Source organism: Holzapfeliella sp. JNUCC 72 (genome assembly GCF_053668685.1).
The window spans coordinates 1,095,757-1,153,427 of sequence record NZ_CM132220.1; the positions used below are offsets into that span (position 1 = coordinate 1,095,757).

Below are 57,671 nucleotides of genomic sequence, written 5' to 3' on the forward strand. Positions count from 1 at the left end.
GATAACATCTTTTTCCCCTACCATTGCTAAAACAGGAACCGTGATGCGTCTCAGTTGTGCATCTGTAATAGGTGGTTGTGTCAGCATCAATTTAACCAATGGATTCGGTTTAACTAGGTTTTCGAATTTTAGTTTTAATCGTTCTTTTCTAGTTAATCCCGACACATCAGTATTAGCCCCTGCAACCACAAGCTTACCTAAAATATTAGGATACTGACTTGCAAGCATTAATCCAATGATACCACCATCACTGAACCCAAATAAGTAGGGCTGTCTTAAATTTAATTTGCGGATAAAGCTGGCAGTATCTTCCACCATATCTTGGTAGGCATATGTTGAAGGTGCTTCGCTTTGTCCGTGTCCTCGGGTGTCGATTATGTAAACAGTATATTGTGCGCTCAAGGCCGCCATTAGGCGATCAAAAATGCGACTATCTTCTTGATTACCATGCAATAAAATTAACGGATGTCCTGAGCCAAGTTTTTGGTAGTTTAATGAAATATTATTGACTTTGATATTCATTTTTTTCCTCTTCAATACTCGTTTCAATCTCTTGTTCCAACATTTTTTGCTTTTTATCAGGTCGATTATTCTTTTTAGACATACTTAGGTTGATGTAAAGACCGTGACATTTCACCATAGCAACTGCAAACTCTTTCAAATCAATATTATGAATCAAACTATCATCACGTTGAATATAATGATAAAGCGGCTTTGTGCTATAGAAAAAAGAGCCTTGTGCTTTTTCTAAATACTTTAAGTTAAAGTATTGATCTTCCATAATTGAAATCGTTTCGTCAAATTTCAAATCATGTTGGCGAATCAAATCAATACGATAGCACTTATTCCAAGTATAACCTTTAACACTGCCACCAGGTCTGATGACTTGCGTTGCCATTTGACTTCTATCCAAAATTTTAGATTCATTTTTTTTATGAGCAACTTTGCTTGGTTTACCTTCATAATCAATAAAAAAACTACTTGTTGCCATATCAACGTTACGTTCTGACATGTTTTTGATAAAGTGATCTGTAAATTCTGGCTCAACCCAATCATCACCATCTAAAAATGTTAAATACGGCGTTTCAACATTATCAAGACCCGTGTTTCGCGCGGCTGATAACCCCATATTAGGCTGTGAAACCATCCTTAAATGTTGAAATTGATGACGATATGACTCGACAATTTCAGGTGTACTGTCTGTTGAACCATCATTAACAACCAATACTTCAAAATTTTTGTTTTTTTGCTCTAGTAAGCTGTCTAAACCCCTTTTAATATAACCCTCAACATTATAAACTGGCATTAAAACTGTTAATAATGGCTTTTCATACATTCTTTATCTTCACCTTTCATAGCGTTTATCATCCTCATTCTACATATAAAAATGGCTTTTCTAAACTATTTTACACTTTTTTAAGACTTTGTTAAAGGTTTATTGCCTATGATTATGGCAATTAATTGCTTCAAAAGCCGCTTTCAATTCTGGATTACTAGCATAAATAAATAATCCATGAACACCACGTTTTAGCAGAACATTGACGGCATTCATCATGATTTGCATTTTAATTGTCGCCAATGACTCATTTGATACTTCATCAGATCGCTTTTTAAATGCTTCAAAATCTTGATAATATTCAGGTTTTGGAACGATTTGCTGCTGCTTTTCATCATAAGTAATACCCGGTCCTAAGATAACGCCTGCATAATTCAAATCGAAACCTTGAATTGTATAAATAGAGCCAACTTCATTAATTGTCTCAGGTCTTTGCGCCCAGGGCAAATTGGGATCAATGTCATGGTCCCAAGGTAATTTGAATCCTGGTTCTTCAACGTAATACAACTGGCCATCCATCTTATAAGGATAATCCGCTGTACTTATTAAGCGCGATAACCCATATTCCTGATCTTTTCGCTTTAAATCTTGGTACATTTCAGCTAGGTCTGTGTATAATCGAAAATCATAATTACCAGAATCCGGATAAGGTAATAGTTGGCGATTCTTAGCAAAACTATCAATCCAACGGTACACTTCTAGAGGTGCCTTTAATCTAAATTGTTCAGTTAATGATATTTTTTTATGATGATAATTATTTAAAATCGATTGTAAGGTTTTCGTTGTCCAAAAGCTTTTAGTTTTCAAAAATTGATGTGCATCAAATACGACAATAACCACACGAGACTGATTAATTAGTTCAGTTAACTGATTAACTTGATTAAATTTATTGTAGCGGTCTGGTTGCGTTAACAATAAATGACCTTCATCTACTAGGACAACATCGGATTTCTTATTTTGTTTTTGTAGCCGATTAATTAAAGGTGTCGGTTTTTGAATATCTTTTTTGTATAAATGTTGTTCTTTTCCTGCAATTTCTTTATAAACCTTAATCATTTCAGCATGGTTAACAGTCAGATAATTAATTGTTTGATGAAGTACACTATCTTTTTGTGTGCGATTTTCTTGTTGAATTTTTTTGAACAACTCCGTTAAAACTACGCTTTTTCCTGTACCTGCATCCCCATCTAACCACACAACATAAGGTTTGTCGTCTGATACATGCTTTTTAACTAGTTCAAACAGTTCATCAATTACAGTTTCTTGCTCTGAACTTAGTTGTCTAACATTATTTAATTTTGCTTGCGCATTATTTATCAAAATTCAAAAACTTCTTTCTTAGTTTTGATCCATTGTTTTATTTAACAGTTCATCAACATAGACATTACCTTGACTTGTCGCGTGACCTTTTGTCCATGAAAAAGTTGACTGTTCAAATTCTGGCAATAAGTCATACATTTTTTGCCATAACTCTTTATTTTTCAATTCGCCATTCTTGCGTTTAAACCCATTTTTGGCCCAACCTTTTAACCAATTTAATCTAATTGCATCTAACACATATTTTGAATCTAAAATAAATTCAACTTCAGCAGGATCTAAATTCAATGATTGAATACCAGCCATTGCTTTAAGTAATGCTGTAATTTCCATTCGATTATTCGTGGCACCCGCTTCAAATCCTGTCCCTTCATAATTTTGTCCAGGTGTTTGAATTAAAAAAGCCCACGCTGCTTTATCCGTTGCCTTGACTTGTCCACCACGGTAATTTCCAGTGTTTCTTGACCCTCCATCTGTAAACACTTTGATTGTTTTAGGACTTTGAGAGGGTGTAGCTGTTGTTTTGGATGCTGTTTTTGCCATGCCTTTCATAAAGCTTTCCGCTTGCTCTTTAGTCGTAAAGCTCTTATAAATAGCACCCTTATAACCCATTACCTGTTCTTTGGCGCTTGCCCAATCTTCATAAATACCAGATTTACGACCTTTTTTTACTGCGTAATATTTCATAAAATTTCCTCCAGACAATTCCTTTATATTTCTCATTTTAACAAGTTTAATGTAAAATAATACTATTACATTACACGGAGGGGGTTAGTCAATGAAAAAGAAAAAAACAGATTCTTACCTCTCTATTGTAATGGGCATTTTAACTAGCTTTGGTCTTTTAAAACCCTTCTTGCGTCTTTTTAGCAAAAAATACCGCTACAAAAAACGCGAACCTGATATCAAGCCAAGTCAACAAATCCCAACTTTTTATGTCCACGGTTTTCGTGGTAATGATTCGTCTACACAACAAATGGTCGATGCCGCAATGACATATAGCCAAAATAAAACGTTCTTGCGCGTTACAATCGACTTGCTCGGAAACATTGACTACGATGGTGATTTAGGTGATGGGCCTCATCCTATTGTACAAGTGGTTTTTAAAGATAGGTTCGTGGGTAATATTGGCATTACCAGATATCTAGATATGATTCTACCAGCTTTAGCTAACACCTATCATTTTACACAGTTTAACGCTGTGGGACATTCTTTAGGTGCGACCAGTTTAGTCCTTGAGGCAATGAAAAAACACCGCTCAAAGCACTTCCCTCGATTAAACAAACTCGTATTGCTAGCTGGTCCTTTTGACGGTGTTGTTTATCTTGGGGATTTCCCAAATGTTAACCGTCTCACCAAAAAAGGTAGACCAATTTTGATGAATCTGCGCTACCTACAACTCTTGCTTAAACGTCATCGCTTCCCAAAAAATGTTCGTATCTTAAATATGTACGGCAACGTTGATGACGATTCAAACACAGATAAATATATCTCAGTTATCTCAGCAAGATCTATTAAATACATTCTGTCACCAATCGTTAAAGAATTCCATGAATTTGAACTTCTGGGCGAATTTGGTGAACACAGTCTAATTCATGATAACTATTATGCAATTGATGTTTTAAATCGATTTTTATATTCAAACGAAATGGAGTGAATTCGATGTTTCCACTATTTTATGATCCCTACTTTTATCTTGTTCTGATTGGCATGGGCCTTTCAGCAATTGCCTCGTTTTTGGTCCAATCGACTTTTTCTCGCTACAGTACAGTTTTCAGCAATTCAGGTTTAACTGGTGAACAAGCCGCACAAGCAATCCTAGCTGATCAAAACATCCAAAATGTGACCATTCACGCTATTGAAGGTAACTTGACTGATAACTACAATGGTCAAAACAAAACACTGAACCTATCAGAGGCTACTTTTGATAATTCATCCGTTGCTGCTGTGGGTGTTGCAGCCCACGAGGTTGGTCATGCTATCCAAGATGCTCATGATTATGTCCCCATGCGATTAAGAGCCCGAATAGTTCCAGTGGCTAACTTAGGTGCATCCCTTTCAATGCCACTTATCTTAATTGGTGTTTTTCTTGGGATGAACCAGACCTTAATCAATATTGGTATTTTGGCTTTTGCTGCGGTATTACTCTTTCAAGTTGTGACCTTACCGGTTGAATTTGATGCTTCAAGAAGAGCTGTCGCTTCACTGAGAAGCCAGAATTTACTGACCGAAACTGAACTTTCTGCTGTCAAAAAAGTCCTAACTGCAGCTGCATTTACTTATATTGCCTCAGCCTTAAGTACTTTCCTACAATTGCTACGTCTAGTTCTATTGTTCAGCAATCGAAATGATGATTAACTACTCAATCAACTAATGGAGATTTTTTAACGTGAACATTTTAAGACCCCTTCTTTTCATTCTACTTTTTTTAAATACTATCTTTTCAATTTACCTCGTCTTCAAACGTCCCCGTAGTATCGCAACAACGTGGGCTTGGTTTATTTTACTAACTGTTCTTCCCGTGTTAGGCTTTTTGCTCTATGCTTTTTTTGGACGCGGACTTGCCGAAGAAAACTTAATGTCGATTAGTACACAAAAAGAAGTTGGCTTAGACTATGCTAAAGAGTTAGAGAAAGAAAGTCTCAACTATGATAATCCAAATGACACAACACAAGAAGCACGTTTAGTGGTCGACTATTTCAATTACAATCATAAAAATCCACTCTCAAAAGAAAATGATGTCAATTTCTTTACTGATGGTGCTTCTAAATTCAAGAACCTATTCAAGGATATTATTAAAGCCAAGCATAGTGTTCATGTCGAGTACTACTCATTCTATGACGATTCAATTGGTCATGACTTTATCACACTACTAGAAGATAAAGCACGTGAAGGTGTCGAAGTTAAACTGATTTACGATCCTTGGGGGTCTGTTGGAAATAGTAGCAGTTTTTTCGATAATCTCGAACGTCTAGGTGGCATTGTCGTGCCTTTCATCACTTCACGTAATATGATTCGTAAATATCGACTTAACTATCATCTTCACCGGAAAATCGTCGTTATTGATGGTAAAATCGGTTGGACTGGTGGGTTTAATGTTGGCGATCAATACTTAGGACGAAAGAAAAAATTCGGCTATTGGCGCGATACCCATGTTCGTATCGTGGGGCCAGCCACACTACTACTGCAAGAACGATTTGTTTTAGATTTTAATGCCTCCATTCAAGATAAAAACAACAAAATTGAATTTAGACCTGAATTATTTCCAAAGCCTAGTTTAAATAGTCGTGATAATGCCGCTGTTCAAATCATTTCTGATGGTCCTGAACAAGAAGAAGACTTTTTGAAAAATGGTGTTATTCGATTAATGAATATTGCTCGTCACAAAATATGGGTTCAAACACCGTACCTTGTCCCAGACGATTCAATGATTTCGACACTGGTTATTGCCGCTCGTTCAGGAATTGATGTTAAGATTATGATTCCTTGCAAGCCCGATCATCCCTTTATCTATCGTGCAACACAATACTACGCTAACTATCTAACTAAATATGGCATTGAAATTTATATTTATAATAACGGCTTCTTACATGCCAAAACAGTCATTGTGGATGACAAATTCTCAACAGTTGGCTCTATGAATCAAGATTTCAGAAGTTATATGCTTAATTTTGAAGCTAATGCATTCTTTTATGACAAAAAAATCAGTAGTCAACTTGCTCAACACTTCAAGCATGATATAAAAGACTGCACACTTCTAACTCAAAATATGATTAACCAACAATCACAATCTCTAAAACTAAAACAACAAGTCTCACGTTTATTATCGCCTATACTTTAAAACCCTATTTTACAAATAGGGTTTTTTTAGAGATAATAGTATTGAAGGGAGGTTATGTATTGCGCCAATTTAGCCAATCAAAAAAAATCGTTCTTGTTGTCTTTGCCACTATCATTATTTTGGCCGGATTGTTATTTATGCTACTATCAAACTTAGGCCAAAAACGTGAAACAGAAGTCGCAATGATGAGTCAAGAAATCGTATCGGAATCTAATTCTTCCGCAATCAATAATCTCTCATCGTCCACCCCTACGCCCGAAGCCAAGCACCATCGTTTTGTTGGGAATTGGTCTGGATCTAACATCTCGTTTTCTTTTAAAAGCAATGGCACCTATACCTTTCAAAACGCAGATTATCAAGCGTCTGGATCATACTTGGTAGCTGGTGAATATGATGATGTTCTCCTATTAAAGCTATCGTACTTTGCTCAACATGCTGGTGAAACTTATCTTTATTTTAGATTCAATGAAGGCGATACTAAAGTCTCTGTAGATAATTTAGGCACATTTTCAAGATCTACCGATGTCACGACTGTAGATTCATCGTTTTATATGACAAATAGCCTTAAATTTGCGCCACAATATCCATCTGAATCGTTAATCGGAACTTGGACTCGTGTTTCAAGTGATGGCCAAACTATTGACTACGTTAACTACAACCCTGATGGGAGTTTTGAAGAATTTAATAGTCAAATGGTCAAAATTAAATCCGGTCAATTTTCAGTTAACATACAAGGAAAAACAATCACGGTTTTAGAGGACTTCGATGATAATTCACCTGGTCTCAAAATACCGTATTCAACTAATAACAGCTTTACTATTTTAACTAGTTTATCAGCCGATCAACCAAATACTGTTTCTTATAAAAACAGTTTGCCAGATAAATTAAACTAAGGAGGTTTTTTGATGATTCCTAATTTTTCACTTTATAACAATAACCCAATTCCCGCATTAGGTTTTGGGACTTACAAATTAACCGGAGAAGATGGTGTGGCTAGTATTAAGTCAGCACTCGACTGTGGTTATCGTTTGATTGATACTGCTTATAACTATCAAAACGAACGCGAAGTTGGACAGGCTATTAAAGAAAGTGGGCTCAAACGAGAAGATATCCAGGTTATTTCAAAATTACCTGGTCGCTTTCAAAAATATGAGGATGCCAAACAAGCACTTCAAACTTCCCTTACTAATTTAGGCCTTGATTATGTTGATTACTATCTAATTCATTGGCCTAACCCAAAACAAGGTCTTTATGTAGAAGCCTTCAAAGCTTTACTTGATGCTCAAAAAGAAGGCTTAATCAAGGAAGTTGGTGTCTGCAATTTCTTGCCTGAACACTTAGACGTCTTGAAAGAAGAAACAGGCGTTTACCCAGCAATTAACCAAATTGAATTGCACCCTTACTTCTCACAACCAGAACTACGTGAGTTCAATACCAAAAATGACATTATTACACAAGCTTGGAGTCCACTACATCGTACCAGTTTTGTAAATGATGAACCTGTTTTAACTGAATTGGCTAACAAGTATAACAAATCTGTTTATCAAGTTATTTTAAGATGGATTTTTCAACTAGATGTTATTGCAATTCCAAAGTCTAGTTCAAAACTCAGACAAGAACAAAACCAAGATATTTTCGACTTTGAATTATCGCAACAAGAAGTTGACCGTATTTGTAACTTAGACCGACCAGATGGCCGTCAAAAGAATCAAGATCCTGCAGTATATGAAGAATTTTAAGAACAAGGAGAAAAATTTTGACTACTGATTTATATCCTAATGTCGCAGCTTTATTAACAGAAGTTGAAACATTACTAAATGCCAAATTACTTATTAAAGTCAATGACGACCATAAAGAAGGACTGGATCCAGAAGCTTCATTCACAAAACCAATCAGTGCTGATACTTATGAAATCCACGTTCCAAAAAAAGAATTTTTAAACTTTTGTGTCGCACATGAACTACTACACCTTAAACAACATGGTTTAAACGTTGTTAATGCCTCACTCGCTTTTCCGTTAAACCAAAATAATTTATCACAGGTAATCAGTGAAGTTGGCGATTTCACGACAACCTGCGCAATCCACCAGTTAATTATCCCAGCTCTAAAAGATTTGGATGTTTTAACTTATAAAGTTCAACAGGCAATTTTGACACGTGTTTTAGCTGTTATTCCTGAAGAAAAACCAGATGATAGTGCTTTCTTAAAGTTATCACGTGCTTTACAAATCTTAGACACATTTATTTTTTGTGAAGGATTTAAAACACGAAACACAACTTTACATCACACTTACCCATTGGCTTTTGAGGCAGCTGAAAAACTACTTAAAACCATGCACAAAAACACAATCGACACAAACCGCAAACTACGTGGTGCCATTATTAAGGGACTTAATGCTGTTACAGAATTCTATCAAAATATGGGTGTTCAATTGCCCGCATTAAACCAAACAATGTCTGTCTCCCCCGTTTTATCTGAACGTCAGCTTAATCATCAACACTTGTCACAATTATTTGAATTGTGGAATCCAAGTGAGCTTATTAGTCAACAAAATACAACTTATTTAGTTGGTATTGATAAAACAGATCATCAAGCATCATTTGTGCTACAAGATGTTGATATGAATCCCGAAAACATGCAAGCACTCTATCAATTGTCACCAAAAGAATTTTTCAAGCGCTATAATATTAATTATTGTTTGCGTGATGGCCATACATTATAAAAAAGCTTAGCTAATTAGCTAAGCTTTTTTATTTTGGATTTAACTTCTGCTTCCGTTGGTATTGAATCAACTGCGCCTAATTTTTGAACAGCTAATGAAGAAGCAAAATTGGCATAACTGATGGCTTCTTCTAAATTAGAATAATCTAATTTCAACTGAGAAAGTAATGCCCCAATAAAAGTATCTCCCGCGGCTGTTGTATCAATAGCTTTAACGACGTGTGCTTTGATTTTGCCTGATTGAGTTGTCTTTGCATTAGCGTAATAAACGCCTTCTTTTCCTAAAGTAATAATGACAACTTCAATCCCTTTTTGATGGAAAAAGTCAGCAGATTCAGCTAGTGTTTGATCATCTGTTATCTTAATACCCGTTAACTTTTCACTTTCCGTTTCATTTGGAATAATAATATCCGTCAAAGAATAGAGTTGTTCAAAGTCTGCTTCAATAACTGGACCTGGGTTTAAAACGGTTTTAGATTGATTAGCTCTAGCCAATGCAAATCCTTCTTCAATAGCAGCTAGTGGCACTTCAAATTGAGCTAAAACAAAGTCCGAATTCTGAATAACAGGTAGACTTTCTTGTACCATTTGAGGAGTTAACAAATGATTAGCTTCACCTGATACCACAATCGAATTTTGACCAGAACTTTGCAATAAAATATAAGCCTGTCCTGTATTTTCGTTGGCTAATTGTTTAACAAATTGTGAATTAATGTTGTTTCTTTGAAGCATTTCTTTGAATTGATTACCATGCCCATCTTGGCCTAAACAACCAACCATCGCAACTTTGCTGCCATTTCGAACACATGAAACAGCTTGGTTAGAGCCCTTACCACCAAAAGCATAACTGATAGCTTTTTGGGTTTGAATTGTTTCACCTGCAAGTGGCAACTCATTGATTTGTAAAATAACATCTCGATTTAAACTACCGATAACTGCGACTGAATTTTTAGTACTCATCTTGTTCCTCTTTCACTATTAGACAATTTTGAAATCTTGAAATGGAAAGACAATTAATTTGACGACACTTTCTAAATTATCTGGTGTCACATAACCAAAAGAACGACTATCTAATGAATTTGAACGATTATCTCCCATCACAAAGTAACACCCATAAGGAACGTGAGCACGCCCTGTGAAATCTCCTAAGATAAAATCTTCCGTTTTGACATCAGGTGCTAAATAAGGCTCTTCGGTCAACTGACCATTAATATACAATTGATTATCTTTAACTTGGATAGTGTCTCCACCTACGCCAATCACGCGTTTTATATAGCGAACTTGAGGATTATCAGGTGACTTAATCACAACAACATCCCCACGATTAGGTTTTATCATTTTCACAGAAATCGTGTATTGGCCATCATATAATGTTTTTTCCATTGATTGCCCTTTTATAATACCGATATTAATAACCTGGGTAAACAAAAACCAACAAAATCCACCTAAAATTAAAAGTTCAATTACTAATTTAAACAAAAATTTCAAAAATGAATACACAATTTTTCACCTACTTTTTCAAGTATATCCTATCAACTTAATATGAATTTTTCGTGATAAATGCTTAAAAGTTTCATGTGAAACAGCTATTTTCTAAACATTTTATTTGAAATTATTAAGCTGAAATGTTTTTATAGAAGTGAAAAATTAAAGGAGGATTTTATTTATGAGTTTCGATTTATCTACACGTATCACTTTAAATAATGGTACAAGTATTCCTCAAATGGGACTTGGTGTTTGGAAATCTAACAACACTCAAGCAAAAGAAGCAGTTATGCTAGGTTTAAAACATGGTTACGAAATGTTTGATACTGCTAAACAATATGGAAATGAACGCGGTGTTGGTGAAGGTCTTGTTGAAGGACTTAAAGCTGTTGGTAAAACCCGCGAAGACATCTTTTTAACAACTAAAATTTTCGGTGGTGACCAAGGTTACCAAGAAACACTTGACGCAATCGATGGTCAATTAGAACGTCTACAAACTGACTACGTTGATTTACTACTTGTTCACTGGCCTGTAACCGGTAAATACGTGGATACATGGCGTGCAGTTGAAGAAATCTACAAAGCTGGTAAAGCTCGTGCAATTGGTGTCTCAAACTTTGATAACGAACGTATGCAAAACTTACTTGATCACGCTACGATTATTCCAGCTGTTAACCAAATGGAATACAATCCACTAATTCAAGAACGTGACATTTTAGCATTCAACCAACAACATGGTATTCATTTACAAGCTTGGTCACCTCTTGGCGGTGGCGCTGTTCTAACTGATCCTGAACTACAAAAAATTGCTGATAAGTACAACAAAACAATTGCTCAAGTTGTTCTACGTTGGAACTTCCAAAGCGGTATTATCACAATTCCTAAATCTGTTCATGAAGAACGTATCCAACAAAATGCTGACATCTTTGACTTTGAATTATCTGCTCAAGATATGCAAAAATTATACAGCATGAACCAAGAAAAACGTTCACTTTGGTACAACGACTTTTCATGGGAAGGCGGCTCAATCAACGAAGCTGTTGAAGAATGGGGCGACTAAACAAAAAAGACTGACAATTGTCAGTCTTTTTTGTTTACCATTGTTCATGGTTCCACAATCTACCATCAAGTTCCCCTTCTGCTAAATCACGGCGAACTTCTAGTTGATGTTGAAATTGATTGAGATAACTCAACAATGCACGTTTTTCATAATTATTTTCGTTCTTTGATGCCTCTTCAATAATGGCCTTCATCCAATCATTCTTCATTGTCCTTCACCTCATCTAGTGCATCTCTTAGATCTTTGTAATCAGTCAATTGTTCATCTATCGTATCAACAACAGCCTGCAATTGAATATTGTCGTTTAAGTTACTATTTTGTCTAATTTTGTTAAGCAAAAATTGACCCTTATCCACAAAACTTGGTTTAATCAATTCCACGTGAATTAAGTAATCAACTAACAATTGGTAGTGTTGTTGTTCATTTAAATAAGCAAACTGATACACAATAAATGGGGTTAGGTAATTAAATCCTAATTCATTTGCAAAAACTTGATAAGGTCTTAAAATCTCATTTAAACTAAATTGTGATTTTTGTCCGGGTTGAAAATCTTTTTGAGGTTGTCCTGTATTGATAACTAAAGATAAACTTTTTCGTTTAAGCTGATTCAATTTTGTTAGCTCATTTATAAATCGATTAGTAAAAATGTCATCTTGCCATTTTTTAAGTGAGTAAGGTGCTGAGTACCAATACAAAGGAAATTGAAAAATAACATGGTCTGCAGCTAAAATATTTTCTTGGTGTTGTTTCCTATTAAATTGTTGGTTTTGCATAATTTGCTCATCTAAAACTGTTACCTCGACTTCAGCGTCTGCTAAAGCGAGCGTTGATTTAAAAAATTGTTGCGTAACAGAATTATTAACATCTGGATGAGAAACAAAAATATGGACTTTCATTGGCTTCCTCCTGGTTTTCGTTGACAATATTCTATTCTAAGGGTATCATATGTAAGTAATTTAATAAGAAATGCAATAGAGGTTGCGATAATCACTATTTAGTTGCGAGTGTGTAGTTCACAAAGACCAGCTAAGGCAGGATTTTATCGCCGAAGAAGACTTGTTGCCTACACAATAATTCTTCTGGGTCTAGTTGGCAAACAACTAGAACTGTCTCAGTTATCTGAGGAGTGCTATTATGTTATTTAATAATCAGTAATTTATTTCATAATGCCTCAAAACCTTTATTTTTTAAAGGTTTTTTTTATTGTGTTAAATCAAAAACATGAAGGAGTAATTTTATGAAAACTTTGAAAGTTAACCCGCTTTTAACTTTCTTTTCAGCTATTATCATGCTTGTTGGATTAGCTAATTTATCCACTAACCAAGTACACGCTGAAGAAAGTGATACATTACGTGTCGGAATGGAGGCTAACTATCCGCCTTACAACTGGACACAACAAGATGATTCCAATGGGGCCGTTAAAATTGACGGAGAATCATTATATGCTAATGGTTATGATGTTCAAATGGCTAAAAAAATTGCCGCTGGACTTGGCAAAAAAAATGTTGTTGTTGCTAAAACACAATGGGATGGACTACTTCCTTCTCTAACTTCTGGCAAAATCGATATGATTATCGCCGGTATGTCACCAACACCCGAACGCCGTCAAGCTATTGACTTTACAAACGCCTACTATACTTCAAATATTGTAATGGTCGTAAATAGTACTGGAAAATACGCCAATGCAACTAGCTTAGCTGACTTCAATGGTGCAAAAATAACTGGACAACTTGGCACTTTCCACTATGACGCTATTAACCAAATCAAAGGTGCCATCAAAGAACCTGCTATGAAAGACTTTTCAGCAATGCGTGTGTCTCTTGAATCAAAAACTATCGATGGTTACGTTTCTGAAAAGCCGGAAGGCATTAGCGTTTCAAGTGCTAATCCAAATCTTAAAATGATTGAATTCAAAAGAGGACAAGGTTTCCATTTAGATCCTTCAGAAACACAAAGTGCAATTGGATTACGTAAAGGTGATTCAAATCTTGAAAAAGTTAACGAAATTCTAGCAACTATTCCCGAAGATGAACGTGATAAAATGATGACAACAGCCGTTCACAGTCAGCCAAAACCTGCGACTGAAGGTAATTGGTTCATCAATATTTGGCAACAATATGGTGCTATGTTACTTCGTGGTACTGCTATGACAGTTTTCATTTCATTAATCGGAACTATCGTCGGTTTCTTCATTGGTTTGTTAGTTGGAATTATCAGAACGATTCCACTTGCTAAATCGCGTGGTAAACGTTGGACGACTAGAGTTGCTAGTTTCCTGGCTTCTGTTTATATCGAACTGTTCCGTGGAACACCGATGATTGTGCAAGCTGCTGTATTCTACTACGGTGCTGCTCAAATGTTTGGGCTTAACTTAGACCGTACTTTAGCTGCTTTAATTGTTGTTTCAATTAACACAGGGGCTTACCTTTCTGAAATCATCCGTAGTGGGATTATTTCAACTGACGAAGGACAATTTGAAGCTGCAAGTGCTTTAGGAATGAATCACTTCCAACGAATGAGAAAAATCATTCTCCCTCAAGCTGTTCGTAACAGTTTACCTTCTGTTGCTAACGAATTCATCGTTAACATCAAAGATACTTCCGTCTTGAGCATCATCTCAGTTTCTGAACTATTCTTCACAGGTTCAACAATTGCTGGACAAAACTTCCAGTTCTTCCACACTTACCTAACAATTACATTTATTTACTTAGTTCTAACCTTTACAATTACACGTATCTTCAGACTTATCGAAAAGAAATTAAATGGTCCTAAAGATTACAATTTAATGGCTAATCAAGAACAAGTGACTTCTAATTCAAGAGAGGTGAAAAACTAATGGCTAACCAAGACTCAATTATTAGTGTTCGTAACTTAGAGAAAAAATTTGGAAATCATCTTGTTTTAAAAGATATTTCACTAGATGTTACACCGGGTGAAGTTGTAACCATTATTGGTTCTTCCGGTTCTGGTAAATCAACTTTACTAAGATGTTTAAACTTGCTTGAAGATCCAACTAATGGCGAAATTAACTTCAAAGGTGAAAACATTTTAGGTAACGGTTTTGAAATTACCAAGTACCGTTCCAAAGTCGGCATGGTTTTTCAATCCTTTAACTTATTCAACAACTTAGACGTTCTTGAAAACTGTATTGTAGGCCAAACGACTGTTCTTGGCCGTTCACGACAAGAAGCTGAAGAAATGGCTATGGAACAACTTAAAAAAGTTGGTATGGATCCTTACATCAAGGCAAAACCTGCTCAACTTTCAGGTGGACAAAAACAACGTGTTGCGATTGCTCGTGCCGTTTCAATGTCACCAGATGTCCTATTGTTCGATGAACCTACCAGTGCGCTTGACCCTGAAATGGTTGAAGACGTGCTTGCTTCTATGAAAGCATTAGCACATACTGGTTTGACTATGATTTTAGTTACTCATGAAATGGCTTTTGCCCGTGATGTTTCTGACCACATTGTTTTCATGGATAAAGGTGTTGTTGCTGAAGAAGGCACACCAGAAGAAATCTTCAATAATCCAAAAGAAGACCGTACAAAAGAGTTCTTAAAACGCTACTTGAATCAATAAAAAAACACCGCTTTAAGCGGTGTTTTTTTATTACTCTAAAATTAAGTTTGTGACTTCCATCACTCTTGTTCTAAATGGAAAGTCTTCTGATAACATTTCAGGTAAAATATTTTCAAAGAAATACTGCACACTATATAAGTGATTAAATTTCTTGATGCTTTGCAAACTTTCACGATAAATTTCCATGAAAACTTCTTGTGGATTGCCTTTTTGAATTTCACCAAATGCTTCATACAATAAGTCCATTTTATCTGAGATTGATAAAATCTGACCTTCTAGCGTATCATCTTTCCCCTCAGATAATCGTCTACGGTAGCGTTCTTGTAATTCTTTTGGGATTTCATTTTGAATAAAGTTTTCGGTCATTGAATCTTCCACATTGGCAATCAACTCGCGTAATTCAGAAGTCGCATATTTAACAGGTGTCTTAATATCACCGATGAAACGCTCTGTATAGTCGTGATTTAAGGCTTTTTCGTATAGCACACGCCAATTAATCGTATGTCCTGAAATCTCCTCTAAATCGCCTAGCATTTGCGCCATTTGTGTCACTCTGAATGAGTGTGTAGACACTGAATGTTGTTGATATTGAAAGTACCCCGGTGCACGATTCAATGTTTCTAAGTTGTTAAGTCCTTGTAAGTAAGCATGCATTCCCATAAAAATATCCTCCTAATTTTTGACAAATTTTTTCTATGTTATCAAATATCAACTTTAAAAACAACTTTTGCTCAAAAAAAAGCGGTGATATATTACTATATCATCGCTTTAGTTTATTAGTCGTTATTTTTTCTTGATTTCAAAAAGTTAATAACATCTAAGTTATCTTGTAAACGTTTTTTCAAGTTTGTACTATTTACTGGACGACGGTCATTACCTACGCCGACGTGCACGTTTGTTCTCTTGTTGTGTCCCATAATATCTCTCCTTATTTTAATCTTTCTAGTCTATAATATAGAAAATCAGGAATAAAATCAAGTATACCTAATCTTTTAATGAAAATCCACCATGAACTTCCGAGGCATTGTAAACTAAAACAAAAGCCTCAGGATCAATATCTTCTAAAATACTTAATAAAGCAAAGTAATCATTATTCTCAATAACCACCATAATCATGCGGTTTTCATCACCACTGTGACCACCTGTTACATCAAATATAGTCGTTGTCGTTCCATAAGCCAAAATAGCTTTTCTTATTTCATTTTCTTTTTCCGTCGACATAATATAAAGCACTTTTTTTCTATCTAGGCCGGTTTCAATGTAATCAATAACAGCAGAAGAAATTACTAACGCTATAGTGGCAACTACAAAGCTTTCAAATCCTGTAACAAAAATATTGAAGAACGTTACGACTAAATCGATTACTAATAAGGTAATGGGTTCTTTAATTCTAAAATACTTTTTCACAATCATTGGTGGCACTGCTGTTCCACCGCTTGAAGCATTGCATCTGTACAATAGGGCTAGCCCAACTCCAAAAATTGCGCCAGAAGCAATTACACTAACAAACGGATCTTTAACTAACATGATTTCTGGTGTCAAAGCCAATCCAATTGGAAGCATTAAGCTACCCAAAGCAATATTTATTGTTGTCTTCTTTCCTAGAAACAGATACGACAAGACCAACATCAATAAGTTTAAAACTAAAACCGTCGCGTAAGTAGGAATTGAAAATACCGCATCTAGTAAAACTGAAACTCCACTAACACCACCCAATGCAATTTTGTGAGGTGCTGCGAAAAGATTAATACTGATTGCAATGATTTCAACACCCACAGCAATCAGGAAAAAACGTATTAGTGTTTTTGTTATTTTATTTTGATTCACTTATTACCATCCTTATTCATATACTTATTCATTTCTGTTTTCACGTTCTTTTTCTAACATCTCATACTGACGTTGAGAATTTTGTGCAACACGTTCAGCATCTTGATAATTTTGCTTAGCAACTTTAATACGGTTTTGCAATTCTTCATCACTAAAACCCGTCATTTCTTTTTGAATTTCAAAGGTTTCTTCATATGATTTTCTAACTGCTTCATAACCAACTTTTGTTGCAGCAACAAGGCGATTCCCTAAACTCTTAGGTGTTGGCTCAGCTGCAAATTCTTTAACATTTCGAACTAGCGGATAACTAACACGTTTATTCCACATGGTAATTAGTGGACCCGCAAAGAAAGCAATAATAATTGTTGCAAATCCCACTGGACCGCCTAAATAAAAAGCGCCTGCCATAAACAATAAATCTTGAATAATACGTGCTACTTTATATTTAATATGAAACTTTTTACTCAAAATAGGAGCTACCGCATCATAGGGAGCAACACCAAGTCCTGGGCCCATATACAATGAACTTCCCAAAGTGAACAGCAATAATCCTATAATTGCAGCAGCAATTGAAACAAAAGTTGAAGTTAAAATAAAGAAGTTACTAAATGATTCATAAAAGAATTGAATTTCAAAACCTACTAAAACCATATTCATTATAGTACCAAACCCGATTTTTTTACGATCAAGCAATACAATAAATATGAATATAATAAAGTTGAAACCAAGTTGAAAGACACCCAAATCTACATTTAATTTAGCAGAAAGACCCGTATTTATTGCTGTGAACGGATCCAATCCAACAGAACCTAATCTCAATATTGCAGCTCCTAAAGACAGCACTGCTATACCTGCAAATGAAACTAGAGATTGTAATACAAATAGCATGATTTTTCTTGTCAGTTTCGGTCGAGAATTATCCAAAATATCAACTTCCTTTTTATTAAATCTATTATTATTTTATCATAAATTGCTTAATATTTCTTTTCGTACTGCAAGATACAAAAAAAACCATGCTCAACGCATGGCTAGTTAATTATTTTAACAAATTTTTGTACCGAACTTTTCCATATCTTTTTTCAACTGGTCGGCATTAGCGGGTTCAGTGTATTCAACTACTGAAACAGCACCATCTAAAATACCGCTATCATCACGTAAAACTAACGCTGCATTTTTATATTCTAAGACCAGTCCATTACCTAAGAAGGCTTCTTCTTCTTTTGACATAGTCAAATCTAAATCAAAATTATTTTCGATAACATTTTGATAGTCATCATCTGGTTGATTACTAAACACAAACTGAAACTTATTTCCTATGGCGCAAGAACCACCCATTTTTGAAAACTTGCTAGAACCATCATCTAATGCCAAGAAAACGTGTCTCTTATCTGATGGTAATTTATCTTTCAAGAAATCTTTTGCTGTATCCTTAATAACTAATTTCATAATTAGCGCCTCACTTTCACAAATATAAGTTGTGTACAACCTTTACATAAGTAATATTACCGGATTGTGTCCTTAAATACAAGCTTTTTTTGCTTATTTTTATTACTTTTTGTAATTGAACATTGTCGGCATTTTTGTTTTCATGTAAAATGAATGAATAAAATATAGTAAGTAGGTGTACGGAACTTGGAAAGAAAATTATCACATCGTCATATGCAGATGATTGCGCTTGGCGGTACAATTGGGGTAGGTTTATTCATGGGAGCCAAATCAACCATTGGTTGGACTGGACCATCTGTTTTAATCGCTTACGCCATTGCCGGATTATTCTTGTACTTAATTATGAGAGCCTTGGGTGAAATGTTATACGTTGACCCTTCTACAGGTTCATTTTCAAAATTTGCTTCTGAATATATTCATCCTGTATTTGGTTATTTAACCGCTTGGAGTAATATTTTTCAATTTATTGTTGTTGGAATGAGTGAGGTTATTGCCATTGGTGAGTATATGGAGTTTTGGTTCCCGGGATTACCTGTTTGGGTTCCTGGTGTAATCGCTATTGCACTTCTAATGATTGCAAACTTAATCTCCGTTAAAATGTTTGGTGAGTTAGAGTTTTGGTTCTCACTAATTAAGGTTGTCACCATCGTCTTAATGATTATCGTTGGTTTAATCTTTATCTTCTTTGGTCTTGCAGGTCATCCTGCGACAGGATTAAGTAACCTTTGGGCACACGGTGGATTTTTCACTGGTGGATTCAACGGATTTATGTTTGCACTAGCCTTGGTGCTTGCTTCATACCAAGGTATCGAGTTAGTTGGGATTACAGCTGGTGAAGCTGAAGACCCACAACCAACTCTTGTGCGTGCTATCAAATCAACAGTTAGTCGCATTTTAATCTTCTACATTGGGGCTATCTTTGTTATTGTTACAATTTACCCATGGAATGGTTTAAACGAAGTTGGTTCACCATTTGTGGCCACATTCGAAAAAGCAGGTATTACATTTGCAGCGGGTATTATCAACTTTGTTGTTCTAACTGCTGCTTTATCAGGTGCTAACTCTGGTATTTACAGTGCTAGCCGAATGTCATATACGTTAGCTAGTGAAAATCAAATTCCAAAAGTATTTAAAAAGTTGAATAGTCATAATGTTCCTTATATCGGCGTTATCACAATTACATTAGGAATTCTTTTAGGTGTATTTTTAAGTGTTGTCATTCCACTATTATTCCCGGGCACTAACAACATTTTTGAACTAGTTTATAGTTCAAGTGTATTACCAGGGATGGTTCCTTGGGTTGTGATTTTAATCAGTCATTTAAGATTTAGAAAACAACATCCTGAACTACTTAAAGACCATCCATTCAAAATGCCACTATCACCATACACTAACTACTTAACACTAGCTTTCCTAGCTGTGACATTGGTGTATATGTTCATTAACCCTGCTACTCGTGCTTCATTACTAGTAGGGGTTGCTTTCTTAATTATTATGACAATTATTTACTTCATTAGATTTAATGATAAAAAAGCAAATTAAAAAAAGACTACTCCTTTGAGTAGTCTTTTTTTATGCTAAAATTTTATTCATTTTCTTTTGTAGAGCTGATAAATTGAGTTGATTCAATTCTTCTGATGTTATCTCAATCAAGCTTCCTTGATTATAACCCACTAAATCTGCAGTTACAAAATTAATTTGCCATTGTTGATGTGTGAATGTATGAACCACTTTTTGATTATCGTCGAATTCAATATTAGTCAAATTAACTGAATAATTTTCTTTAAAATAATCCTTAATCGCTTCTTTTTCAAGATCTGCTTTTTTGACTAATGGAAACATCAAGAAATTAGCTAAAATACCTGATTGTGGTCTTTTTTCTAATAAATAACCGGTTGGGGTTTTGATCACAAAGCTGTAATAAAGTATCTTTTGGGGCGGCTTTTTCTTAGTTTTAACTGGATAATCCAAGTAAGTCCCATCTTGACCACTGGCATCAAATTCATAAACCGGTGACGCTTCAATAATTGGATTTTTTGCTCTCATATAACTAGAACCTAGGTCCATAATTGCCTGATTGAAATCACCTGGTCGATTCGGGTCGATTATTTTTTTGACAATGTCATAAAAGATGGTTTTCGTTTTAGGCTTTGCAATATCATCTTCAATTTTGAGTAGCCTAGCAAAAACACGAAACGCATTACCATCAATAGCAGGCTCTACTTCGCCAAACGAAATTGAGGCAATTGCACAAGACGTATAAGGTCCAATCCCTTTTAGCTTCTCAAGTTCCTTGGCGGTTCTTGGCCATTCTCCTCGATAATCATCTACAACTTGTTGCGCGGCTACTTGCATATTGCGAGCACGTGAATAATATCCTAGCCCTTGCCAAACAGCCATCAGTTCGTCTTCTGGGGCCCGAGCTAAATCAAAAACAGTCGGAAATGCCTTAATGAACTTAAGATAATAGTCGATAACCGTATTCACTTGCGTCTGTTGTAGCATAATCTCACTAATAAAAACATGGTAAGGATCCGTATCTTTTCGCCAAGGTAAATCACGCTTGTTAGCGTCATACCAAGCTAAAAGAGTTTGTCTGAATGCGTCTATTTTTTCATCAGACCACACAATTGGTTGGTAATTTGTTTTAATCTTGTTCACTCCCTTATTAGTTTGTGGTATTTTCAATTAAACTTGTTTTCAGTTGCGTGTTGGCACTGTAATCAACGGGAATCACAATAATAACTGGACCGTTAATGTTGTTAGCTCTATCCAAAGCTTCGGCCAGCTCTTCTTGTGTTGAAACCTTAATCCCCTCAGCTCCAAAAGCCTGTGCATATTTGACATAATCTACAGGGCCAAAGTCAACACCTGAACTTTGATTATACTTGATTTCCTCTTGGAATTTCACCATATCATAAGCATTATCTTCCCAAATCAAATGGATAATATTTGAATTTAATCTGACAGCCGTTTCAAGCTCTTGTCCAGAAAACAGAAAGCCACCATCACCTGAAACAGAAATAATCTTTTTATCAGGGTTTAAAATAGAAGCTGAAATAGCCCAGGGCAAAGCCACACCTAAGGTTTGCATTCCATTACTGAATAATAACTGACGAGGTTGATAACTTCTAAAGTATCTGGCCATCCAAATATAATGGCTACCCACATCTACAGTCACAATATTACTATCATCTGCAAAGTTCTGTAGTGTCTCAATGATTTGAAGTGGGTTAAGTAATGACTTATCTTTGAATTTGAAATCAGGTTCCTCATAGTCAAATTGATAACGCAATTTTTGAATAATTTGACTTGAGGTCTCTTGAATTTTAAGCCCTTCAGGTAGTAAAGTCGCTAGTTTATTAATTGAGTTAGCCAAATCGGTTTTGATAATTAAGTTCGGTTGATATTCGTTAGTAATTTCTGGGTCGACCGTATCAATATTGATAATTTCACGTTCCCCACTTAAATTCCAGTTACGTGCTTCATACTCAACTGGATCATAACCAATTGTAATAACTAAATCACTTTGTTTTAAAACCGTATCACCAATCTGGTTTCTGAATAAACCTACACGACCAAAATAGTTATGCTCATATTTGTGAGATAAAATTCCAGCTGCTTGAAAGGTTTCAACAATTGGAATCGAAAATCGACTTAGTAAGTGGTGCAATGCATCAGTAACACGTTGATCTGATGCCCGCATTCCAGCTAAGATAACTGGAAATTTTGCCTGTTTTATTTTTTCAATTACTTTATTCAACGAAGCAGTTGTCGCTTCTGCATTCTCATCGGGTAAATCAAACTTTTTAATCGCAGGCTTTTCAACAGGAGCTGCTAAAACATCTTGTGGAATCGAAATGAAACTTGCCCCTGCTTTAGGAGAAGTGGCAGTAATATACGCATTAATGAACACTTCTGAAATATTATCTGCCATTTCTACTTCATAACTACTTTTAGTTGCTTCTGATAGTAACTCACGACTTGGAATACTTTGATGAGTCAGTCTTGAAATATCATTTCTAGGAACCTGTCCTCCTAAAGCAATCACAGGGTCACCTTCAGATGTCGCTGTGATTAATCCGGTCGCCAAATTAGAAACACCTGGACCAGAAGTTACTAAAACCACGCCAGGTTTTCCTGTTAATCTCCCAATACCACTCGCCATAAAGGTGGCATTTTGTTCATGACGTGCCACAATTAGCTTGGGCTTGTTTTCATCGGGGTAGTTTTTTAGATCATTAAATAATTGATCAATTTTAGCGCCTGGAATACCAAAAATATAGTCAATACCTTGATTAATCATCGTTTGGATTAAAATATTAGAACCGTTTTTTTCAACTTGCATTAGGATACCTCTTATCTTTATGTTGATTTGTCTACATAATGATAAAACCACTATGTTGATTTGTCAACATAGAAAAATGTTAAATTCGTGTTATAGTTATACCTGTGCATTTTGGCAATTTTAACTGAGGAGATTGATCTTGGAAGATTTAGGAAATTTATCACAATACGTATCTATACTTGCTAGAAAATATTACAACGATACTCACAAACAATGTGCAGAAATCAAACTCAACCCAACAACTGCAAATATTTTGTTGACCATTTATCAAAATCAAGATATTAACAAAAACCAAATTGCTAAAGTCCTCGGACAAGATCGTGCTTTAGTGACACGTGAAGTTAATAAATTGATTGAGATTAATTATATTAATAAAAAAGAAAGCGTTGGTCGTTCGCAAAATCTTGAACTATCTGACCTAGGTTGTAGTTTAATTCCTGATATTCTAAAAATCAGAAACAACTGGTGGGAAAAAAATTTAGCAAGTCTAAGTACAACTGAAAAACAAACTTTTATGAAAACCATGCATCATATTATTGATAACTTAGACGATTAAAAAAGAGCCTTTACAAAAATTGTAGAGGCTCTTTTTTTAAGGCGTAATATGGTAATTGATTTCTCTTTGTTTGAGAGGTTGTTCTTGTCGGTAATTATTCGGGTAACTTTGTTTGATAATCGTTATATCTTCTGGACTAACACTTATCACTTCTTCCATAACAATCCACTTTACTTGTTGTGTAAATGGTGGTGTTGTCAATGAGCCAATATAGCTATAGTAATTCGACTTTTTAGGAAAAAAATCAGCTAAATCAAAGTTCTGCCAGTCATCTTTAAACAACTTAGCAAATTTTGGATTGGCAGTTTTTTGGCTATCTCCTAACAAAGCCACAACGATAATTTCATCACCCTTTTTAAATACAAAGTGAATCTCCATATCGTAATATCGGTGATTGATTAAATGTTCTGAGTGCTCATGAAAGTGAAATCTTTCCAGCCAAAAAGTTTGTTCGTTTAGCTTTAGATAACCACGACTCATAAATTGCTGACCAATGAATTGATCTTGTCTTGACGTAACTTCACTAAAATAAATATTGAGATGTGAACTCGATACTTCATTAGCCTGAACAGATGTTAAAGCAATAGGAGATTGGCATAACACATCTGAGGGCTTTCGCCACTGATTTTGTAATTGATAATCTAAGTGCACCATAAATTTCCTCATTTTTGAATAATTAAGTGATGTGGGGTAGCACTTATCATATCTGAATTTATTCATTCAGCCAATTTTTGACTCTTGAATTAACTGTCATTTATTATGAGCGTAATTTTTGACTATTAAGAACTTCCCTTAGATTCAAAATTTCATCGGCAATCATTTCTGGTGATTTATGATTAGTATCAATAATCAAATCACAAGAGGCATTGTAAACATGGTCCCTTTTTTGCTTGAGGTTATCAAATTCTTGTCGATTAAGTTTTTTAAAGATTGGACGATTTCTGTCATCGCCAATTCGGGCGCGAATTTCAGAGATATCAGCCTCAAGTTTAATGGTTAAGCCATCAGCTTTTTGGATTAGCTGTTGATTTTCAGCTATTGTGGGTGTGCCTCCTCCCGTTGACAAAACCTCATAAGTATTCAATGCCTGCTTTAATAATTTTTGTTCAAGTTGTCGAAATGCCGATTCGCCATACTTTTCAAAATAAGTTGGAATAGACATGTTTGTCTCTTGTTCTATTAGTTCATCTAAGTCACAAAAAGATTGATTACTACTTTTTGCTAGCAGTTTTCCCACTGTTGATTTACCGGTACCCATGAATCCGATTAAAATAATTGGCATGTTGACCCCTCCTATAGCTGTTGTCGAACTTGTTTTGCTTGTTTGATTTTGTTGGTAATCACGGATTGATTATCCGTTGCAATTGCGGTTTTAAACTGGTCAAGCTCTTGTTCAAAGCATTTAATTTGTTTGAGCAATACGTCTTTATTCTCTGAAAAAATGGCTTGCCACATTACTTCATCAGCTTGAGCAATTTCTGTCGTCTTTTTGAATCCATTAGCTGAAGTTTCAAGTCCTACACTTGAATCTTTCAGTTCTTGACTCGCTGTGTTAACCAGTGTTGTCGCTAAAATATGAGGTAAATGGCTCGTTACACCAACCAAATGATCATGCTCCTCAGCCGCCATCACTTTAAAATGGCTATGACTTTCACTGAGAAGATCTTGCAACTGCAAGATTTCTGATTCACTCGCATTTGCATTAATCAAAAAATAGTAAGCATCTAAAAATAAATTTTGTCGCCCATTTTGACTTCCTGTTAAATGCGACCCACTCATCGGATGACCACCAATAAATCGGACTTGTTGATTTTTTTGTGTCATCTTTTTGGCTGCTGCCATAATTGATAGTTTAGTACTTCCAACATCCGTCACAATTGTTTTAGAGTGAAGTTTAAAAGTTGCAATTTGCTCTAGTTGTTTTTTAATGATAGAAACCGGTGTTGCCAAAAAAACGATATCTGCTGTTTTGACGCCTTCATCAAAATCGACAACTTGATCAATCAAATTCGATTGATGCATATAGTCAAGATTTTGAGTAGTCGTATCCTCAGCTAAAATTTTAATTGTCTCATCTTTTTGTCGAATAACACGCGCAATAGAACTGCCAATCAATCCCATTCCGCTAATAAACACCGTTTCCATCCTAATTACCTCATTACTTTTTCTAAATCTTCAAAGAAGTTCGGGTATGAAATCCCCACACACTCTGCATTCTCTAAAGTTAATGGTTCTTTTGACTTTAAAGCCGCAATCGCCAAAGTCATGCCAATACGATGATCATCGTGACTAGCCAATTGCGAATCTTTAACTTCAAGTTCTGGTTGGCCTTCAATCAAAAAGCCATCTGGTAGTTCCTTGATTGCGATTCCTAATTTTTTAAACTCAGTGACTACTGCTGAAATTCGATCAGTTTCTTTTACCCTTAATTCTTTTGCTCCTGTGATTCGACTTATACCTTTAGTAAAACTGCACAATAGTGCAATAACGGGTAACTCGTCAATCATGGCAGGAACATCTTCTTCAGTTAACTCAACTGCACTTAGTTGACTAGTCTTCACTTCGATATCAGCTACAGGTTCGCCACTTAGTAGACGTTGATTGGTTCGCTTTAAGTTAACGCCCATTTTTTCAAGTACATTCAATAACCCTGTTCGCGTTTCATTTAAACTAATGTTTCGAAGCGTTAAATGCGAATGCGGTATGATAGCTGCTGCAATCATAAAAAAGGCAGCAGATGAAATATCACTGGGAACTTCAACTGATTGTGCCTTTAATTTTTTGGGCGGTGTGACCGTAATAGTTGACTCTTTGACTTCAATTGTTCCCGGTGCAAAAGCATTTAAAAGTCGTTCTGTATGATCGCGAGTTTTTTGTTTTTCAATGATTTTTGTTTGACCCTCAGCGAATAATCCAGCCAGAATAACTGCACTTTTAACTTGAGCACTGGCAACGGGCAATTCGTACGCCATTGCTTTAATCTGGCTTCTTTCAATCGTTAATGGTAATTTATCTTGTTCGGACTTAATCTTGGCACCCATTTGTCGCAACGGCTGGCAAACACGATCCATTGGCCGTTTGCTAAGTGATTGATCACCAAACAATGTCGTATCAAAGGGCTGTGCTGCTAAAATTCCCATTATTAACCGTGTCGTTGTACCGGAATTGCCCATATCAAGTGCTTGCTTAGGTTGTTTTAGGCCATCTAACCCAACCCCTGAAACAACGACTTGTTGTTCTGTGTTAGTAATTTCAATACCCATATCTTGGAATGCTTTAAGCGTCGATAAGCAGTCTTGTGATTGCAAAAAATTGTGAATTGTTGTCTTTCCTTCAGCTAGTGCTCCCAGCATAATGGCACGATGTGAAATACTTTTATCACCTGGGACTGTTAATTCACCTGTTAAGCCTTTGGTTATGTTTGTCATCAAATTTTTCATATATTATTTCCTCTAAAAGTCCAATACTTCTTTTCTGTATTCAGCCAATTGGCGTTTTAGACGTTCCATATTACTGCCATCAAACGTTTCCGTAATAACCTTGGCTAGCTCAATTGCCACAACGCTTTCAATCACGATTGAAGCCGGCACAATAGCGGTTGTATCAGAGCGCTCAACGTTTGCTTTTTTCATTTCTTTTGTTTTAATATCGGCACTTTGAAGCGGTTTGTATAACGTTGGGATTGGCTTCATTGCAGCTTTTACAATAACGGGCATCCCGTTTGTCATACCACCTTCAAAACCACCTAAGTGATCTGTTAAGCGACCAAAACCGTTCTCCTTATGCCAATCAATTTCATCCATTACGGCACTTCCTGGATTCTTTGAAGTGTCAAAACCATCGCCAATTTCAACACCCTTCATCGCATTGACTGCCATCACAGCACCTGCAATTTTGCCATCTAATTTTTGATCAAAACTAACATAGCTACCCATTCCAACAGGCATGTTTGTTGCTACAACTCGGATAACACCGCCCAATGTATCGCGATTACGCTTCGTTTCATCTATTAATTCATGGATGGCTTCGACTTGCGATTGATCTGTTACTCTTAAATCATTTTGTTTAATTTGGTTTTCGATTTCTTTTACATCTAACAATGCTTTTTTGTCTGCTTTTTTAGAACCAACTTGTTCAACGTAACCCACAATATCAATATCTAATTGCTTAAGTAATTGCTTGCAGATAGCACCAATAGCCACTCTCATAGCTGTTTCACGAGCAGATGAACGTTCAAGCACATTTCTTAAATCTTGATGATTGTATTTAATCGCACCAGCTAAATCCGCATGACCAGGTCTTGGACGGGTTAGATTGCGAATTGTGTTTTCAGGCGTTGCATCCGTCAGTGGGTTCATGATTTCTTTCCAATGATTGTGATCGATATTTTTCACCACTAATGAAATAGGTGAGCCTAATGTTTTTTTGTGGCGAACGCCACCTGTAATTTCAACTTGATCATGTTCAATTTTTTGACGACTTCCGCGACCATACCCACCTTGTCTAGCTGCTAAAAGGTCATTAATTCCATCAATATCAAGGGTTAAGCCTGCTGGAATTCCTTCTAAAATACCGGTTAATTGTGGACCATGTGATTCTCCTGCTGTTAAGTAATTCATTATTTCTTTCCTCCGACTTTATTTAATTCGTTTTGGTAATCTTTTGAAGCATCCATAATACCTTGATAGATTTTTTTGAAATGAGGTGCTAATGATTTAACTTGACTGTAATTGTCAATTTTTGCTAAGACTTGTTGCTCTCTTTTAGGATCAAAAACAGGTTTTGATGTTTGTCTTTTGGCTTCACTAACAGCGGTTACAGCTTCAAATCGTTGTTGCAATAACCCAATGATTTGTTGATCAATTTGATTAATCTTTTGACGAGAACTAGCTAAGTCGTCAGGTTGTTGAACTGTCTTGTAAATAATAAATATTCCTGCAACTGCGATAGTGCCAATTACACCTACTAAAATATCTCCTTGAAGAGCTGTTTGAATACCAAATTGTGATAGTTTTCCAGTAATGATTGGCACTGTAAATGAGGCCACACTACCAAACATAAAGTAAATTCCTGTTAAAATTCCTTTGTTTTTAGGGAATAATTGAATCAACAAGTTCAATCCGATTTGCATCACGCCACTTGCTGCACTGAAACCAAATAAGAAAGCTGAAATCATTGAGATAGTAGGCTGTTGTACTTGCGTAATGACAATCAATGATAATAATGACACAACATTCATTATCACAAGTAATCGAGTCGCTGAAAATTGTTGTTTGAGTAATAAGAAAACAGTTAAAACACCGATAATTGACCCTAAACTGTATAGCGAAATCAAGGTGTGTGACGTTAGTGAATCATAATGCAAAATATCTGTTGCAAATAAGCTTATCCATTGTGTAAACCAAATCATAATTGCCATTGAAGTGTAGCTGTAAATCCCTAGTAAAATTGCAACCAAACGTTTTTTATTTTTTGAAAGTGAGGATTGGTCTGATACTTCTTCTTCAATCACAGATTGTTGTTTTGGAAAACGTGTCGTTAAAATAGTTACAAAATTGATCAATACAATCACTGCTGCTAAAACAAATGACCAGCCAAACCATAAGTTACTGCTATGCAAACTGGCAACCACTAGCGGTAAGATAAACTCTCCGACTGAAATGAACGCTTTTAGTAAAATACTGGCAAATTTGTTTTTGTCGCCGATTTCAAGGAATGTTGGGTATGTTGCTGAATCAAACGCTGAATTAGCTACACCGGCTAAAATTGATAACCCGTATGATAGGGTTATATTATGATTGAATGGTGTCGCCATAAAGAATGTAAAGTAAGCCATCATTCCTAAAATTAAAACTTTTTTACGGCCAATACGGTCTGACAAGTAACCCAAAATTAAGTAAGCACCTAGTCGACCTATCCCAACACCTGATAATACGTATGATGCTGTCGCTAGTGGTGTTCCCCAATTGGCACCTAATTCTTTAATGTTTTGCGCTAGAATAATTAGCGCCATTCCATGTACTAAGTAATTTAAGAATAAACTGGTTTTCAGTTTTCGATGACTCATTTTAATATCCTCCTAAATAAAAAAGTCGGTTAGATGATATCATCTAACCGACTTTTACTTATAGAGAATTAATTAACGCAACTTAAAAACCTATAATCATAGCTTATCGCTTTATCGTTTAGATGACCTGCATCTAACCGACAAAGAATTGTTATAACTCTTATCTGCTTTAGATGCAAACGCATTGTTTGAAGCGTTTGCATCAGTAAATACTGGACTAGCAAACGCTTGTGCTAAAGTAATAAAAGCTATAATAATAGTTGAAGTTATGATTAAGATTATTCATTTCAAATTCCCTTCCTGACTTGTTGTTGAATTCATTAAAACACCCTAGTATTAAAAAGTCAAATGTAAAATTAATTTTATTTTAATAAAAAGACGATTCAGCCAAGTTATTCGCGAATCGTCTTTTATTTAATTATTTTGTTGTTCTAAAAATAATAGTTCTGGTTCTTCAGTAACAAAGTTACCGATATTGTTTTTGAAACTTATTAAGTGATCTGTTTTTAGATGGTTATCTAAGCTATCTTGACTATCCCAATGTTCTAAAATCAAGTACTGGTTGTCGTTAGTTGTATCTTGGTAATGAGCATAAGCTAGATTTCCGGCATCTTTTAATGACTTAGCCACTAAATCTGCCATAAATTCTAAGTATTCGCTTCTTTTTTCAGGATTAATTGTGAGTCTGACATTAACAATAATCATTCTTTATCTCCTTTTTCTAATAACCTTTATCAAAATCAACTTGATTAATTTTGATTGTGCCGTCTTGTCTAAAATGTTCTAGGTTTTCGTTAAAAATATCAATAGCTTCATCCAAATATTCGGCGTGTATACCTGAAATGTGCGGTGTGATTAGCACATTGTCCATTGTCCATAACTGATGATTGTCAGGTAAAGGCTCTGGCTCAGTTACATCTAAAGCTAAAGCACCGAGTTTATGATCTTGCATTAGTCGTGCCAAGTCGTCAGTATTGGCGCTTGGACCGCGTCCAATATTAACAAATAACGGTTGTGCAGTCACTTGACTAAAGAAATCATAATTAAATAAATTCGTGGTTTGCGGTGTCAAAGGTAACGCATTAATTACAATATCAGCATCTTTGATAGCGTCTTTGCTGTCAGCTGTGCTGACAACTTGTTCAAAGTATCTAGCATCATGCCCGCTATGGTTAACACCCACAACATTTGCATGAAATACTGTCAAAATTTCAGAGATTCTACCTCCAATATGACCTGTACCAAAAATCACAACTTTTTTACCTTGTAACATTTTCAACATATGAGTAGGTTTGAACCAGTGGCGTTTATTTGCTGATTCTGCAACGCCACGATACAAACTTAAAATCATACCAATAACAGATTCTGAAATTGGTTCTGCGTGAATCCCATTAACTGTTGATAATATAATCTTTTTATCCTCAATTTTTTTAAGTGGAAAGTTATCAATTCCAGCTGATAAAGCTTGAACCCACTTCAATTTTGATTGCTCACTATCGAGTAATTGATTCAAAACAGCAGTGTTATTACCAATCAAAACATCGATATTATCTAATTGCTCTTTTGATAAATTTTCTGTACTCAAATACGATTTAAAATCGTATTTCTGTGCACTTTTTTCAACTGCAGCTTTAATCGCATCACCGTCTAAATTCGAATTTGATTCTGGAACACCAATTAAAATATTCATTTTCTTCACCTCAATAAAAAAGTAATCTGATTATTTGAGTTTGTCAAATTTTGATTTTTAATCGATAACGTCCACATAATCATCAGCCATTTTTTCCATTGCTTTTTGCCAATCGTTATCCGTCTCATCAAAAATAGCGTCAACAATTTTAATTTGTTCTGCATTCATCTTCGTATTTAAATCTTTACCTGCTTGCGTTAATTTTAGAATTTTAACGCGGCGATCTTTTTCAGATTTTTCTTCGTAGACTAAATCACGACTCATTAAATCGCGAATCAAGACATTACAGGCCTGTTTTGAAATGCCCAAAATCAATAATAGTTTTTTTATTGATACTTCTTCAATAGCATATAAACAAAATAAAACACGGTGCTGATTCTTGCTTAAACCATACTCACCATAATCAATTAAACTCGCAAATCTCTGGTAAGCAAAAAAGATAGTTGCCAATCTACTTTTATCGTTCATAAAAATTCTCCTTAAAAAAATAGGTCAATCTTGTTGACTTGTTATTTTATCGGTGTATATTAGTATCTGTAATCAATAAAGGTCAACTTGATTGACCAATAATATCAAAGAAAGAAGTCATAGACTATGTATACCTTATCAGATTATTTATTGGATGTAACAAAATATCTTGGTTCAGATGAAGTTTTTGGTGTTCCCGGAGATTTTAACTTACAATTCTTGGATCACATTACTCACCGTGATGATATGAAATGGATTGGAAACGCAAACGAACTAAACGCATCTTACATGGCTGATGGTTATGCCCGTGAACGTGGTTTTGCAACATTCGTCACAACATTTGGTGTTGGTGAATTAAGTGCAATCAACGGTCTTGCTGGTAGTACAGCAGAACAAGTTCCCGTTCTTGAAATCGTTGGTGCACCAACAACAAAAGTGCAACACAATGGCGGTCTTGTTCACCATACATTTGCGGATGGTCAATTCAAACGTTTTATCAAAGCTCACGAAGCTTTGGGATTAAAAACAACATTTTTAACAAAAGATAACGCTATTAACCAAATTAACGATACACTTCACTACATTTATGAAAATAAAAAACCTGCTTATATCGTTTTACCAACAGACTTAGTGGCACTTCCTGTAAACGAAAGTCTTAAAGCTGGTATTCCTAGCTTGTTTGAAAGTGCTCAAACAGATGTTTCTCAATCAGTTGAAGCCGTTACTTCAGCTATCAAAGCTGCTAAAAAACCAGTTATTATCGTTGGCCATGAAGCACAACGCTTTAACTTAGGCGACGCAATTGAAGGATTCTCAAAACAAAATAATATTCCAGTCGCAACACTTGCAATGGGTAAAAGCACTGTAAATGAAGAATTCGAAAACTTTGTTGGAACTTACAATGGTTCAATTTCTGATGAATCAATTAATCGTTTTGTGGACGAAGCTGATGCAGTTATTACAATCGGTGCGAAATTAACAGACTCAATCACCGGTGGATTTACACAAAGCTTTGGCCCTGAAAAAACAATTAGTTTAAACTTTGATGATGCTACAGTTTACGGTAGAAAACTCACAACACCTTACAACTTTGAAGATGTTATTAATCATTTAGCTTCAACTAACTTGAATCAAAGCTATGATAAAGTTGTTCGCCCAGAACTTGCAAAAGACGAGTTAAAAGCAACAGACAACAAACTAACACAAGAATTTTATGATCGTGCTTTAGAAAAATTCGTTCAAAGTAACAACACATTAGTTGCTGAACAAGGAACATCATTCTTTGGTCTAGCTAGTCAACAACTTAAAGCAGACACAAACTTCATTGGTCAACCACTATGGGGATCAATTGGTTATGCGTTCCCTTCTGCATTAGGTTCACAATTTGCTAACCAAAACGATAACCGTCGTACAGTTCTTTCAACTGGTGAAGGTTCATTGCTTCTAACTATCCAAGATTTCGGTGTTGCTTTCAAAGAAAACTTAACACCTGTTATTTTCATTATTGAAAACAGTGGTTACACAGTTGAACGTGTGATCCATGGTGAAACAGAACCTTATAACGATGTGCCAAAACTTGACTACAGTACAATTTCAAAAGCATTTGGTGCAAAAGATGATCAATATCTATTCATCAATGTTGATACTGAAAAAGATTTAGTTAACGCTATGCAAACAGCTAACGAAAACCCTGACAAAATGATTGTTGTTCAAGCAAACATGGGTATCATGGATGCGCCTGAACAATTGATGAAAACAGGTAAACTATTCGAAGCACAAAATCACTAATGATGACTACTAAAAAACCGCTTCACATTTGAAGTGGTTTTTTTAGTTTAAACAATTGATAACTCTGTTAAACTTTTACTAGCAACTATTTTGATTAAATGAGGACTTCATGATGACTAACAAAATTCAAATTTTTACTGAAACAGCGATTATGTCTGCTTTAGCTATCGTTTTTAACTACATTGTTTTATTTCAAATGCCTCAAGGAGGTAGCGTTTCACTAACTTTTGTACCTATTATTCTGCTTAGCTTAAAACATGGTATACTACCAGGAACTTTATCAGGCTTGATTACTGGGATGATTTCTTTATTTTTTGGTGGCTACTTCTTAAATCCCATTCAGGTTTTATTCGACTATATCTTAGCATTTGCATTGATTGGATTAGCAGGTATTTTTTCAAAACAATTCAAAAAATCCCTAGCAAACAACCATCAAAAAAGCGCGATTACTTACGTCACTTTTGGAGGATTAGTTGGTGGTGCTTTTTCACTACTTAATCATTTTCTAGCAGGTATTTTCTTCTATCAGAGTTTTGCGCCTGAAGGTCAGCCTGTTGCCCTTTACTCACTCATTTATAATGCTAGTTATGTCATCCCAGATACAATTGTTGCAATTGTTATCATTTTGATATTAGTTAATCGAATCCCTAGTTTCTTCACAAAAAGCTAACCATAATGGTTAGCTTTTTTGATTGAAATCTATTCAAAAGTCACGTATTCTAGTCACTAACTTAACTTGGAGGAGTGACGTGATGAATTCAAAACTAGATTTCAAAACTGCTTTACATGATGTTTTGCCGACAACCTTTGGTTATATTGGAATTGGGATTGCCTTTGGAATTATTGGACAAGCTTCTGGACTTAACGTATTTTTAATTGGACTTATTTCACTAATTACTTATGCGGGATCAGCGCAATTCGTATTGGTAGGCCTATTACTCGCTGGTGCACCACTTACATCAATCGTGATTGCCGTTTTCTTAGTCAACTCACGTATGATTATTATGAGCCTGTCTGTGGCACCTTATTTCAAACAGGAATCACTGCTTAAAAACTTGTGGTTAGGAACCTTGTTGACTGATGAAAGCTTTGCTTTAAGTATGAATAAGATTAATTTTACTCAGAATCAACTGAGTTTCACCTGGTTTAATACCGCCAACTTGGTGGCCTATGCGACTTGGTTCTTAGCTTCTATTATTGGTGGACTAATTGGTAATTTTATTCCAAATCCGCAATCCCTAGGGCTACAATTTGCAATTGTTGCAATGTTTATCGGCTTACTTTATTTGCAAGTTAACAGTGATAAAAAATTAACTAAAAAATTGCAGCTAATTACGATTGGCCTCGTTTTTATTTTGATGTATATCGGGCTAATTTTTTTGCCGTCGAATTTATTAATTATTGTTGTCACTTTAATCGGCTGTACGTTAGGAGTTGTAATCAAAAATGCCCTCAACTAATTTTGTGATTTTAACAATTTTTCTATGCGGTTTTGTCACTTGGTGCTCAAGAGCGTTACCTTTTGCAGTCCTTAAAAAAGTTAATCTACCCGACAAAGCCATCGAATTTTTAAATTTTGTTCCCATTGTGATCATGTCCGCACTTTGGTTTGAAAACTTATTTATTCAAAGACTCGGTCAACTACCTGAACTAAATATACAAAACCTTTTAGCTTCAATTCCTACTTTGCTAGCTGCAATATTATCTAAGAGTCTTTTAGTAACAGTTATTGTTGGTGTGATTTCTTTGGGATTAATTCAATTAATATAAAAAAGCATGCCGTATTTACAGCATGCTTTTTTAATAATTATTTTCTATATTTTCAATTTCAGTTCCAATTCTTTTTACGATGTCAGTGACTAACGCATTACCCATGAAGAACATTCTCATACGGTTTGAAACTTCTTTGATTTCGCCATTAACTTTCTTATACTTAGTCCAATCATCAGGAAAACTTTGTAAACGCTCAGTCTCAATAGGCGTTAAAAATCGATAACGACCATTAATTTTTAACCAATGAGTTGATCTATTTGTAGTTCCCTCTGAGGTTAGCATTGTTCTGCCTGGTAAATCAAGATTTTCATGTGGAGACATGCCACCTTCAGAATAGGTGTATTCATATCCTTCTTGACTTGTTCTTTTGATTTTCTTAGGTCCTCTTAAATAAGCAAATTTTTTAATTCTTTCTTCGTCATCTACGAAGTATTTTTCATCCACTTCATTTTCAGATTGCACAATATCTTTTAGTGGTGTCGGTACTTCATCACCTAGTGCTTTTGTATCAATAGTAAAGTATTGACCATGTCGCATAATTCCTGTGTTGAAAACTTTACCTGAAAAATTATCAGATACTTCAACAATATCATTCGACAAGGTATAAGCAGCGTGTCTTTGCTTGTATGGTTCTTGTTTAATTTTGAATTGTTTTGCAAAAAGCCCCTCATTAAAAATGTACGAATCATATTTAGTATCATCGTTATTTGTTTCAAACTTATCATCTAAGAATTGTGCGTAAGGTAAGTCATTTCTAAAGACAAAGAAGTAAACACGTCTTCTTCTCTGTGCGCCTCCATACTCAGCGGCATTAATCACACGCCATTCTACCGAATAATTAAGCTGATTTAAAGCAGATAACATGACAGCAAAATCTCTTCCACGTTGTTTTGATGGTGCTTTTAATAATCTATCCACGTTTTCCAAGATAAGATATTTTGGGTGAATATTTTCAATAGCACGAATAATTTGCCAAAATAAAACACCCTTCTTGCCTTGAATACCCATCTCGTTTTTGACTGACCTAGCTACTGAATAGTCTTGGCAAGGAAAACCACCAACGATAATATCTGCATCCATAGCTTTAAAATCTTCATCAGAAATATTGTTTATATCTGTACAAATATTATTTGATTCTGGATAATGATAATCATAAACTTCAAAGGCATCCTGGCTTTTACGAGAAGGTTCAAATTGGTTAGCCCATTTTGTTTCAAAGAGCTCCTTGTTGGCATGTTCAAGTCCCACTCTAAACCCACCAACACCGGCAAATAGTTCTAGTACTTTCAATTTTTTTGGCATCGTATCAGTTTCCTTCTATCTATTTTATAGTTATTGTTATTTAAAAGTTTTCGATGTCCTTTATTATACTTTGTTTAAGACAAAAGATCAAATTTACTGGAGGATTTATGATGAATTATTTGAGTGTTGAGCAAGTCCATCAAAAAGCACAACAAATTAGAGACATTAAACAAAAAGATTTAATTCAACAATTAGGTTATCAAGTTAAAGGGGATAAAAATTTAATGGGTGACTTATTTGAATCTTGGTTTGGCAAGCCAAAAGATTCTGATAGTTCACCTGACTTAGGAATTGTTGAACTAAAAGCGACCCCTTTTAAACGATTAAAAAGTGGCAAAATTAGTGCTAAAGAAAGACTGGTTTTGAACATTATTAATTACGAAAACCTCGTTACTGAATCATTTGATAGTAGTCATTTAATTCAAAAAAACGAAAACCTAGAACTAGCTTTTTATGAATATAATCAAGAGATTCCTAAATCTGATTGGTTTTTCAAAGAAGTTTTCAGCTACCAAATGAAACAATATCCTGCTGATTTTGAAATTATCAAAAAGGATTGGCACATCATACAAGAGTATGTAAAAGCTGGTAAAGCGCACGAATTAAGCGAGAGCCTAACCGATTATCTATCAGCTTGTACTAAAGGTGCTAATCGGAAATCAGTCCGTACACAGCCTTTTTCTGACGTCAAAGCTAAACAGCGTGCCTTTTCTTTTAAATCAAGCTTTATGACGAATTTATTAAGGCAATACGTCTTCAATGAAAACAAAAATGAAAGTATTATCAAAAATGCCGAAGAGGTTAAAGACAAATCACTTGAACAGCTAATCAAAGAGAAATTTGAACCTTACATTGGTAAAACTCAAGACGAACTACAAAAGTTATTTCAAATCGATTCAAGCAGTAAAAACACCCGCAATATGATTGTAAGAGCTATTTTGGGACTTAATAAGAATGGAAAACTAGATAAAGTTGATGAATTTGAGAAAGCCTCGATAGTGCCAAAGTCTATTTTAGTAGATGAAAAAAATAATCCTAACGAACATATGTCGTTTCCAGAGTTTAGCTTTCAAGAATTAGTAAATCAAAATTGGACTGATAAAGAGGATAATCCTGAAGCTGATTTACATAAGTACCTTGTAGAAAGTAAATTTTTATTTGTAGTTTTTAAAGAAATTAACGCGAACGCAGTCATACTAAAAGGCATTAAATTTTATAGTGTTCCACAACATCAGTTAGATACGACTATCAAAGAGGCCTGGCTCAATACTAAACACAAACTGAAAGAAGGAGTTCAATTAGAACTTAAAGGTCAACGTGTCTATAATAACTTAATCAAAAGTACTAATAAATCAATTGTTCATGTTAGACCACATTCTCGTCTTTCAAGTTATCAAAACAATCAATATGCCAATAAACTGCCAACACCATCAAATTGGGTTAAAAAACCGAAAGATAATCAGAAATATACTGACAATTACATGACGACACAGTCTTTTTGGTTTAACAAAGATTATATTAAGCAAATAATTAGTGACTTGCTTTAGTAACAACAAATGAAAAGACTTAACCGTTATGGTTAAGTCTTTTTTATTCTTCTTTTTTCGTTATCTCATCATAAAATCCTGCATAAACCATTTCAGCATAAGCATTGAACCAACAGATTCCTAAAATACCTAACGTTAAAATATTAAGTAAATACCAACCTAATAAACTTAATTGTAAGATGAAAAATTCAAACATATTTTCTTTTTTTGTCATTAATACATAGGCTTTTTTGAAAGCATAAAACACGCCTTCACCTATTTCATAACTGTCTGAGTAAGTATACGCCATTTGGTCTGTAACGTTTGTAAACAGTAGTGCCACAATGTAGATGACCAGATAAACTAACAAAGCAATTCCAATAATAGCAATCGCTAATGCATCGTTGTGAACCATACTCTTAGCAGCTTCAGAAAGGGCATCGACTAAATCAGTCAGTGTATCTTTAACCCAACTAACAATATTGTTATAAATGCCAATTAGTACCAATAGCCCTATGACATATAACCATTTTTTATCTTTAAAAACATACAAGATAGCTTCCTTACCCGTTTTAGGCTTGCTATCTTTTCGATAAGACTTCAGCATAATCATTTTCATACTGAAATCAAACCATGTTTTGATCAGTGCAACTACGATGATAACTAACCACGTTGCTGTCGCAATTAAATAAAATTTTCTAATTGACTGTACTGGATCCATGCTCAGATCCAATGAGTTTGAAGTAAGTCCAAAAAAGCTAGCACAGACCATTGCAATTACAATGTACTGCATAACTGCTGGTATGAAAGTTAATTTGAAATAATAGCCCCTATTTTGACTAACTAATTCTTTTGCATTTTCCTTAATCTGTTTTCTATTCATTATTATCCTCCAATTATAATGCTGTATCTTAAACTATAACTGATATGACTTTTTATTAATAGGTACAATCGAAAATTCCAATTATATTATGACGCTAGCAATAAATTTTGGAGGATTTAACATCCCCCTCAATAAGTACTTATTAACAACATTTATATGTTTGACTTGTAGCATAATTTTAATGGCTTTAGTAGTTACCTTTACTTAGTTACGTCAAATATTTTCAGGCAGAAAAATAAAATACAAAAAGACAAGTAATGCTAAGGCAAACATAACGGATCCAATAAAAACATAGATTTTATTCCTTTTATAAATACCTGAACCCAGTAGTCCTAAAGAAATTAATACAAATACTAAAAACATAACTGACATCGAACTTCCTCCTTATAAATCATCCAACAACCCTATAACTTGTCGTTATCATAGCACAGCATATCAACTCTACTATATTAAACTTTTTTCTTATCAAATCTTTTAACTAATTCCTATGTTATAATGCAAGCAATCAAATTTTGGAGGATTTAACATGAAAAAGTTCTGGTTCACAGGGTTACTACTACTGGTTTTAGCTATTACAGGATGTGATAGTAATAAGAGTGCAGCTTTAACAACTATCAATCTTAATAATGAAATAGCAAATTCTAAAACAGGATCTTTTGAGAACGGGGTACTCAAAACTGATTCACTTACGCTCAAAATAGTAGGCTATGAGGTCGTTAAAAAAAATGAATACTCTGATTATTTAAAAGACACTGCTCAATATTCTAAACTTGTCGTTAAATTTGAAGCAAATAGCAATATTCCTAATAGTGAAATTAATGCTAATTCAGCTTTCTATAATTTCTTTAATGTTTACCAGGATAATGAGCCATTGCCTGTTAAATTAAATTTTTGTGGTATGACTTCTCCTGCAAAAAATATTGATAGCAGTAATGAATTTCGCTATCCTTCTATGTTTTACTCATTAAGAGACGACAATTCTGATTTTACTTTAGTTGCAAGTAAAGGTTTTCAATTCTTAGGAAAACAACGTCTTAAAAATCCTAATAATCCAAATAATAGTTAAGCAAAAAATAGCCTATAAAAGGCTATTTTTATTTCTGATAGAATCTATAATTAATGACTAAAAATTAATTTTTTGTTTACTCTTAAATAATGGTTAATAATATTAACTACTTTAACAGTTCCCTTATATAAAAATGGAATCAATACTGCTCCAAATATACAAAGTAACACACTACTTATTAATTGCCATAATGCAAAAGACTGCAGCCCTGACAATGTTGATATATATAATATGAATGGTGATAAAATAAAAGCAATAAGGGTTACCCAAAGCGAAAACACAATACTAATAACCACAATAAACACAGCAAGACCAACTATCAAGTTAAACAAAATGACACCAAACAAGGCTAAAATATTTATTCTCTTGTTATTTTTTTGTTCATCATAATTCTCATCTGAAACCAAAGTATTTAGTGGTGTTTGATAAAGATGGGCAATCTGATTTAGTGTCTCAATGCTGGGCAAAGCCTGATCCTGTTCCCATCTAGAAACAGTTTGCCTAGTTACATATAGTTCTTTTGCTACCTGTGATTGTGTCGCTTTACTTTCTTGCCTTAGTTCTTGTAACTTTTGTCCTAATGTCATCATTATTCCTCGCTCTCTTATTTTAACTTACACCAAAATGTTGTCACATCACAAGCAATTGTCATGTTACATTGGCTTGTTAATCAAAAAGCTAGTCCAACACTGGACTAGCTTTTTCTGTTTAATAACGCCAAGATAATCGAAAACTCACTCATACTTATAATCAACACTGCCAAAATATAATAGACTTTAATGTTTAACATAACTGGTATAGCACCAATCGTAATTCCAGTGATATGACCTGCAATGAGTGGCTGAAATAAAACAATTAAATTAATTAGCATTAAGCTAAATGGCAGGCAACTCATTAGTATAAATCCCCTATTTTGCATTTTTGTTTTGCGAAAGAAGATACCATAAACCAAAATACTACCAATTACCAATACAAAAGCACCTGGAAAATTAACTACCTGGAAAGTATCGCCATACATTAGTAGAACTAAAATCAATTGCATAATAATAAAAAGTTTGCTAAATAAACGATGTCGGTTGCCCATCGGAACTGTTGAATGGTCTTCACTTACACCATTATGATGAATCAAGTCGTCAATTGTCGTTTCAAAAAAGACACTAATCTTTTGAAGCGATAACATATCAGGCTCAGTTCGACTATTCTCCCAAGATGAAATGACTTTACTAGAAACATTTAATTTCTGTGATAATTGCTCTTGAGTTAATGATTTTTGTTTTCGTAATCTTTTTAAATTATGACTAAAATACATCTCACGCCTCCAATTGTAGTTTCAGTATACTAAATCTCACCCAGAATTTGAAATCAGTTACAAAGAACTTCTCTACAAAATAAAGATAATCAAAAATCAACAATTTGGGGATGTTCATCTTCGACTATCTTTAGTAATTTGAATTTATTAACAACTATGAAAAGAGGTTACATTTTTATGCTTAAAAAGTACAGTTGTACATTGTTGACGATATTAACTTTAATAATGTTTACAGGATGCTCAGTTAAATATTATGAATTACCATCACAGGAATCATCGCAAAATTCACTGCCTATTGACACAAATTCAAAAACTGACGAATTGACTTTGCCGAAAAGTTCGAGTTCTACCATCATTCAAAATCTAGCAGTTACTAGTAATAACGATAATCCCAATCAATTTGAATTACCTATCAAGATGACAAAAAACAACACTAATACTTTTTTTAAAGTCTCTGCTAAACAAGGTGATCACACTTTAGTATACGAAGAGGTTATCAATGAAAATAACTCCATCAAATATTTTCAACTTTTTGATTTAACGACCCCCGTTTACTTTCAATTATCTGACTACAAGACAAATCAGATTTTATTTGAAAGAACTTACTACCTAAACTAAATCAAAATTATGAAAGGAATCACTATGAATAAAAAATTATTTGGACTAATTTTCATACTGGTTTTAACTGGCTGTTCAAATCAACCCAACAACAGTTCACAACACTCTGAAGCACAACATGATCAGCATATTGTCTACCAAAATAACGACGGCACTTTTAATCGACGTGAAGATACAGTCTACCTTCTAAATCAGCCAACGAAAATAACTGGTTGTCAAATTGTTTCTCAAGATAACCAACTCACGCTTATATTTGATACACCATACGATTACAGTCATACAACGATTGGTGTTCCTAATAATAATTACACAGATATCAGTGTTTCTCAAAATAATCAAGAATTGATTAGTGACGGCGTTAATATTAGCCAATCAAAAATCAACGATATTGGCTATAGCACCAAATCTTCATCTTATAAGGTTTTAGATTCTTCAGCTCCCATAAAACTAAAAATAACTGAAGGTAAAAATAAGAAAATTTTATTTGAGACAACTTATTATTTGATTTAAGCCAAAATCACGGAAGAATAATCATAATATATTTTCCTAAAAAATACTCAAAATTATTTTTAACTAAATTAAACGTTTTCGATTTTACATCATAAATTTCTTTAGTAACGGAATATAACGTATCATGACTGTAAGTAATAAAGAAATCACAAACACGATACCTGTAATTATTGGTACAGCAATAAGTGCGTTATTAAAAATTTCAAATAGATGGAAGTTTTGAACTAGGATATGAATAATCAAGAAGTGGATCAAGTAAATCCCCATCGTAGCCGATGACAGATATGTTAACCACTTTACCCATTTGTGATTTTGCTGTACTTCCCAGTTAATTTTGTTACCTAGTTCTTTAATAAAAATAAAGATAGCTAATGATGTTAGCATAACATTAAGACTTACGTAACTATAAAGAGGTGTTATGATTGCGCTGTATCGATACGAAATAGCTCCTGTTCCAAGAATGGTTACCAAAATCCCACTAAATCCAAGAAAGTACAATACATAACGCCATTTTTTGCTCAAATTGATATGATTAAAATAATACCCCGCTACAAAATACGCCGAAAATCCTAAAGTTAAATGGAAATAAATACTGGAATTTAGGGTACCTAAACTTTCAAAAACTGTTTTGACTAAAGGCGACATTGTACGATACTTTGCCAAACTATCATAAAGATCAAAAACCGTTGGTAAAAGCACAGTAAATATAGCAGATAAAGCTAGGAAATAACGCGTCATTTTGATATCTTCTGTTATTTTTCTCAAGAACGGTACAATAAGGTACAATCCTATGATCATATGCAAGAACCATAAATGCGAGTAACCTTCAATCGTTATTCTCAATGCATCATAGAAATTTTTAGCTTCAAAATAATTGTAAATACCATATACAAGATGCCAAAAAATAGCAACATAAATAATACGCGAAATATTTTTTGTGAATAATTTTTTTAAATTAACCTTTTTTCGTGGATTTAAAAATAATACCCCTGATATTATCACAAAAATTGGCACACACCATCGCATTAAACTATCCCAAAAGTTTAAACTTTGCCACGTAAAAGTTCTAACATCTTCCGTGTAGTAAAGACTTTGAGACGATACATGAATAACAATAACAGCGATTGTTGCAAGCACTCTCAATATATCTAAATAATAGATTCTTTGCACTTTCATTTAATAATAATCCTCCAAATTATAATATTAATTCTATTTTAACATGCTTTTTATTAATTTAGATTTTATCGCCCATTAATCACACAAAAAAGGCCTGCTTGACTGTCGTCAAACAAGCCTTTTTTGTATGTTTTTACTCAAAAGTAAACGTATATGTGTGTACTTAGAAAGTACATTTTTAAAATACATTATTAAGCGATTTATTGCAAATAAAAAATAACCGTAAAAAATGATAACTAGTATCATTTTTTACGGTTATCGATTGCGTTATTCTTTTATTTTTAGACCGCTTTTAAATAGCCACAGACCTAATTTTATGACATTTGATAGCATAAAAATTAGAATCAAAACTCTAGGTATTTGCCAAATATAATCATTCCCTGGAAAAACACTAAAATAGGATACTCCGGCTAAAATCATGGCAATCATAATCAAAAATAGTCCTGTATAGATAAACACTAACTTTCGCTGTGTATTAGTCATTTACGCATTACCTCCAGTAGATTGATAAGATTAAATCAGGTGTTATTCGACCCGTTATCACTTATAATGTTGAACATTTATACTTGCTGATACCCCCACGATGAAAGCTTGTCTTCTACTGATATCTCGTCAATCTATAAATTAGAACTTTAAATAACAATTAATTGATTATCAATAATGTACTTTGCGTTTTGATAATCGCTCAGTAATTCCTAACGACTACCCGTTGTTATAGAATTACCAGTATTTGACTATACCAAAAGTTCGCTTTAATTCTTAGCTATTTTGGGTTACATTTACCTATTCTATCGACAACTTTTTCGCTATAATTAAAATGATTCATAAACTCATATAAAAGGAGATTACGGTTATCGAATTTAGTGAGAAAATCAAATATATCAGAAACTATCACAATCTAACTCAAGATCAGCTCGCAACTAAACTCAATGTTTCTCGTAAAACGATTTCTGCTTGGGAAAATAACCGCGGAATTCCTGATTATTATTTAGTTAAAGCTATTGAACAATTATTTAGTATCGATTCTGACAATCTTCTCAATCCGAAAAAAGAAATCAATTTTGATATTTTTGAATTAAAACGAAAACATCTGCTTAAAATTAAAATCATTTCTGTTATAGAAATTCTATCGTTAATTATCGGCTATTTAACTTTAGTACAGTTAGTAAATACTTTTTATAATACACTGTTTTTACTTTTTAATACTTTTTACTTAAACAAATTAATAAATAACTACTACAAAAATTTTTCTCAAAAATTGTCCGAATATGTTTCACCTGTAGGATTATTCGGTGTTATTTTAATTGCTAACATTCTTTTAGGTGGGATATTTACTGTTAATCTGATAAATAGCAACTTACATCAGAAAATGGAATATCATCTAGGCAAATCAACAGGATTATTTATTGTAAGTTTAATAGTCAGTTACGCTGTTTTTATGACATATAAAGTTGCAGTTATTTTGTATAAAGAAAAAACACCGAATATAAGCAAAAAAGGTTCGAGAATAAATAATAAATTGAACAATTAATTCTTATACAATCTCTAACTATTTTCAAAAAAAACAAAAACCTTTAGACTATTGTCTAAAGGTTTTTTACTGATCATTTTTTATCATAGATTGTTTTATTAAGTCGATAATATAAGGTAGATCAGTATGATTATTGAATGTCACTTCATAATCCCCATTCCCATATTTACCAATATTTCGCATATCTCGAGCATAATCAAGTTTGTCATTCAATTGACCAAACTTTAAATTCAAGAACAATTTTAATTGTTTCTTTTGAATGGTGATATCACAAAAGTCCTTATCATTAATCAAAAAAGCCAGATAAGTTTTATGAGCTTTGATTGAAATATTGGGATTCAAATCCAAAATTTCGATTTTCAATTCCTGATACAAGTCGTTTGTTTCATCTGAACCTTTCTTCAACATATCCGCTTCAGTATAGTTTTTCAATTCACTAATCTGTGTAAAGTTAACTTGCTCTTTAGTTAACATTGTTTGACTTTTAGCCACCTTTGTTGGCTTTGTTTTTTCAATATAATCGAGTTGAATTTGACCATTCTCAAATTGCTTGATTTGATATAAATCAATTGGCAACTCCGGATTATTCACTGCATCTAACTGATAATTCGTATAGCCTTTGGTAATAAAGTTAATTTTAGTTTGTTCAAAATTGAATTCATCCACGCGTCTATGCGTGCCATGAACCTCGTTATATAGCAAAACGAAATCTGCTTTATGATTGAGTAATGTATTCAAATAAGCATATCCCTGGTCAATCACACTATATTTGGTATCGTTTTTATACTCAATAATCACAAAACTATTAGTTGTTTCGTCAAAGGCAACCGTATCTAAGCGATAATGTTCCACGTGAAACTCAGTCGCCAAAAAAGTTAATCCCAGCAAAACTTCAGTATTTTCTTCGACTAAACGTTGAATCTCTTTTTCAACTTTAAACGGAATGGCTTTTAGACGCGTTAGTTGATTATTTTGAAATTGATAAAGTGACATATTTACTCCTCTAAGTTTAGATTATAAAACTATCTTAACTTTAATCAATCATAGATGTCACCTCTTTTAATCTCTTTTATCATGCCATAGACAGATAAGCCTATCGTTATGACATATGCTATCACGAATAATAATCGAAGTTGATAATAAAATGACAATCCTAAAATAACGATTGTAAGAACAAAAATCAGTACAAACAAGTACAGGCTCGGGATATAGTAAACTCTTTTTTGTCTTGTTTCTTCATTATTTTTATCATAACCATACCTAGCCAAAAGTAAAACTAGCATTGAAGGTACTATCAAGAACATACTGATAGCCAAATAGAAAAGGTTTCCAAAAGTAGCTATTGCTATAATTCCTAGAATAAAACCAAATAATAGTTTTTTAGACATAAGTTAACCCCTTCCCAACTTTTAAATCAACTATAAAAAGGCCTATAACGGCCTTTTACTCATAATAAGTTCCACCTAACATTTTTTGAATATTAGTGTGTTTTGAATGTTGAATATTAAATGTGGGATAATCTGCAGCTGATTTGTCTAGTAGATTACGATTGAATGAATTGTCAATAATAATTTGATCATTAGAAATCGGATTGCCATATTTCAAACTATCATCTAATTGTTGAGCTTTTTCGGCAACATAGTTATTCAACTTAACTAATTCTTGTTGATTAGCTAGCAACTGGTTAATCAGTTCTTGGTCAAAATCTACAGTAATAAATTGTTGCTGTGGTTGTGGTTCTACCATATCTTTATACTGACCACCTGTTATCAAATAGACATCAATTTTATGGTTGGGGTACCTTGTGGTTAAATCTTGATAAATTGATTCTGCAATTGCAATGTTATTAGGCTTAGGTTGCACATCATCCAGTGTTATTTTTTCAGTTGGTTTTGCAGTTTTAATCGCAATATTACCATTATAAGGGTAATCAACAAACTCGTTTAATGGCGATTGATGTCTATTCAAATAATCATTCGCCATAACACCAGTAGATATCGTCCCCAATAACAAGGTCACAGCAGCTACTGCTGTTATTACAATCGTTTTCTTCTTCATTTTCTAGCCGTCCTCCAATAGATAGTTGTCATTAACGTATCAATCAAGCGTACTAATTTCAAGATTTATTCGTCTACCTTTAATGTTTTTTAAACGTAAAAGTCAAACAAAAAAGACTTCAATCGAAGTCTTTTTTGTTTTATTTAACTTTATCAACTGCAAATACTTCATTTGCAATTTCGATAACTAGTTTAATTTTATCCCACTGTTGTTCTTCAGTTAAATGATTCCCTTCTTCAGTTGAAGCAAATCCACACTGTGTACTTAATGATAAGTTTTCAAATGGGACATATTGGCTAGCTTCTTTAATGCGAGCTGTAATTAATTCTTTTGACTCTAATTCTGGTTTTTTGCTAGTAATTAAGCCTAAGACAACTTCCTTACCTGGTGCGACATGTTGAAGAGGTTCAAAATCACCTGAACGATCATCATCAAATTCAAGATAGAATGCAGAAACATTTTCTTTTGCAAATAAAGTATCGGCAACTGTTTCATACCCACCACTTGCTGCCCATGTAGAAGCATAATTACCTCGACAAACATGCGTTGTTACTGCTAAATCAGCTGGCAAATCAGCTAGAGCACGATTATTAAAACTTAAGTAAAGTGCTTTTAATTTTTGTGCATCCTGATAATCTGCAGATATTGTTTTCAAAAAGTTTTGATCAGCAATCATTCCCCAAGTACAGTCATCCAACTTAAGATGACGACAGCCTTCATTATATAATGCAATGATTAAATCATGATAAGCCTGTGCAACATCTTCAATCAGTTGATCTTGACTATCATAAAATTTACCAATAGCTTCGATGTTCTCAGGTCCTCTCACTAATTCTGCATAAAGTTGGGCAGGAGCCGGAATACTTTGACGGGCAACTAGCTCATCATCTGATTCAACTAAACTTTGTAAGTATTTAAATGCTAACAAATCTGGATGGTTTTCGTTAAATTTGATTTTACCGCTTACTTGAGCTGAATCATTACGTGTTTCGACTCCGTGGAATAAATAGCCATGTTCTTGCTTCGTGTGACTAATACCATCAAATCCCCAAAAAGTATCTAAGTGCCAGTAACTGCGGCGAAATTCCCCATCGGTTACAATTTTTAGACTCACTTCTTTTTGTTTTTCGACTAACTTTTTGATTTCTTCATTTTCAACTTGAGTTAACTCATCTTGTGTAATTTTATTTTGATTAAATTTTTCGCGTGCGATTTTAAGACTTTCAGGTCTTAAAAAGCTTCCTACTGTATCATAATGACTTGTTCTTCCGTTAATTTTTGGCATAATTACTCTCTCCTTAAGATTGTTTTTTAGTTCAATTTTTCAAAAGCTTGTGCAAAGTCCTGTTTTAAATCATCAATATCTTCGAGTCCTATTGATAATCTTAATAACCCGTCAGTAATTCCGCGTTCTAGTCGTTCTTCTCGATTCAATTCAGCATGGGACATTTTCGGAGGGTAAGACAGAATTGATTCAGTTGCACCGAGTGAAACAGAAAACACTGGGATTTTAATCTCTTCAATTAACTTTTTGACATTTTCTTCAGTTTTAATATCGAATGATAAAACTGCACCGCCAGATTTTGACTGACTTAGCTGAATATCATAACTGTCAGATGTTTCAAGTCCAGGATAGTTCACTTTTGTCACAATTGATTGTTTTCTTAACCACTTAGCAAATTCTAGTGCATTCTTTGATGAAGTTTGCATTCGAACACCAAGCGTTTTTATCCCTCTTAGTAGTAAGAAGGAATCAGCAACACCCAGTGTTGCACCCATTGCATTTTGCAAGAAGTAGACCTTATCTGCTAAATCTTTTGTTTTCGCGACAACTAATCCAGCTAAAATATCGCTATGTCCAGCTAAAAATTTTGTTGCACTGTGAACAACCAGGTCTGCACCTAAATCAAGTGGTTTTTGCAAAATAGGAGTCATAAATGTATTGTCCGCAAAAACTAATGCCTGATGATCATGGGCTATCTTTGATACTTTTTGGATATTGGTTACTTGTAAAGTTGGATTAGCAGGTGTTTCCAGATAAACCACTTTAGTGTTCTCTTGGAATGCATTCTTCAAAGCTTCTTCATCACTCAAATCCACAAATGTATGGCTAATACCGTAATTAACTAATACCTCAGTTACTAATCGGAATGTGCCACCATACACATTCTTGGTTACAATCACATGGTCGCCTTGTTTAAGTGTTAACAATGCTGTGGAAATCGCTGCCATTCCAGTTGAAAACGCAAACCCTCGATAACCATTTTCTAACTCAGCAATACTTTCTTCCAAAACATCACGCGTAGGATTACCACTTCGAGCGTAATCCCATTGACCAAAATCATCTAGTCCTGGCTGTTGAAAAGTCGATGAGAGGTAAATTGGTGGATTTACTGCACCCGTTTTTGGGTCAGGCTTAGCTGTTGATTTGATGACTTTCGTCCAATCTGAAAATTCGTTTTGACTCATTTTACTCCCCGCTTTCTTGATAAGCTTTGGCTAAAGCTTGTTTGAAATCTTTGATTAAATCCTGACTATCTTCAAGACCACAAGATACTCGAAGTAGATTTTCAGTAATACCTGTTTGTTGTCTTTGTTCTTCACTCAAATCAGCATGCGTTTGAACAGCTGGTACAGTCACTAAACTTTCTGTTCCGCCTAAACTTTCCGCAAATGATACCACTTCTAATTCTTTCAATAAGCAATCAAGTTCAATTTGGTCGCTTACATAAAGGCTAATCATGCCACCTTTTCCAGGATATAAAACTTGTTGAATAGCATCTGATTTTTCAAAATAAGCCACTAGTTTTTGTGCATTTTCTTGTTGTTTGGCCAATCTAATCGGTAGGGTTTTTAGACTGCGCAATAATAACCAAGAATCGAACGGGCTAATTATTGACCCTATGGTAATCAGATTTCGTTCTAATATCTCTGCTGTTCGGCTGTCTTTGCAAATGACCGCTCCAGCTAAAATATCGTTGTGACCAGATAAATATTTAGTAGCACTATGAACCGCAATATCAGCACCTTCTTCTAATACTTGTTGAATTAGTGGAGTATAAAACGTGTTATCCACTATTAACTGTGCTTGATATTGATGTGTATACTGCGCTGTTTTTTTGATATCAATCACTTTCATCATTGGATTAGAAGGGGTTTCAATCCAAACTGCTCGTATATTTTGACTTAATAAATTCTCTAATTCACCGTAATCTTGACCGTCCCACTTGCTGAATGAAAGTCCATATTGTTCAGTTAATAAATCAAAAAATCGAAATGATCCCCCGTATAAGTCATCTGAAACGATGATATGATCACCACTTTTGAATTGAGTAAAAACAAGTTGAATGGCTGCCATACCAGAAGATAAACCAAATGCCCGAACACCATTTTCTAATTGGGCTAGCACTTCTTCGAGTACTTTTCTTGTTGGCTGATTCATGCGTGAATAATCATAACCAGTTGATTCACCTAAACCGTTGTGTCTATATGCAGTTGAAAAATACAACGGCATTGAAATCGCTCCGGTTACGTTATCTTTGCGATTTCCTGCTTGGGCTAGTATCGTATCGATTTTCTTTTTCCATGTACAATGACTTTCCATTTTGACTGCTCCTTATACGTTTACTTTAGAATTTTCCTTAATTAAATCTACCCAGTTTTGATAAAACTGTCGGCTACTCTTATGCCAAGTATTTTTCGGATATTGTTTATCATAATAATTAATTGGCTTTTGAATTTTTTGTTGCTTGTTTAAATCTCTCAAATATTCATCATGTAAGGTGTTCGTTTGATATTCTGGGTGACCACTAATGTAAAGTTGGTTACCCTCATTAGCTTGTAAAATAAATGGACCTGCATCTTGACTTGAAGAAATCACTTTCAATCCCTCAGGTAGCTCATCATCAATTATCGATTCAGTATGACGTGACTGTGGCATATTGAAGTTTTCGATATTACAGTTAAGTGGATGTGTTGAATCAATATAATTAGCTTGATAAATGCCAAACAATTTATTTTCTAAAGGTTGTTTTTCAATACCAAAATCTTGATATAATGCGGCCTGTGCGGCCCAGCACTCATTAACTGTTTGCTTAACATTTTCTTTAGCCCAATCTCTTATTTGCTTTAACTCTTTTAAATAATCGACTTGGTTAAACGCTAATTTTTCAATAGGTGCTCCGGTAATAATTAGCCCATCTACTTTTTTATTTTTGATTTCATCAAAAGTTGCATAATATTTTTCAAGGTCTTGTTGACGTGTATGTTTTGAGTGGTGCGTTTTTGGATAAATAAACTGCACTGTTATTTCAGTATTTAATTCATCTAACAAGTCTAAAAACTGTCTTTCAGTTTGCTTTTTGTTTGGCATTAAATTCAAAATAACTAACTTAATGGAATCTTCCATTTTGGTATTAACCCATTCTCGATTTTGTTTTAAAAATCCGTTACACGCATTCACTGACATACTTTCAACTCTCCTTTAAAATAAAAAAACGCCCCTAGATCTAAGACATTGCTTAAATCTAGGGGCGCTGTTATACGCGGTACCACCCTATGTTAGTGACAATCAAAAAACAAAATTATCACTATCTCAAATCAGGACACTTATGCTAGCTATCCTTCAACACAGTAACGTGTGTTACACCGTAGATTGCTAATCACCATGACTCACAATCTAAAATTACTCCAAGACCATCTTCAATATTTTCTTAAGTACCATCTTTCACCTAACATGGCTCTCTGTTAAAATAAGATAAATATTTACTCATCTTTTCTCAGTAAATTCTAATTATTTGTTTTGTTGATGATTACTATAGCGGGATTAATTTTGTTTGTCAAACCTTTTATTTTTATTTTCTCAAAATCGACAACTTCAAAAATATGGTTTAAACAAACCTAATCATTGCTGTGTCAAACTTTTCAATGGTTTAGCTTTAGCAAAAAAATATTGCTTATTTAATTAAACAGGAGATAAATTATGTTCACATATAAAATCGACAATGAGATTCAACTTGCTCTCCCCCAACCTCAAAAACATTCAAAAATACTATTTGAACTGATTCAAAAAAATAAAGTTGAATTCAACCGTTGGTTGCCTTGGGTATCTTTTATAAAATCACCGCAAGACGAAGCAAAATTCTTACAAACAACACTTGAAGAATTTGCACACAATCAATCCCTATCAACGATTATCTTGTACAAGGATAAACCAGTTGGTATGATTAGTCTTAATCGATTTGACAGCTTGAATAAAACCACCGAAATCGGCTATTGGTTAGCTAGTGAGTTTAGTGGTAAAAGAATTATGCATCGCGCGGTTCACGGTATTTGCGATATTGCGTTCAACGACTATGGTGTTAATAAAATTGAAATTCATGCGAGCGTTAATAACGATAAGAGCAATCATGTTGCTGAAAAAGCTGGCTTTCATTTAGACGGCATCATTCGTGCAGGTGAACGTTTGCCTGATGGTTTTCATGATTCAAAAATATGGTCACTACTTCGCTTTGAATGGCAAAAATAAAAAGCATCAAGTTTTCTTTTTTGAAAACTCGGTGCTTTTTTAATGTCGCTTATTTGTGTGCTAATGCGTGAGCTACTGCTTCTTTTTCTGATTCAATTAATTCGACACGACTTTCGATTGCTTTAATACCCATTTTGATTTCACGTGTTAATCCTGGTGTATTAATTTTTGGTTCAAAGAATGCTTTAAATTCTGCTAATCTTTCAGCTGTTTTGAATGTATTTGAAACAACTGTGATATAACTTGTGAATTCCATATCGCCACCAACAGTATCTTCAAGCCACTGCCAGTCATTTTGCAACCAATCCCAAGTTTGTTGTTGTCCTTTGTCGTTTGAAAGCAAACCACTAAACCATGATCTTAAATCTTGTGGTTTAATCACGTCACTGTTTTCAAATTTTGAAATTAATGCTGTGACAAATTCTTCATCAGTTGTTGAAACAAGTGCTGCGGTAAGATCGCGTTTGTAACTTGCATCTGTTGATTTTTGATATTGAGTTAGTAGGTTATCAAATAACTCTTTTGAGCCATAATTTTTAACTTCGTTACTCAATACAAATGAGCGGATTTCTGCTGGTAAGTTCAACAAGTTATCACGATGGTCTTCAAATAATTGATGTGCTTCACTCATTGCGTGTTCATTCTTAGCGTAAAGTGCGGCACTCAAAATATAAGGACGAGTCAATTGATTATCATTTGATTCATCAGCTTTAGGTACAAATCCAAGACGTTCAAATTGGTTCGCACTCAATTGACCAAGCAATGTTTGCAAATCTTTTTTAGCTGGCGTACCTGCTTTAACAAACTTCTTCAAGTTGTTAGCTAAGCGATAAATTGCAGCATTAACGATTGTTGATTGACTTGTTGAGAAGTTTTCAAGCATTGGAACTAAGTCAGCGTAAGAAACACGACGGCCATCTGCTAATAGACGTAAATCTTGCAATAATTGCATTTGCGCAATTGCATCCAATTGATCCACTTCACCCATAATATCGTCTAGTAATGTTTGATCATATTGAACAATAAAGTGAGAGTTGTTTCCTACGTTCAAACGTAGAGCTTGACCATTTTGTTGTCTTAATTCTTGATAGTTTCCTAAAGAAACACTTTTTTCAGTTAACAGTTCTGGTAATTCTTGGTAATTTGCGTTTAATGGGATTTGCCATTGACGTGCAACATCTTTGCCTTCACCAATGAAGAATTGTTGTTGTGATAATCGTAATTCGCCATCAACAACTTCAGCTTTAACAACTGGATAACCTGGTTGTTCAAGCCATGAATTCATGATTGTACTGATATCCATTCCTGAGGCTTCACCTAGTGCATGCCAAAGATCTGGACCTGTCGCATTATTATATTGATGTGCTTTAAAGTAGTTTTTAAGTCCTTTTCTTAAAGCTTCATCGCCAATTAATGAACGGACCATGACTAACAAACGGGCACCTTTTGCATATACAATTGCGGGGTCAAATAATGAATCAACTTCAGCTGGGTGTTCCACTTGAACGTGAACTGATTGAACACCATCAGTGGCATCACGTTGAAGTGCTGCGGGTGCTTCTCCAGTTTGAAAACTTTCCCAAATATGCCAATCGGGTTGAATAGCATCAATGGCAACATATTCCATCATGTTGGCGAAACTTTCGTTTAACCATAAATCATCCCACCACTTCATTGTGACCAAATCACCGAACCATTGGTGAGCAAGTTCGTGAGCAATCACAGTTGCGACAACCTGTTTCATACTCAAAGCTGTGTTATCTGGATCTAGTAGTAAGTATGCTTCACGGTATGTAACAAGACCCCAGTTTTCCATCGCACCAGCTGAGAAATCTGGTAATGCCAATTGCCATGAGTGAGGAAGTGGATAAGGTGTTTGGTAGAAATCCTCGTAAAAATCAATTGCACGTTTTGCGATATCTAAAGCGAAGTCTAATTCGTTTTCTTTGTGCGCTTTTGTTGAGAACACCCCAACTTTAACACCACTTTTTGTTTCAGTTAATTTACTTTGCATGTCACCAAACGCAAATGCCACTAGATAGGTTGACATTTTAACGGTTTTATCAAAGTAGTGCACGCCATCTTCAACACGTGTTTCAGGCATGTTACTTAATGCTAATTCACCTGGTTTCTCGTCAAATTTTAGTGCTAATTCAAAAGTTGCTTTAGCTTCAGGTTCATCCACACAAGGGAAGGCTTGGCGAGCAAAATTTGTTTCAAACTGTGTGCCAACTAATTGTTTTTTGACACCTTCGTGTTCGTAATATGACGGATAAATCCCCATCATTGTATCGGTTAAAGGTGCTGTGTAAGTCACTTCTACTGTCACTTCACCAGTATTTTCGATGCTAAATTTGATTAAATCTTTTGCTTGATCCACTTCAAATTCAACTGCGTTACCGTTTGCTTTGACAGCTGAAACTGCTAAGTCTTTTTGATGAAGCGCAATATTTTGGTCTTTTGCTTGACCTGTTACAGTTGTTGTTCCGCTAATTGTTTTGGTTTCGCGGTTAACATCAATATATAAATTATAATGTTCTGGTTGAAAAACATTATATAAACGATTTAATTCTGCCATGATTATCTCCTGTTTTTTTAATTTTATTTTAATAATACAAACTTATTATATCGTGTTTGCGCTAACTACGCTACATCTAGCCTAAATAAAAAACCGCATCAGTACGATGCAGTGTTTGTTATCTTTATAATTTTTTCCATCCTTCATGCATGATTGATGGGAATAATGGCACAACTTGTTCTATTTGTTCACGATTTAATTTAAGTGCGATAGCAGGTAGAACCGCATTGATGAAGTTTTCAGCTTCTTCACTCACTTCTGTTGCACCGACTAAGTGACCTTCTTTATCAAAAATTAGTGTTTGTTTGCCAATTTTATCTTCATTGACTTTTCTGAACCAGTCGCCTGTTACATCACTTTCAATGATTTCATATTTATCTGGATCAGCTTTTGCTTCACTAACGGTAACGCCAGCTTCAGCGATTCGAGGTGAAGTAAAAGTAACCGTTGGCACGACAAATGATTTCATATCTGAAGTAGTGTCACCCATAATATAATGCGCAATGTAATTAGATTGATGGGTAGCTGTTGGTGTTAGTTTTGGATAAGTTGTATCAGCGACATCCCCAGCGACAAAAATATTATCGATATTGGTTTGCATTTTGCCGTTAACCTTAATACCTTTAGTATCGTATTCAATTCCAAGTTCATCTAATCCATAACCTGAAACATTAGGTACTCGACCTGTTGCATCTAAAATCCAATCGGTTTCATGAATCTTGTTTTCACCATATTCAATAACATAATGATCATCTTTTTTATCGAATTTTTTAACGTCAGCATTTTTGACAAAAGTCACACCACGTTCAGTCATATCGTTAACGACTTCATCAACATATTCAGCGTTGAATTGACGTAACACCCGATCACCACGCATCATCACAGTCACATCACTACCAAAAGCATTAGCTATTGTCGCAAATTCCATTCCAATATAACCTGAACCAATAACTGTCATTCGTTTTGGTAATGGGTTTAAATCTAAAAAGTCTTTGCTATCGTGTGAATGCTCTTGACCAGGGACATTTAAACGGTGTGGATGTAAACCAGTTGCGATAACAAACTTATCAGAAGTATAAGTCTTGCCATCAATTTCAACAGTATGGTTATCGACAAAATTAGCCCAACCATGAATAACATCAATACCTGATCCTGTGAACTTTTTCTCCATACCATCAGCTAGTGGATCAATCACTTCATGTTTATGAGCCATATTTTGTTCCCAGCTTAGCTTCAACTCACCTTGGACAATATCTTTTAATTGCTCATGTGTGCGGCTTAATTTAACCGGCCCATCCAGTACAATTTTGGCATTACATGCCCAGTTTGTACAAGTTCCGCCGACTTTTTCGGCTTCAATTTTAGCTACTTTATAGCCATATTTATTCAGCATCACCGCACCATCAGAACCGTGACCTGCACCAATAAACATTACATCATAATCGTATTGTTGAGTTTTCATTATTTACATCTCCTTATGAGTCTACTATTTTTTATTAAATATCAATCATACAGTTATCTATTCTAAAGTGAAGCAAATACATCACTAGCAATGGATGGAAATAGGTGAACCATTCGCCCAAGTTGTGCTTTTGTAGGCTTTAGTTCGATAACTGGTACTAAAGCATCAATGACGGCATCAGCTTTTTGACTAACTTCTGTTGCGCCAACTAACTGTTGATTCTTATCAAAAATCAAAGTCCTTTTTGCAACAGGTTGTTGATCAATTTGATAATACCAACTTGATTGTGTTAAATCTGTCTCAACTACTTGATAGTCTGAATTATTTTTTGCTTCATCAACAGAAACACCAATTTGAGCAATTCGAGGTGTCGTAAATGTTACGGAAGGTATTGCTGGAAAATTAATTTTTTCAGATGTTTCACGTGAAAACAATTGAGTTAAATAAGTACTTTCAAAAATAGCAGTCGGTGTTAATTTGGGTTGTGAGCTAGAAATAACATCTCCTGAAGCATAGATACTTTCCACGCTAGTTTGAAGATAGTCATTAACGATAATACCTGATTGATCATAGTCAACACCGACTTTTTCCAAACCTATGTTTTCGACATTAGGCTGACGTCCAGTAGCATCCAAAATCCAATCTGTTTTTAGTTCTTGATTGTCACCATATTCAACAACATAGCCATTATCAACTTCTTTAAATGCTGATACGTTAGCATTTTCAACAAATTGAATACCATCTTTTTTCATTTGTTCAACAACTAATTCTACGTAAGGTTGATAGAAGTTACGTAAGACAACATCACGGCTCATCATGA

Annotated in this window: 61 protein-coding genes and 1 riboswitch (2 of these 62 only partly in view); of the genes, 21 read left to right on the plus strand and 40 right to left on the minus strand. The window is 34.5% G+C overall.

The genetic code is table 11. The features are described 5' to 3' along the window. The 4 genes from JNUCC72_RS05400 to JNUCC72_RS05415 all read right to left on the minus strand — a co-directional run. Positions 1-522, minus strand: partial view of an alpha/beta fold hydrolase gene (locus JNUCC72_RS05400; protein WP_454143590.1) — the 5' portion only. Its footprint begins 135 nt before the window's first position; the window shows 522 of its 657 coding nt (coding positions 1-522); the start codon lies at positions 520-522; its stop codon lies beyond the left edge, outside the window. Further along, positions 503-1,336: a glycosyltransferase family 2 protein gene (locus JNUCC72_RS05405; RefSeq protein ID WP_454143592.1), complete on the minus strand. Its 834-nt coding sequence runs from the start codon at positions 1,334-1,336 to the stop codon at positions 503-505. Before JNUCC72_RS05405 ends, JNUCC72_RS05400 begins: the two co-directional genes overlap by 20 nt. Before the next feature lie 99 nt (positions 1,337-1,435). Continuing rightward, entirely contained in the window at positions 1,436-2,656 is a 1,221-nt protein-coding gene (locus JNUCC72_RS05410) for a DUF2075 domain-containing protein (protein ID WP_454143594.1), read from the minus strand. Positions 2,657-2,674: 18 nt separating this feature from the next. Then, the gene (locus tag JNUCC72_RS05415; RefSeq protein WP_454143596.1) at positions 2,675-3,340 is read right to left on the minus strand and encodes a ribonuclease H family protein; all 666 of its coding nucleotides are present in this window, start codon (positions 3,338-3,340) and stop codon (positions 2,675-2,677) included. A gap of 91 nt (positions 3,341-3,431) precedes the next feature. Between JNUCC72_RS05415 and JNUCC72_RS05420 the strand changes: the two genes are divergently transcribed. The 6 genes from JNUCC72_RS05420 to JNUCC72_RS05445 are packed head-to-tail and all read left to right on the plus strand — an operon-like array spanning position 3,432 to position 9,216. Then, positions 3,432-4,310, plus strand: coding sequence for an alpha/beta hydrolase (locus JNUCC72_RS05420; protein WP_454143598.1), 879 nt, complete (start codon positions 3,432-3,434; stop codon positions 4,308-4,310). A 5-nt stretch (positions 4,311-4,315) separates the two neighbouring features. Next, positions 4,316-5,011 carry a zinc metallopeptidase gene (locus JNUCC72_RS05425; RefSeq protein WP_454143600.1) on the plus strand — a complete coding sequence of 232 codons (696 nt, stop codon included), beginning with the start codon at positions 4,316-4,318 and terminating at the stop codon, positions 5,009-5,011. Positions 5,012-5,042: 31 nt separating this feature from the next. Next, positions 5,043-6,494, plus strand: a complete 1,452-nt coding sequence (gene cls / locus JNUCC72_RS05430; RefSeq protein WP_454143602.1) for a cardiolipin synthase — start codon at positions 5,043-5,045, stop codon at positions 6,492-6,494. A 59-nt stretch (positions 6,495-6,553) separates the two neighbouring features. Continuing rightward, positions 6,554-7,387 carry a hypothetical protein gene (locus JNUCC72_RS05435; RefSeq protein ID WP_454143604.1) on the plus strand — a complete coding sequence of 278 codons (834 nt, stop codon included), beginning with the start codon at positions 6,554-6,556 and terminating at the stop codon, positions 7,385-7,387. A gap of 12 nt (positions 7,388-7,399) precedes the next feature. Next, on the plus strand, positions 7,400-8,233 hold the full coding sequence (locus JNUCC72_RS05440; protein ID WP_454143606.1) for an aldo/keto reductase: 834 nt from the start codon (positions 7,400-7,402) through the stop codon (positions 8,231-8,233). Between the two features lie 17 nt (positions 8,234-8,250). Then, positions 8,251-9,216 (plus strand): hypothetical protein, encoded by a 966-nt coding sequence (locus tag JNUCC72_RS05445; protein ID WP_454143608.1) that lies wholly within the window; start codon positions 8,251-8,253, stop codon positions 9,214-9,216. A 14-nt stretch (positions 9,217-9,230) separates the two neighbouring features. On the opposite strand, the gene rbsK is transcribed toward JNUCC72_RS05445, so the two are convergent. After that, positions 9,231-10,175 carry a ribokinase gene (gene rbsK / locus JNUCC72_RS05450; protein WP_454143610.1) on the minus strand — a complete coding sequence of 315 codons (945 nt, stop codon included), beginning with the start codon at positions 10,173-10,175 and terminating at the stop codon, positions 9,231-9,233. An 18-nt stretch (positions 10,176-10,193) separates the two neighbouring features. Continuing rightward, positions 10,194-10,715 (minus strand): signal peptidase I, encoded by a 522-nt coding sequence (lepB, locus tag JNUCC72_RS05455; protein WP_454143612.1) that lies wholly within the window; start codon positions 10,713-10,715, stop codon positions 10,194-10,196. Between the two features lie 166 nt (positions 10,716-10,881). Here lepB and JNUCC72_RS05460 point away from each other — a divergent pair, with 166 nt between their 5' ends. Next, the gene (locus tag JNUCC72_RS05460) at positions 10,882-11,760 is read left to right on the plus strand and encodes an aldo/keto reductase (RefSeq protein WP_454143614.1); all 879 of its coding nucleotides are present in this window, start codon (positions 10,882-10,884) and stop codon (positions 11,758-11,760) included. Between the two features lie 34 nt (positions 11,761-11,794). Here JNUCC72_RS05460 and JNUCC72_RS05465 read toward each other — a convergent pair whose 3' ends face one another. Together JNUCC72_RS05465 and JNUCC72_RS05470 are read right to left on the minus strand one after the other, a co-directional pair. After that, complete coding sequence (locus tag JNUCC72_RS05465) at positions 11,795-11,968, minus strand: hypothetical protein (RefSeq protein WP_454143616.1); 174 nt, start codon at positions 11,966-11,968, stop codon at positions 11,795-11,797. Further along, positions 11,958-12,656, minus strand: coding sequence for an NAD(P)H-dependent oxidoreductase (locus JNUCC72_RS05470; RefSeq protein WP_454143618.1), 699 nt, complete (start codon positions 12,654-12,656; stop codon positions 11,958-11,960). Before JNUCC72_RS05470 ends, JNUCC72_RS05465 begins: the two co-directional genes overlap by 11 nt. Before the next feature lie 68 nt (positions 12,657-12,724). Then, positions 12,725-12,900: riboswitch (Lysine riboswitch) on the plus strand. A gap of 148 nt (positions 12,901-13,048) precedes the next feature. Between JNUCC72_RS05470 and JNUCC72_RS05475 the strand changes: the two genes are divergently transcribed. Beyond that, the gene (locus tag JNUCC72_RS05475) at positions 13,049-14,596 is read left to right on the plus strand and encodes an ABC transporter permease subunit (RefSeq protein ID WP_454144731.1); all 1,548 of its coding nucleotides are present in this window, start codon (positions 13,049-13,051) and stop codon (positions 14,594-14,596) included. Beyond that, positions 14,596-15,342: an amino acid ABC transporter ATP-binding protein gene (locus JNUCC72_RS05480; RefSeq protein ID WP_454143620.1), complete on the plus strand. Its 747-nt coding sequence runs from the start codon at positions 14,596-14,598 to the stop codon at positions 15,340-15,342. The genes JNUCC72_RS05475 and JNUCC72_RS05480 overlap by 1 nt, the downstream gene beginning before the upstream one ends. Positions 15,343-15,372: 30 nt before the next feature. Here the strand turns inward: JNUCC72_RS05480 and JNUCC72_RS05485 are convergent, their stop codons facing one another. From JNUCC72_RS05485 to JNUCC72_RS05505, 5 genes are all read right to left on the minus strand, one after another. Then, positions 15,373-16,002 (minus strand): YfbR-like 5'-deoxynucleotidase, encoded by a 630-nt coding sequence (locus JNUCC72_RS05485; protein ID WP_454143622.1) that lies wholly within the window; start codon positions 16,000-16,002, stop codon positions 15,373-15,375. Positions 16,003-16,118: 116 nt separating this feature from the next. Beyond that, entirely contained in the window at positions 16,119-16,259 is a 141-nt protein-coding gene (locus tag JNUCC72_RS05490) for a hypothetical protein (RefSeq protein WP_339968592.1), read from the minus strand. Positions 16,260-16,326: 67 nt separating this feature from the next. Continuing rightward, positions 16,327-17,169: a YitT family protein gene (locus JNUCC72_RS05495; protein ID WP_454143624.1), complete on the minus strand. Its 843-nt coding sequence runs from the start codon at positions 17,167-17,169 to the stop codon at positions 16,327-16,329. 24 nt (positions 17,170-17,193) lie between these two features. Then, the gene (locus tag JNUCC72_RS05500; RefSeq protein WP_236692268.1) at positions 17,194-18,093 is read right to left on the minus strand and encodes a YczE/YyaS/YitT family protein; all 900 of its coding nucleotides are present in this window, start codon (positions 18,091-18,093) and stop codon (positions 17,194-17,196) included. A gap of 117 nt (positions 18,094-18,210) precedes the next feature. Continuing rightward, positions 18,211-18,615 carry an iron-sulfur cluster biosynthesis family protein gene (locus tag JNUCC72_RS05505; protein ID WP_056974106.1) on the minus strand — a complete coding sequence of 135 codons (405 nt, stop codon included), beginning with the start codon at positions 18,613-18,615 and terminating at the stop codon, positions 18,211-18,213. Positions 18,616-18,801: 186 nt separating this feature from the next. Between JNUCC72_RS05505 and JNUCC72_RS05510 the strand changes: the two genes are divergently transcribed. Next, positions 18,802-20,157 (plus strand): amino acid permease, encoded by a 1,356-nt coding sequence (locus JNUCC72_RS05510; protein ID WP_454143626.1) that lies wholly within the window; start codon positions 18,802-18,804, stop codon positions 20,155-20,157. Positions 20,158-20,187: 30 nt separating this feature from the next. Here JNUCC72_RS05510 and mutY read toward each other — a convergent pair whose 3' ends face one another. Further along, positions 20,188-21,267 carry an A/G-specific adenine glycosylase gene (gene mutY, locus JNUCC72_RS05515; protein WP_454144733.1) on the minus strand — a complete coding sequence of 360 codons (1,080 nt, stop codon included), beginning with the start codon at positions 21,265-21,267 and terminating at the stop codon, positions 20,188-20,190. Between the two features lie 16 nt (positions 21,268-21,283). After that, positions 21,284-22,963, minus strand: a complete 1,680-nt coding sequence (alsS, locus tag JNUCC72_RS05520; protein WP_454143628.1) for an acetolactate synthase AlsS — start codon at positions 22,961-22,963, stop codon at positions 21,284-21,286. A gap of 139 nt (positions 22,964-23,102) precedes the next feature. Between alsS and JNUCC72_RS05525 the strand changes: the two genes are divergently transcribed. Beyond that, the gene (locus JNUCC72_RS05525; protein ID WP_454143630.1) at positions 23,103-23,519 is read left to right on the plus strand and encodes a MarR family winged helix-turn-helix transcriptional regulator; all 417 of its coding nucleotides are present in this window, start codon (positions 23,103-23,105) and stop codon (positions 23,517-23,519) included. A gap of 36 nt (positions 23,520-23,555) precedes the next feature. Here the strand turns inward: JNUCC72_RS05525 and JNUCC72_RS05530 are convergent, their stop codons facing one another. The 9 genes from JNUCC72_RS05530 to JNUCC72_RS05570 form a co-directional block, all read right to left on the minus strand. Next, positions 23,556-24,173: a carbonic anhydrase family protein gene (locus tag JNUCC72_RS05530; RefSeq protein ID WP_454143632.1), complete on the minus strand. Its 618-nt coding sequence runs from the start codon at positions 24,171-24,173 to the stop codon at positions 23,556-23,558. Between the two features lie 103 nt (positions 24,174-24,276). After that, positions 24,277-24,801, minus strand: coding sequence for a shikimate kinase (locus JNUCC72_RS05535; RefSeq protein WP_454143634.1), 525 nt, complete (start codon positions 24,799-24,801; stop codon positions 24,277-24,279). Between the two features lie 11 nt (positions 24,802-24,812). Continuing rightward, positions 24,813-25,664 carry a prephenate dehydrogenase gene (locus JNUCC72_RS05540; protein ID WP_454143636.1) on the minus strand — a complete coding sequence of 284 codons (852 nt, stop codon included), beginning with the start codon at positions 25,662-25,664 and terminating at the stop codon, positions 24,813-24,815. Between the two features lie 5 nt (positions 25,665-25,669). Continuing rightward, complete coding sequence (gene aroA / locus JNUCC72_RS05545; RefSeq protein WP_454143638.1) at positions 25,670-26,959, minus strand: 3-phosphoshikimate 1-carboxyvinyltransferase; 1,290 nt, start codon at positions 26,957-26,959, stop codon at positions 25,670-25,672. Between the two features lie 12 nt (positions 26,960-26,971). Next, a complete protein-coding gene (aroC, locus tag JNUCC72_RS05550; protein ID WP_454144735.1) occupies positions 26,972-28,141 on the minus strand; it encodes a chorismate synthase in 1,170 nt (389 codons plus the stop codon). Further along, positions 28,138-29,586: a chorismate mutase gene (locus tag JNUCC72_RS05555; RefSeq protein ID WP_454143640.1), complete on the minus strand. Its 1,449-nt coding sequence runs from the start codon at positions 29,584-29,586 to the stop codon at positions 28,138-28,140. The genes aroC and JNUCC72_RS05555 overlap by 4 nt, the downstream gene beginning before the upstream one ends. 414 nt (positions 29,587-30,000) lie before the next feature. Further along, positions 30,001-30,291 carry a putative quinol monooxygenase gene (locus tag JNUCC72_RS05560; protein WP_454143642.1) on the minus strand — a complete coding sequence of 97 codons (291 nt, stop codon included), beginning with the start codon at positions 30,289-30,291 and terminating at the stop codon, positions 30,001-30,003. 16 nt (positions 30,292-30,307) lie between these two features. After that, on the minus strand, positions 30,308-31,276 hold the full coding sequence (locus tag JNUCC72_RS05565) for an NAD(P)-dependent oxidoreductase (RefSeq protein ID WP_454143644.1): 969 nt from the start codon (positions 31,274-31,276) through the stop codon (positions 30,308-30,310). A 57-nt stretch (positions 31,277-31,333) separates the two neighbouring features. Beyond that, a complete protein-coding gene (locus JNUCC72_RS05570) occupies positions 31,334-31,744 on the minus strand; it encodes a MarR family winged helix-turn-helix transcriptional regulator (protein ID WP_454143646.1) in 411 nt (136 codons plus the stop codon). 126 nt (positions 31,745-31,870) lie between these two features. On the opposite strand from JNUCC72_RS05570, the gene JNUCC72_RS05575 reads away from it, so the two are divergent. From JNUCC72_RS05575 to JNUCC72_RS05590, 4 genes are all read left to right on the plus strand, one after another. Continuing rightward, positions 31,871-33,532, plus strand: a complete 1,662-nt coding sequence (locus JNUCC72_RS05575) for an alpha-keto acid decarboxylase family protein (RefSeq protein ID WP_454143648.1) — start codon at positions 31,871-31,873, stop codon at positions 33,530-33,532. 112 nt (positions 33,533-33,644) lie between these two features. Beyond that, a complete protein-coding gene (thiT, locus tag JNUCC72_RS05580) occupies positions 33,645-34,202 on the plus strand; it encodes an energy-coupled thiamine transporter ThiT (RefSeq protein ID WP_454143650.1) in 558 nt (185 codons plus the stop codon). Between the two features lie 82 nt (positions 34,203-34,284). After that, a complete protein-coding gene (locus tag JNUCC72_RS05585; protein WP_454143652.1) occupies positions 34,285-34,992 on the plus strand; it encodes an AzlC family ABC transporter permease in 708 nt (235 codons plus the stop codon). Continuing rightward, on the plus strand, positions 34,979-35,302 hold the full coding sequence (locus JNUCC72_RS05590; protein ID WP_454143654.1) for an AzlD domain-containing protein: 324 nt from the start codon (positions 34,979-34,981) through the stop codon (positions 35,300-35,302). Before JNUCC72_RS05585 ends, JNUCC72_RS05590 begins: the two co-directional genes overlap by 14 nt. 30 nt (positions 35,303-35,332) lie before the next feature. Here the strand turns inward: JNUCC72_RS05590 and dcm are convergent, their stop codons facing one another. After that, a complete protein-coding gene (gene dcm / locus JNUCC72_RS05595; protein ID WP_454143656.1) occupies positions 35,333-36,607 on the minus strand; it encodes a DNA (cytosine-5-)-methyltransferase in 1,275 nt (424 codons plus the stop codon). A gap of 107 nt (positions 36,608-36,714) precedes the next feature. Here dcm and JNUCC72_RS05600 point away from each other — a divergent pair, with 107 nt between their 5' ends. Continuing rightward, positions 36,715-38,154, plus strand: a complete 1,440-nt coding sequence (locus JNUCC72_RS05600) for a Sau3AI family type II restriction endonuclease (protein WP_454143658.1) — start codon at positions 36,715-36,717, stop codon at positions 38,152-38,154. 43 nt (positions 38,155-38,197) lie between these two features. On the opposite strand, the gene JNUCC72_RS05605 is transcribed toward JNUCC72_RS05600, so the two are convergent. Next, on the minus strand, positions 38,198-39,016 hold the full coding sequence (locus tag JNUCC72_RS05605; protein WP_454143660.1) for a DUF975 family protein: 819 nt from the start codon (positions 39,014-39,016) through the stop codon (positions 38,198-38,200). 213 nt (positions 39,017-39,229) lie between these two features. After that, a complete protein-coding gene (locus JNUCC72_RS05610; RefSeq protein ID WP_454143662.1) occupies positions 39,230-39,388 on the minus strand; it encodes a hypothetical protein in 159 nt (52 codons plus the stop codon). Between the two features lie 154 nt (positions 39,389-39,542). Between JNUCC72_RS05610 and JNUCC72_RS05615 the strand changes: the two genes are divergently transcribed. Beyond that, on the plus strand, positions 39,543-40,082 hold the full coding sequence (locus JNUCC72_RS05615; RefSeq protein ID WP_454143664.1) for a hypothetical protein: 540 nt from the start codon (positions 39,543-39,545) through the stop codon (positions 40,080-40,082). 50 nt (positions 40,083-40,132) lie between these two features. On the opposite strand, the gene JNUCC72_RS05620 is transcribed toward JNUCC72_RS05615, so the two are convergent. Further along, a complete protein-coding gene (locus tag JNUCC72_RS05620) occupies positions 40,133-40,669 on the minus strand; it encodes a helix-turn-helix domain-containing protein (RefSeq protein WP_454143666.1) in 537 nt (178 codons plus the stop codon). Positions 40,670-40,776: 107 nt separating this feature from the next. Then, entirely contained in the window at positions 40,777-41,391 is a 615-nt protein-coding gene (locus tag JNUCC72_RS05625) for a helix-turn-helix transcriptional regulator (RefSeq protein ID WP_454143669.1), read from the minus strand. A gap of 177 nt (positions 41,392-41,568) precedes the next feature. On the opposite strand from JNUCC72_RS05625, the gene JNUCC72_RS05630 reads away from it, so the two are divergent. Both JNUCC72_RS05630 and JNUCC72_RS05635 read left to right on the plus strand, forming a co-directional pair. Next, the gene (locus JNUCC72_RS05630) at positions 41,569-42,009 is read left to right on the plus strand and encodes a hypothetical protein (protein ID WP_454143671.1); all 441 of its coding nucleotides are present in this window, start codon (positions 41,569-41,571) and stop codon (positions 42,007-42,009) included. Positions 42,010-42,033: 24 nt separating this feature from the next. Further along, complete coding sequence (locus JNUCC72_RS05635; protein WP_454143673.1) at positions 42,034-42,519, plus strand: hypothetical protein; 486 nt, start codon at positions 42,034-42,036, stop codon at positions 42,517-42,519. 84 nt (positions 42,520-42,603) lie between these two features. On the opposite strand, the gene JNUCC72_RS05640 is transcribed toward JNUCC72_RS05635, so the two are convergent. Next, complete coding sequence (locus tag JNUCC72_RS05640; RefSeq protein WP_454143675.1) at positions 42,604-43,695, minus strand: acyltransferase; 1,092 nt, start codon at positions 43,693-43,695, stop codon at positions 42,604-42,606. A 267-nt stretch (positions 43,696-43,962) separates the two neighbouring features. Then, positions 43,963-44,178 (minus strand): hypothetical protein, encoded by a 216-nt coding sequence (locus tag JNUCC72_RS05645; protein ID WP_454143677.1) that lies wholly within the window; start codon positions 44,176-44,178, stop codon positions 43,963-43,965. A 397-nt stretch (positions 44,179-44,575) separates the two neighbouring features. Between JNUCC72_RS05645 and JNUCC72_RS05650 the strand changes: the two genes are divergently transcribed. Next, on the plus strand, positions 44,576-45,226 hold the full coding sequence (locus tag JNUCC72_RS05650) for a helix-turn-helix transcriptional regulator (protein WP_454144737.1): 651 nt from the start codon (positions 44,576-44,578) through the stop codon (positions 45,224-45,226). Between the two features lie 66 nt (positions 45,227-45,292). Here the strand turns inward: JNUCC72_RS05650 and JNUCC72_RS05655 are convergent, their stop codons facing one another. The 6 genes from JNUCC72_RS05655 to JNUCC72_RS05680 form a co-directional block, all read right to left on the minus strand. Beyond that, the gene (locus tag JNUCC72_RS05655; protein WP_454143679.1) at positions 45,293-46,219 is read right to left on the minus strand and encodes a DUF5655 domain-containing protein; all 927 of its coding nucleotides are present in this window, start codon (positions 46,217-46,219) and stop codon (positions 45,293-45,295) included. Positions 46,220-46,669: 450 nt separating this feature from the next. Beyond that, positions 46,670-47,284, minus strand: coding sequence for a hypothetical protein (locus JNUCC72_RS05660; protein WP_454143681.1), 615 nt, complete (start codon positions 47,282-47,284; stop codon positions 46,670-46,672). A gap of 139 nt (positions 47,285-47,423) precedes the next feature. Continuing rightward, positions 47,424-48,569, minus strand: coding sequence for a 5-methyltetrahydropteroyltriglutamate--homocysteine S-methyltransferase (locus tag JNUCC72_RS05665; RefSeq protein ID WP_454143683.1), 1,146 nt, complete (start codon positions 48,567-48,569; stop codon positions 47,424-47,426). A 26-nt stretch (positions 48,570-48,595) separates the two neighbouring features. Beyond that, positions 48,596-49,753, minus strand: coding sequence for an aminotransferase class V-fold PLP-dependent enzyme (locus JNUCC72_RS05670; protein ID WP_454143685.1), 1,158 nt, complete (start codon positions 49,751-49,753; stop codon positions 48,596-48,598). 1 nt (position 49,754) lies between these two features. Further along, positions 49,755-50,888: a PLP-dependent transferase gene (locus JNUCC72_RS05675; RefSeq protein WP_454143687.1), complete on the minus strand. Its 1,134-nt coding sequence runs from the start codon at positions 50,886-50,888 to the stop codon at positions 49,755-49,757. A 12-nt stretch (positions 50,889-50,900) separates the two neighbouring features. Beyond that, positions 50,901-51,752, minus strand: a complete 852-nt coding sequence (locus JNUCC72_RS05680) for a homoserine O-acetyltransferase/O-succinyltransferase family protein (RefSeq protein ID WP_454143689.1) — start codon at positions 51,750-51,752, stop codon at positions 50,901-50,903. A gap of 513 nt (positions 51,753-52,265) precedes the next feature. Here JNUCC72_RS05680 and JNUCC72_RS05685 point away from each other — a divergent pair. Continuing rightward, on the plus strand, positions 52,266-52,811 hold the full coding sequence (locus JNUCC72_RS05685; protein ID WP_454143691.1) for a GNAT family N-acetyltransferase: 546 nt from the start codon (positions 52,266-52,268) through the stop codon (positions 52,809-52,811). Positions 52,812-52,860: 49 nt separating this feature from the next. On the opposite strand, the gene JNUCC72_RS05690 is transcribed toward JNUCC72_RS05685, so the two are convergent. From JNUCC72_RS05690 to JNUCC72_RS05700, 3 genes are all read right to left on the minus strand, one after another. Next, entirely contained in the window at positions 52,861-55,389 is a 2,529-nt protein-coding gene (locus JNUCC72_RS05690; RefSeq protein WP_454143693.1) for a M1 family metallopeptidase, read from the minus strand. Positions 55,390-55,513: 124 nt separating this feature from the next. Continuing rightward, complete coding sequence (locus JNUCC72_RS05695; RefSeq protein WP_454143695.1) at positions 55,514-56,851, minus strand: dihydrolipoyl dehydrogenase family protein; 1,338 nt, start codon at positions 56,849-56,851, stop codon at positions 55,514-55,516. 62 nt (positions 56,852-56,913) lie between these two features. Then, positions 56,914-57,671 carry the 3' portion of a dihydrolipoyl dehydrogenase family protein gene (locus JNUCC72_RS05700; protein WP_454143697.1) on the minus strand. It continues 583 nt past the right edge of the window, so the window shows 758 of its 1,341 coding nt (coding positions 584-1,341); its start codon lies off the right edge, out of view; the stop codon is at positions 56,914-56,916.

Coding starts and splice junctions, on each gene's coding strand:
- JNUCC72_RS05405 (WP_454143592.1), bottom strand. CDS start 1,336: ATGTATGAAAAGCCATTATTAACAGTTTTAATGCCAGTTTATAATGTT.
- JNUCC72_RS05635 (WP_454143673.1), top strand. CDS start 42,034: ATGAATAAAAAATTATTTGGACTAATTTTCATACTGGTTTTAACTGGC.
- JNUCC72_RS05695 (WP_454143695.1), bottom strand. CDS start 56,851: ATGAAAACTCAACAATACGATTATGATGTAATGTTTATTGGTGCAGGT.
- JNUCC72_RS05425 (WP_454143600.1), top strand. CDS start 4,316: ATGTTTCCACTATTTTATGATCCCTACTTTTATCTTGTTCTGATTGGC.
- JNUCC72_RS05560 (WP_454143642.1), bottom strand. CDS start 30,291: ATGATTATTGTTAATGTCAGACTCACAATTAATCCTGAAAAAAGAAGC.
- JNUCC72_RS05415 (WP_454143596.1), bottom strand. CDS start 3,340: ATGAAATATTACGCAGTAAAAAAAGGTCGTAAATCTGGTATTTATGAA.
- JNUCC72_RS05640 (WP_454143675.1), bottom strand. CDS start 43,695: ATGAAAGTGCAAAGAATCTATTATTTAGATATATTGAGAGTGCTTGCA.
- JNUCC72_RS05690 (WP_454143693.1), bottom strand. CDS start 55,389: ATGGCAGAATTAAATCGTTTATATAATGTTTTTCAACCAGAACATTAT.
- JNUCC72_RS05565 (WP_454143644.1), bottom strand. CDS start 31,276: ATGAATATTTTAATTGGTGTTCCAGAATCAAATTCGAATTTAGACGGT.
- JNUCC72_RS05610 (WP_454143662.1), bottom strand. CDS start 39,388: ATGTCAGTTATGTTTTTAGTATTTGTATTAATTTCTTTAGGACTACTG.
- rbsK (WP_454143610.1), bottom strand. CDS start 10,175: ATGAGTACTAAAAATTCAGTCGCAGTTATCGGTAGTTTAAATCGAGAT.
- JNUCC72_RS05530 (WP_454143632.1), bottom strand. CDS start 24,173: ATGGTGCACTTAGATTATCAATTACAAAATCAGTGGCGAAAGCCCTCA.
- JNUCC72_RS05655 (WP_454143679.1), bottom strand. CDS start 46,219: ATGTCACTTTATCAATTTCAAAATAATCAACTAACGCGTCTAAAAGCC.
- JNUCC72_RS05605 (WP_454143660.1), bottom strand. CDS start 39,016: ATGAATAGAAAACAGATTAAGGAAAATGCAAAAGAATTAGTTAGTCAA.
- JNUCC72_RS05620 (WP_454143666.1), bottom strand. CDS start 40,669: ATGACATTAGGACAAAAGTTACAAGAACTAAGGCAAGAAAGTAAAGCG.
- JNUCC72_RS05490 (WP_339968592.1), bottom strand. CDS start 16,259: ATGGGACACAACAAGAGAACAAACGTGCACGTCGGCGTAGGTAATGAC.
- JNUCC72_RS05665 (WP_454143683.1), bottom strand. CDS start 48,569: ATGCCAAAAATTAACGGAAGAACAAGTCATTATGATACAGTAGGAAGC.
- JNUCC72_RS05600 (WP_454143658.1), top strand. CDS start 36,715: ATGATGAATTATTTGAGTGTTGAGCAAGTCCATCAAAAAGCACAACAA.
- JNUCC72_RS05465 (WP_454143616.1), bottom strand. CDS start 11,968: ATGAAGAATGATTGGATGAAGGCCATTATTGAAGAGGCATCAAAGAAC.
- JNUCC72_RS05570 (WP_454143646.1), bottom strand. CDS start 31,744: ATGAACGATAAAAGTAGATTGGCAACTATCTTTTTTGCTTACCAGAGA.
- JNUCC72_RS05475 (WP_454144731.1), top strand. CDS start 13,049: ATGCTTGTTGGATTAGCTAATTTATCCACTAACCAAGTACACGCTGAA.
- JNUCC72_RS05630 (WP_454143671.1), top strand. CDS start 41,569: ATGCTTAAAAAGTACAGTTGTACATTGTTGACGATATTAACTTTAATA.
- JNUCC72_RS05680 (WP_454143689.1), bottom strand. CDS start 51,752: ATGTCAGTGAATGCGTGTAACGGATTTTTAAAACAAAATCGAGAATGG.
- JNUCC72_RS05625 (WP_454143669.1), bottom strand. CDS start 41,391: ATGTATTTTAGTCATAATTTAAAAAGATTACGAAAACAAAAATCATTA.
- JNUCC72_RS05675 (WP_454143687.1), bottom strand. CDS start 50,888: ATGGAAAGTCATTGTACATGGAAAAAGAAAATCGATACGATACTAGCC.
- JNUCC72_RS05470 (WP_454143618.1), bottom strand. CDS start 12,656: ATGAAAGTCCATATTTTTGTTTCTCATCCAGATGTTAATAATTCTGTT.
- JNUCC72_RS05575 (WP_454143648.1), top strand. CDS start 31,871: ATGTATACCTTATCAGATTATTTATTGGATGTAACAAAATATCTTGGT.
- JNUCC72_RS05645 (WP_454143677.1), bottom strand. CDS start 44,178: ATGACTAATACACAGCGAAAGTTAGTGTTTATCTATACAGGACTATTT.
- thiT (WP_454143650.1), top strand. CDS start 33,645: ATGACTAACAAAATTCAAATTTTTACTGAAACAGCGATTATGTCTGCT.
- JNUCC72_RS05585 (WP_454143652.1), top strand. CDS start 34,285: ATGAATTCAAAACTAGATTTCAAAACTGCTTTACATGATGTTTTGCCG.
- JNUCC72_RS05685 (WP_454143691.1), top strand. CDS start 52,266: ATGTTCACATATAAAATCGACAATGAGATTCAACTTGCTCTCCCCCAA.
- JNUCC72_RS05480 (WP_454143620.1), top strand. CDS start 14,596: ATGGCTAACCAAGACTCAATTATTAGTGTTCGTAACTTAGAGAAAAAA.
- JNUCC72_RS05555 (WP_454143640.1), bottom strand. CDS start 29,586: ATGAGTCATCGAAAACTGAAAACCAGTTTATTCTTAAATTACTTAGTA.
- JNUCC72_RS05485 (WP_454143622.1), bottom strand. CDS start 16,002: ATGGGAATGCATGCTTACTTACAAGGACTTAACAACTTAGAAACATTG.
- aroA (WP_454143638.1), bottom strand. CDS start 26,959: ATGAAAAATTTGATGACAAACATAACCAAAGGCTTAACAGGTGAATTA.
- alsS (WP_454143628.1), bottom strand. CDS start 22,963: ATGCAAGTTGAAAAAAACGGTTCTAATATTTTAATCCAAACGATGATT.
- JNUCC72_RS05540 (WP_454143636.1), bottom strand. CDS start 25,664: ATGGAAACGGTGTTTATTAGCGGAATGGGATTGATTGGCAGTTCTATT.
- JNUCC72_RS05440 (WP_454143606.1), top strand. CDS start 7,400: ATGATTCCTAATTTTTCACTTTATAACAATAACCCAATTCCCGCATTA.
- JNUCC72_RS05615 (WP_454143664.1), top strand. CDS start 39,543: ATGAAAAAGTTCTGGTTCACAGGGTTACTACTACTGGTTTTAGCTATT.
- JNUCC72_RS05670 (WP_454143685.1), bottom strand. CDS start 49,753: ATGAGTCAAAACGAATTTTCAGATTGGACGAAAGTCATCAAATCAACA.
- JNUCC72_RS05505 (WP_056974106.1), bottom strand. CDS start 18,615: ATGAAATTAGTTATTAAGGATACAGCAAAAGATTTCTTGAAAGATAAA.
- JNUCC72_RS05420 (WP_454143598.1), top strand. CDS start 3,432: ATGAAAAAGAAAAAAACAGATTCTTACCTCTCTATTGTAATGGGCATT.
- JNUCC72_RS05590 (WP_454143654.1), top strand. CDS start 34,979: ATGCCCTCAACTAATTTTGTGATTTTAACAATTTTTCTATGCGGTTTT.
- JNUCC72_RS05460 (WP_454143614.1), top strand. CDS start 10,882: ATGAGTTTCGATTTATCTACACGTATCACTTTAAATAATGGTACAAGT.
- JNUCC72_RS05660 (WP_454143681.1), bottom strand. CDS start 47,284: ATGAAGAAGAAAACGATTGTAATAACAGCAGTAGCTGCTGTGACCTTG.
- JNUCC72_RS05535 (WP_454143634.1), bottom strand. CDS start 24,801: ATGCCAATTATTTTAATCGGATTCATGGGTACCGGTAAATCAACAGTG.
- dcm (WP_454143656.1), bottom strand. CDS start 36,607: ATGCCAAAAAAATTGAAAGTACTAGAACTATTTGCCGGTGTTGGTGGG.